The sequence below is a fragment of the Pseudomonas sp. W2Oct36 genome (genome assembly GCF_041060465.1).
Taxonomy (GTDB): domain Bacteria; phylum Pseudomonadota; class Gammaproteobacteria; order Pseudomonadales; family Pseudomonadaceae; genus Aquipseudomonas; species Aquipseudomonas graminis_B.
On the sequence record NZ_JAUERW010000003.1, the window covers coordinates 460,504 to 516,348 of the forward strand.

The 55,845-nt window shown below is 60.1% G+C and carries 56 protein-coding genes, 2 tRNA genes and 1 riboswitch (2 of these 59 cut by a window edge); of the genes, 31 read left to right on the plus strand and 27 right to left on the minus strand.

All coding sequences use genetic code 11. The features are described 5' to 3' along the window. The 6 genes from QWI18_RS07445 to QWI18_RS07470 all read right to left on the minus strand — a co-directional run. Positions 1–1,073: the 5' portion of a DUF1302 domain-containing protein gene (locus tag QWI18_RS07445; protein WP_065991819.1), read on the minus strand. The gene continues 850 nt to the left of window position 1, outside the view; 1,073 of the gene's 1,923 nt are visible here — the first part of the coding sequence; it begins with the start codon at positions 1,071–1,073; its stop codon lies beyond the left edge, outside the window. A 361-nt stretch (positions 1,074–1,434) separates the two neighbouring features. Continuing rightward, a complete protein-coding gene (locus QWI18_RS07450) occupies positions 1,435–3,111 on the minus strand; it encodes a fatty acid--CoA ligase (protein WP_192132577.1) in 1,677 nt (558 codons plus the stop codon). Between the two features lie 215 nt (positions 3,112–3,326). After that, entirely contained in the window at positions 3,327–4,229 is a 903-nt protein-coding gene (locus QWI18_RS07455) for a hypothetical protein (RefSeq protein WP_369318528.1), read from the minus strand. Positions 4,230–4,273: 44 nt separating this feature from the next. After that, on the minus strand, positions 4,274–4,537 hold the full coding sequence (locus QWI18_RS07460; protein ID WP_369318529.1) for a bacteriocin immunity protein: 264 nt from the start codon (positions 4,535–4,537) through the stop codon (positions 4,274–4,276). Next, entirely contained in the window at positions 4,527–6,401 is a 1,875-nt protein-coding gene (locus tag QWI18_RS07465; RefSeq protein ID WP_369318530.1) for an S-type pyocin domain-containing protein, read from the minus strand. Before QWI18_RS07465 ends, QWI18_RS07460 begins: the two co-directional genes overlap by 11 nt. 440 nt (positions 6,402–6,841) lie before the next feature. Then, positions 6,842–7,471, minus strand: a complete 630-nt coding sequence (locus QWI18_RS07470; RefSeq protein WP_122536168.1) for a LysE family translocator — start codon at positions 7,469–7,471, stop codon at positions 6,842–6,844. An 88-nt stretch (positions 7,472–7,559) separates the two neighbouring features. Here QWI18_RS07470 and QWI18_RS07475 point away from each other — a divergent pair, with 88 nt between their 5' ends. The 3 genes from QWI18_RS07475 to QWI18_RS07485 all read left to right on the plus strand — a co-directional run bounded on the left by QWI18_RS07475 (position 7,560) and on the right by QWI18_RS07485 (position 10,455). Next, positions 7,560–8,525, plus strand: coding sequence for a 2-hydroxyacid dehydrogenase (locus QWI18_RS07475; protein WP_065991813.1), 966 nt, complete (start codon positions 7,560–7,562; stop codon positions 8,523–8,525). 96 nt (positions 8,526–8,621) lie between these two features. Beyond that, the gene (locus QWI18_RS07480) at positions 8,622–9,620 is read left to right on the plus strand and encodes a methyltransferase (protein WP_369318531.1); all 999 of its coding nucleotides are present in this window, start codon (positions 8,622–8,624) and stop codon (positions 9,618–9,620) included. Positions 9,621–9,660: 40 nt separating this feature from the next. Continuing rightward, positions 9,661–9,780: riboswitch (yybP-ykoY riboswitch) on the plus strand. Positions 9,781–9,870: 90 nt separating this feature from the next. Further along, positions 9,871–10,455, plus strand: coding sequence for a TMEM165/GDT1 family protein (locus tag QWI18_RS07485; RefSeq protein ID WP_074884042.1), 585 nt, complete (start codon positions 9,871–9,873; stop codon positions 10,453–10,455). A 173-nt stretch (positions 10,456–10,628) separates the two neighbouring features. Here QWI18_RS07485 and QWI18_RS07490 read toward each other — a convergent pair whose 3' ends face one another. The 4 genes from QWI18_RS07490 to QWI18_RS07505 form a co-directional block, all read right to left on the minus strand. Then, the gene (locus QWI18_RS07490) at positions 10,629–11,447 is read right to left on the minus strand and encodes a M48 family metallopeptidase (RefSeq protein WP_369318532.1); all 819 of its coding nucleotides are present in this window, start codon (positions 11,445–11,447) and stop codon (positions 10,629–10,631) included. A 155-nt stretch (positions 11,448–11,602) separates the two neighbouring features. Beyond that, the gene (locus tag QWI18_RS07495; protein ID WP_192132567.1) at positions 11,603–12,247 is read right to left on the minus strand and encodes an SOS response-associated peptidase; all 645 of its coding nucleotides are present in this window, start codon (positions 12,245–12,247) and stop codon (positions 11,603–11,605) included. A 51-nt stretch (positions 12,248–12,298) separates the two neighbouring features. Continuing rightward, complete coding sequence (locus QWI18_RS07500) at positions 12,299–12,559, minus strand: DUF2007 domain-containing protein (RefSeq protein WP_192132565.1); 261 nt, start codon at positions 12,557–12,559, stop codon at positions 12,299–12,301. Continuing rightward, positions 12,559–12,741 carry a CPXCG motif-containing cysteine-rich protein gene (locus QWI18_RS07505; RefSeq protein ID WP_192132563.1) on the minus strand — a complete coding sequence of 61 codons (183 nt, stop codon included), beginning with the start codon at positions 12,739–12,741 and terminating at the stop codon, positions 12,559–12,561. Before QWI18_RS07505 ends, QWI18_RS07500 begins: the two co-directional genes overlap by 1 nt. A 214-nt stretch (positions 12,742–12,955) precedes the next feature. Between QWI18_RS07505 and QWI18_RS07510 the strand changes: the two genes are divergently transcribed. Further along, positions 12,956–14,119, plus strand: coding sequence for a 1-acyl-sn-glycerol-3-phosphate acyltransferase (locus tag QWI18_RS07510; RefSeq protein ID WP_192132561.1), 1,164 nt, complete (start codon positions 12,956–12,958; stop codon positions 14,117–14,119). A 170-nt stretch (positions 14,120–14,289) separates the two neighbouring features. Next, on the plus strand, positions 14,290–17,388 hold the full coding sequence (locus tag QWI18_RS07515) for an autotransporter domain-containing protein (RefSeq protein WP_369318533.1): 3,099 nt from the start codon (positions 14,290–14,292) through the stop codon (positions 17,386–17,388). 4 nt (positions 17,389–17,392) lie between these two features. Here QWI18_RS07515 and QWI18_RS07520 read toward each other — a convergent pair whose 3' ends face one another. Continuing rightward, entirely contained in the window at positions 17,393–17,662 is a 270-nt protein-coding gene (locus tag QWI18_RS07520; protein WP_369318534.1) for a hypothetical protein, read from the minus strand. A 140-nt stretch (positions 17,663–17,802) separates the two neighbouring features. Between QWI18_RS07520 and QWI18_RS07525 the strand changes: the two genes are divergently transcribed. Next, a complete protein-coding gene (locus QWI18_RS07525; protein ID WP_369318535.1) occupies positions 17,803–18,006 on the plus strand; it encodes a hypothetical protein in 204 nt (67 codons plus the stop codon). 103 nt (positions 18,007–18,109) lie between these two features. On the opposite strand, the gene QWI18_RS07530 is transcribed toward QWI18_RS07525, so the two are convergent. Continuing rightward, positions 18,110–18,691: a YajG family lipoprotein gene (locus tag QWI18_RS07530; RefSeq protein ID WP_065991802.1), complete on the minus strand. Its 582-nt coding sequence runs from the start codon at positions 18,689–18,691 to the stop codon at positions 18,110–18,112. Positions 18,692–18,912: 221 nt separating this feature from the next. Between QWI18_RS07530 and QWI18_RS07535 the strand changes: the two genes are divergently transcribed. Next, positions 18,913–19,146, plus strand: a complete 234-nt coding sequence (locus tag QWI18_RS07535) for a hypothetical protein (protein ID WP_065991801.1) — start codon at positions 18,913–18,915, stop codon at positions 19,144–19,146. 734 nt (positions 19,147–19,880) lie between these two features. Further along, positions 19,881–21,386, plus strand: coding sequence for a malate dehydrogenase (quinone) (gene mqo / locus QWI18_RS07540; protein ID WP_369318536.1), 1,506 nt, complete (start codon positions 19,881–19,883; stop codon positions 21,384–21,386). Positions 21,387–21,502: 116 nt separating this feature from the next. On the opposite strand, the gene QWI18_RS07545 is transcribed toward mqo, so the two are convergent. From QWI18_RS07545 to QWI18_RS07560, 4 genes are all read right to left on the minus strand, one after another. Further along, on the minus strand, positions 21,503–21,988 hold the full coding sequence (locus QWI18_RS07545; protein ID WP_065991797.1) for a hypothetical protein: 486 nt from the start codon (positions 21,986–21,988) through the stop codon (positions 21,503–21,505). Between the two features lie 206 nt (positions 21,989–22,194). After that, positions 22,195–22,482, minus strand: a complete 288-nt coding sequence (locus QWI18_RS07550) for a PA4642 family protein (protein WP_192132551.1) — start codon at positions 22,480–22,482, stop codon at positions 22,195–22,197. Positions 22,483–22,549: 67 nt separating this feature from the next. Further along, entirely contained in the window at positions 22,550–23,035 is a 486-nt protein-coding gene (locus QWI18_RS07555) for a hypothetical protein (RefSeq protein WP_369318537.1), read from the minus strand. Between the two features lie 150 nt (positions 23,036–23,185). Continuing rightward, positions 23,186–23,743 carry a hypoxanthine-guanine phosphoribosyltransferase gene (locus QWI18_RS07560; RefSeq protein ID WP_037018287.1) on the minus strand — a complete coding sequence of 186 codons (558 nt, stop codon included), beginning with the start codon at positions 23,741–23,743 and terminating at the stop codon, positions 23,186–23,188. Between the two features lie 197 nt (positions 23,744–23,940). Between QWI18_RS07560 and upp the strand changes: the two genes are divergently transcribed. Together upp and QWI18_RS07570 are read left to right on the plus strand one after the other, a co-directional pair. Further along, a complete protein-coding gene (upp, locus tag QWI18_RS07565; RefSeq protein ID WP_065991794.1) occupies positions 23,941–24,579 on the plus strand; it encodes a uracil phosphoribosyltransferase in 639 nt (212 codons plus the stop codon). Beyond that, on the plus strand, positions 24,579–25,859 hold the full coding sequence (locus tag QWI18_RS07570; RefSeq protein ID WP_369318538.1) for a uracil-xanthine permease family protein: 1,281 nt from the start codon (positions 24,579–24,581) through the stop codon (positions 25,857–25,859). Before upp ends, QWI18_RS07570 begins: the two co-directional genes overlap by 1 nt. A gap of 232 nt (positions 25,860–26,091) precedes the next feature. Here the strand turns inward: QWI18_RS07570 and hemH are convergent, their stop codons facing one another. Together hemH and QWI18_RS07580 are read right to left on the minus strand one after the other, a co-directional pair. After that, positions 26,092–27,120 (minus strand): ferrochelatase, encoded by a 1,029-nt coding sequence (gene hemH / locus QWI18_RS07575; RefSeq protein WP_369318539.1) that lies wholly within the window; start codon positions 27,118–27,120, stop codon positions 26,092–26,094. Positions 27,121–27,134: 14 nt separating this feature from the next. Continuing rightward, positions 27,135–28,037: a TIGR01777 family oxidoreductase gene (locus QWI18_RS07580; protein ID WP_369318540.1), complete on the minus strand. Its 903-nt coding sequence runs from the start codon at positions 28,035–28,037 to the stop codon at positions 27,135–27,137. A 297-nt stretch (positions 28,038–28,334) separates the two neighbouring features. Here QWI18_RS07580 and QWI18_RS07585 point away from each other — a divergent pair, with 297 nt between their 5' ends. The 6 genes from QWI18_RS07585 (at position 28,335) to QWI18_RS07610 (ending at position 33,445) form a co-directional block, all read left to right on the plus strand. Continuing rightward, positions 28,335–29,321, plus strand: coding sequence for an NAD(P)/FAD-dependent oxidoreductase (locus tag QWI18_RS07585; RefSeq protein ID WP_369318541.1), 987 nt, complete (start codon positions 28,335–28,337; stop codon positions 29,319–29,321). Next, the gene (locus QWI18_RS07590) at positions 29,318–29,533 is read left to right on the plus strand and encodes a TIGR02450 family Trp-rich protein (RefSeq protein WP_369318542.1); all 216 of its coding nucleotides are present in this window, start codon (positions 29,318–29,320) and stop codon (positions 29,531–29,533) included. The genes QWI18_RS07585 and QWI18_RS07590 overlap by 4 nt, the downstream gene beginning before the upstream one ends. A 170-nt stretch (positions 29,534–29,703) precedes the next feature. After that, positions 29,704–30,684, plus strand: coding sequence for a DUF523 and DUF1722 domain-containing protein (locus tag QWI18_RS07595; RefSeq protein WP_065991788.1), 981 nt, complete (start codon positions 29,704–29,706; stop codon positions 30,682–30,684). A gap of 2 nt (positions 30,685–30,686) precedes the next feature. Continuing rightward, a complete protein-coding gene (locus QWI18_RS07600) occupies positions 30,687–31,625 on the plus strand; it encodes a MerR family transcriptional regulator (RefSeq protein WP_296306606.1) in 939 nt (312 codons plus the stop codon). A gap of 9 nt (positions 31,626–31,634) precedes the next feature. After that, positions 31,635–33,080, plus strand: a complete 1,446-nt coding sequence (gene phrB / locus QWI18_RS07605; RefSeq protein WP_369318543.1) for a deoxyribodipyrimidine photo-lyase — start codon at positions 31,635–31,637, stop codon at positions 33,078–33,080. A 53-nt stretch (positions 33,081–33,133) separates the two neighbouring features. Beyond that, the gene (locus QWI18_RS07610; RefSeq protein WP_369318544.1) at positions 33,134–33,445 is read left to right on the plus strand and encodes a YkgJ family cysteine cluster protein; all 312 of its coding nucleotides are present in this window, start codon (positions 33,134–33,136) and stop codon (positions 33,443–33,445) included. 183 nt (positions 33,446–33,628) lie between these two features. Here the strand turns inward: QWI18_RS07610 and QWI18_RS07615 are convergent, their stop codons facing one another. From QWI18_RS07615 to hemA, 6 genes are all read right to left on the minus strand, one after another. Further along, positions 33,629–34,147, minus strand: coding sequence for an acyloxyacyl hydrolase (locus tag QWI18_RS07615; RefSeq protein WP_065991785.1), 519 nt, complete (start codon positions 34,145–34,147; stop codon positions 33,629–33,631). 113 nt (positions 34,148–34,260) lie between these two features. Continuing rightward, positions 34,261–35,061: a glutamate racemase gene (murI, locus tag QWI18_RS07620; RefSeq protein WP_192132539.1), complete on the minus strand. Its 801-nt coding sequence runs from the start codon at positions 35,059–35,061 to the stop codon at positions 34,261–34,263. Beyond that, positions 35,054–35,827 (minus strand): molybdopterin-synthase adenylyltransferase MoeB, encoded by a 774-nt coding sequence (locus tag QWI18_RS07625; protein ID WP_369318545.1) that lies wholly within the window; start codon positions 35,825–35,827, stop codon positions 35,054–35,056. The genes murI and QWI18_RS07625 overlap by 8 nt, the downstream gene beginning before the upstream one ends. After that, positions 35,821–36,654 carry a peptide chain release factor N(5)-glutamine methyltransferase gene (prmC, locus tag QWI18_RS07630; RefSeq protein WP_065991782.1) on the minus strand — a complete coding sequence of 278 codons (834 nt, stop codon included), beginning with the start codon at positions 36,652–36,654 and terminating at the stop codon, positions 35,821–35,823. The genes QWI18_RS07625 and prmC overlap by 7 nt, the downstream gene beginning before the upstream one ends. Then, on the minus strand, positions 36,655–37,737 hold the full coding sequence (gene prfA / locus QWI18_RS07635; RefSeq protein WP_065991781.1) for a peptide chain release factor 1: 1,083 nt from the start codon (positions 37,735–37,737) through the stop codon (positions 36,655–36,657). Further along, positions 37,734–39,011, minus strand: a complete 1,278-nt coding sequence (gene hemA / locus QWI18_RS07640) for a glutamyl-tRNA reductase (RefSeq protein WP_065991780.1) — start codon at positions 39,009–39,011, stop codon at positions 37,734–37,736. The genes prfA and hemA overlap by 4 nt, the downstream gene beginning before the upstream one ends. A 258-nt stretch (positions 39,012–39,269) precedes the next feature. Between hemA and QWI18_RS07645 the strand changes: the two genes are divergently transcribed. The 8 genes from QWI18_RS07645 (at position 39,270) to ychF (ending at position 46,107) form a co-directional block, all read left to right on the plus strand. Further along, a complete protein-coding gene (locus QWI18_RS07645) occupies positions 39,270–40,997 on the plus strand; it encodes a tetratricopeptide repeat protein (RefSeq protein WP_369318546.1) in 1,728 nt (575 codons plus the stop codon). Between the two features lie 4 nt (positions 40,998–41,001). Beyond that, a complete protein-coding gene (gene lolB / locus QWI18_RS07650; RefSeq protein ID WP_192132535.1) occupies positions 41,002–41,619 on the plus strand; it encodes a lipoprotein insertase outer membrane protein LolB in 618 nt (205 codons plus the stop codon). A 2-nt stretch (positions 41,620–41,621) separates the two neighbouring features. Further along, complete coding sequence (gene ispE / locus QWI18_RS07655) at positions 41,622–42,473, plus strand: 4-(cytidine 5'-diphospho)-2-C-methyl-D-erythritol kinase (RefSeq protein ID WP_192132533.1); 852 nt, start codon at positions 41,622–41,624, stop codon at positions 42,471–42,473. 36 nt (positions 42,474–42,509) lie between these two features. After that, a tRNA-Gln gene (locus QWI18_RS07660) sits at positions 42,510–42,584 on the plus strand. A gap of 47 nt (positions 42,585–42,631) precedes the next feature. Continuing rightward, positions 42,632–43,573 carry a ribose-phosphate pyrophosphokinase gene (locus QWI18_RS07665; protein ID WP_037018241.1) on the plus strand — a complete coding sequence of 314 codons (942 nt, stop codon included), beginning with the start codon at positions 42,632–42,634 and terminating at the stop codon, positions 43,571–43,573. A 140-nt stretch (positions 43,574–43,713) separates the two neighbouring features. Then, a complete protein-coding gene (locus QWI18_RS07670) occupies positions 43,714–44,325 on the plus strand; it encodes a 50S ribosomal protein L25/general stress protein Ctc (protein WP_065991778.1) in 612 nt (203 codons plus the stop codon). A gap of 75 nt (positions 44,326–44,400) precedes the next feature. Next, positions 44,401–44,985 carry an aminoacyl-tRNA hydrolase gene (pth, locus tag QWI18_RS07675; protein ID WP_369318547.1) on the plus strand — a complete coding sequence of 195 codons (585 nt, stop codon included), beginning with the start codon at positions 44,401–44,403 and terminating at the stop codon, positions 44,983–44,985. 21 nt (positions 44,986–45,006) lie between these two features. Continuing rightward, entirely contained in the window at positions 45,007–46,107 is a 1,101-nt protein-coding gene (gene ychF / locus QWI18_RS07680; RefSeq protein WP_065991776.1) for a redox-regulated ATPase YchF, read from the plus strand. A gap of 87 nt (positions 46,108–46,194) precedes the next feature. Here the strand turns inward: ychF and QWI18_RS07685 are convergent, their stop codons facing one another. Both QWI18_RS07685 and QWI18_RS07690 read right to left on the minus strand, forming a co-directional pair. Then, the gene (locus QWI18_RS07685) at positions 46,195–46,851 is read right to left on the minus strand and encodes a bifunctional 2-polyprenyl-6-hydroxyphenol methylase/3-demethylubiquinol 3-O-methyltransferase UbiG (RefSeq protein ID WP_192132531.1); all 657 of its coding nucleotides are present in this window, start codon (positions 46,849–46,851) and stop codon (positions 46,195–46,197) included. Between the two features lie 158 nt (positions 46,852–47,009). Further along, positions 47,010–49,067, minus strand: coding sequence for a methyl-accepting chemotaxis protein (locus QWI18_RS07690; protein WP_369318548.1), 2,058 nt, complete (start codon positions 49,065–49,067; stop codon positions 47,010–47,012). A gap of 432 nt (positions 49,068–49,499) precedes the next feature. Here QWI18_RS07690 and QWI18_RS07695 point away from each other — a divergent pair. The 3 genes from QWI18_RS07695 (at position 49,500) to QWI18_RS07705 (ending at position 52,437) form a co-directional block, all read left to right on the plus strand. After that, positions 49,500–49,576 (plus strand) — tRNA-Met (locus tag QWI18_RS07695). Positions 49,577–50,010: 434 nt separating this feature from the next. Further along, the gene (locus QWI18_RS07700) at positions 50,011–50,715 is read left to right on the plus strand and encodes a hypothetical protein (RefSeq protein WP_369318549.1); all 705 of its coding nucleotides are present in this window, start codon (positions 50,011–50,013) and stop codon (positions 50,713–50,715) included. A 141-nt stretch (positions 50,716–50,856) separates the two neighbouring features. Beyond that, a complete protein-coding gene (locus QWI18_RS07705) occupies positions 50,857–52,437 on the plus strand; it encodes an aldehyde dehydrogenase (NADP(+)) (protein ID WP_369318550.1) in 1,581 nt (526 codons plus the stop codon). An 80-nt stretch (positions 52,438–52,517) separates the two neighbouring features. Here the strand turns inward: QWI18_RS07705 and QWI18_RS07710 are convergent, their stop codons facing one another. Continuing rightward, positions 52,518–53,126, minus strand: coding sequence for a flavin reductase family protein (locus tag QWI18_RS07710; RefSeq protein ID WP_065991771.1), 609 nt, complete (start codon positions 53,124–53,126; stop codon positions 52,518–52,520). Positions 53,127–53,308: 182 nt separating this feature from the next. On the opposite strand from QWI18_RS07710, the gene QWI18_RS07715 reads away from it, so the two are divergent. The 4 genes in view from QWI18_RS07715 to QWI18_RS07730 are tightly spaced (at most 27 nt apart) and all read left to right on the plus strand, a layout consistent with a single transcriptional unit that may run on beyond the window. Beyond that, complete coding sequence (locus QWI18_RS07715; protein ID WP_167355827.1) at positions 53,309–53,446, plus strand: hypothetical protein; 138 nt, start codon at positions 53,309–53,311, stop codon at positions 53,444–53,446. Next, entirely contained in the window at positions 53,443–54,195 is a 753-nt protein-coding gene (gene aztA, locus QWI18_RS07720; RefSeq protein WP_369318551.1) for a zinc ABC transporter ATP-binding protein AztA, read from the plus strand. The genes QWI18_RS07715 and aztA overlap by 4 nt, the downstream gene beginning before the upstream one ends. Beyond that, entirely contained in the window at positions 54,192–55,061 is an 870-nt protein-coding gene (locus QWI18_RS07725) for a metal ABC transporter permease (RefSeq protein WP_065991769.1), read from the plus strand. Before aztA ends, QWI18_RS07725 begins: the two co-directional genes overlap by 4 nt. Before the next feature lie 27 nt (positions 55,062–55,088). Then, positions 55,089–55,845, plus strand: partial view of a metal ABC transporter substrate-binding protein gene (locus QWI18_RS07730; protein WP_369318552.1) — the 5' portion only. The gene runs 131 nt beyond the window's last position; the window shows 757 of its 888 coding nt (coding positions 1–757); the start codon lies at positions 55,089–55,091; the stop codon falls past the right edge of the window.

Sequence of the window (55,845 nt, forward strand, 5' to 3'; positions counted from 1 at the left end):
AGACCGCCCACCAGACCCGCTGCGCTGTAGGCGCTCGCCGGCCCGCCCTTGCCGCTGAAGATCGGCAGACGGCTGTGGTAATTCATGTAATAAGCGCCGAACTCGGTGTCCAGCGGCTCGAAGTTATAGTGCATGGCCAGGCCGTACTGGCCGCTGTCCCGGGCATCGCGATCAGGGCCGCGGGCAACCACGGCGCCCTCGTCAGGGCTGCCGAAACTCACGCCGCGGGCTGCCAGCGTTCTTTGAACGGGGCCACGCAACGCGGCTGGCAGAGCCGAATTGAGGCTGTCGCGGGTGCGCAGCACGGCAAGGTTGCTGTTGCAGCCGTCCGCGATGACGTCCGGTTGCGAGAAGAAGGTGCCGCAGTTGTCGACGACGGTCTGGTCCCATTCCAACTGGTAAAAGCCTTCTGCCGACAGGTTTTCGGTCAGGCTTTGCGACAGGTAGAACATGTTGACCGGAATCAGGCCTTCCTTGATTTCCGAGCCAGGACGCCGGAACGCGGACACGTCGACCGGGTTGATGCTGTTGATGCCGCCCTGGATGAAGGTACTTTCACCCCAGCTGACGACTTGCTTGCCCAGACGCACCGAACCCGGTTCATCGGCAATGGAATAGTTGTGATAGACGAAGGCGTCGAGCAGCTCGAAACCTGAGGATTTGGCGCCCTCTTTGCGGCCGGAATCGCTGATGTCCTTGAAGTCGCGGCCTTCATCCTTGAGCTCGAAGTCGTACCAGTACTTGCCCCGCAGGAACACACCGGTGTCGCCGTACTTCAGTTCAAGATCGTGAATGCCCTTGAAGATCTTCGAAAACGTTTCTCCGCTTTTGAAGTTCAAGTGACCGTCGTCGGAGGTTTGCGAAAGACCGTGACCGCCGTTGTTGGAGCCGATCAGGTTCTTGTTGGCATTCTGGGTGGACCAGCTTGCCCCTACTGAGAGCGACGAGTCGAAGTTGCCTTCGATTTCTCCGATATTGAAACTGACGCCGAATGCAGGGCCGGCGAGCGTGGAAGCGAGGCTGACGGCCAAGGGCAATTTAGCCCGGCGCCAGAACTGGTTAGCTGATGTCATCGACGCTACTCCATGTGCTTTTATTTTTATGGCAGTGGGTGCTTCCGGAAACGACTCAGGCGGACGGGCCGCAGTGCCTGGTGTCAACGCTGATCGGGCAGCCAATCAACTGCGAAACGATCGATGCGCTTTCTCCGGTACCAACCTACTGCCGACTATAGCCAGCAGGTGCTGCTGCTTGATCCCTCTAAAGTGTGATTTACAGCGCCAACACCTCTGGCACGCCGACGCCAGAGTGGCCAATCACATCGCAGGGGGAGCATGGCTGAAAAAGAAGAATTGGCAAGGAAGACGCCGGAGTAGAGCCTTCGCGGCACATTTTCAAAGCAATGAACGATGAAAATGGCCGCGAAGGAAAGCGTCAGAGCGTGGAGAGGAAAGCGCTGTTGCTGCCCTGCCATTCGAGGATGTTCTGGCGGATCTGCTTCTTGTCGAGCTTGCCGACACTGGTCTTGGGAATTTCGGTAACAAGGGCGATCTGGCTCGGAATCGCCCACTTGTTAATGTGCCCCTGTTCCACAAACGGCTTGAGGTGTTCCTTCAGGATCTTGGCATCCAGAACGTGACCCTCGCGGGCGACCAACAGCGCAAACGGGCGCTCGCCCCACTGCGGGTCAGCGATGCCGACCACAGCCACTTCACGGACACCGGGATGGCGACTGCAGAGATCCTCCAGCTGCAGCGAAGACACCCACTCGCCCCCCGTCTTGATGACATCTTTGATGCGGTCGCGAATGTCGATCCCGCCCATGTTGTCCAGCGTCGCCACGTCACCGGTGTGCAGCCAGCCGCCGGCCCACAGTTCGGCGCCCTTCTCCGGCTCGCGGTAATACCCTTCGCTCAGCCACGGCGCACGCAGCACCAGTTCGCCCTGGGTCTCGCCGTCGGATGGCAGAAAGTTGCCCTCGCCATCGACAATCGCTGCCTCGACCAGCACGCCCGGCGCCCCGGCCTTGATTCGGTACGTGGTGCGTTCGTCTTCACTGGCGGCCATCAGGTCGTCGTTCAAGTGCGCAACCGACACCAACGGCCCGGTCTCGGACATGCCGTAGGCCGCAGACAGCTGAATGCCCTTGGCCTTGGCCGCTTCGTACAGCGAACGATTGAGCGAGCTGCCGCCGATGATGATGTGCCAGCCGGTGAAATCCATGTCCTGGGCGGCTTTGGCGTTGAGCACCATCTGCATAATGGTAGGCACGCAGTGCGAGAACGTGACCTTTTCCTTTTGCCAGAGCGCCACAAGCAACTCGGGGTCGTAGCGGCCGGGGTACACCTGCTTGACGCCCAGCATGGTGGCGGCATACGGCACGCCCCACGCATGAACGTGGAACATCGGCGTGATCGGCATGTAAACCTTGTCGCCGCCAAGGATGCCTTCGACGCTGCCCATGATCGTCGCAACGGCCAAGGTGTGCAGCACGAGCTGGCGATGGGTGAAATACACCCCCTTTGGGTTGCCCGTGGTGCCGGTGGTGTAGAACGTGGTCGCCACCGAGTTCTCGTCGAAATCCTCGAACTGATAATGCGGACTCGCCGCGGCCAGCAACGCTTCGTACTCGCCGACGAGATTGGGCAGGTCGGTGGTAGCGCCATCGGTATCGGTCAGTAACAGTGTCTTTTCCACCGTCGTCAGTTGCCCGGCGATGGCGTTGTAGAGGGGCACAAACTCGCTGTTGACCAGCACCAGCTTGTCTTCAGCGTGGTTCATGGTGAACAGGATCTGCTCGGGCGACAGCCTCACGTTGATGGTATGCACCACCGCACCAATCATTGGAATGGCAAACATGCATTCCAGGTAACGATGGCTGTCCCAATCCATCACCGCCACGGTGTCACCCGCCTTGACCCCCGCCGCGGTCAGCGCACCGGCCAGCCGGCAGATGCGCTCGTTGAGCATTTGATACGAATAGCGCGAATGGTCCCGGTAAACGATCTCACGGGTCTTTTCGTAGCGCACGCCTGACAGCAGCAGTCGCTTGATCAACAGAGGGTACGGGTACGCCCCTTCGGCGGGCGGAATCACGCGGGTGTGCAGCATAGGAATCCCTTTTCACGGTGCAGGTGCGGGCTTGTAAATATGCACTGTAGGGGCTTGGCGCGTCGATCGGATCAGCCGAAGGGATGAATTGTGTCAGCGCACGTCACCGAGCCCACACGTGTGGGATACCAGCCAAAGGATACAAAAATAAGACCAAACGCAGACGAATTGTCTGCGTTTGGTCTTTTTGGGGTAGCTAGCCGGCCATTAAGTCCTCAAGGGGCAAGACTGGCCGACATGCTCGGCGTGGTCAGGTAGGGCCCGATTGAGGATGCATATTCAGCCACCGCAGCATCAATCCGTTGCTTCAGCACGACGGTGGCGCGCTCGACTTCCGCCATCGCCAGTGGACCTGGAACAAAAAGCAAATGGCGGAGCGCTTGGCTGTCAGCAAGGTCATCTTCCGGCTCACCGCTTCCGTCCGAGCGTGTTTGTGGAATGGGCTCCCTGGTAGCCGCTACTAACTCTGTCGCCAGTCGGGCTTCTCGCAACGCTGATTCTTGGGCTCGCTGATTAATCAGTGCTTGAGCCGCAGCTTCGGCCTGTTGCTCGGCAAGCTGGCGGGCGGCCACTTCAGCAGCCTCCTTCGCCCGACGCTCCTGAAGCTCGCGGGCTTGTTGCTCCGCGAGCTGTTGAGCGTGGAGGCGAGCTGCCTCCTCCGCTCGTTGTCGCGCCAGTTGACGAGCTGCTTCCTCTGCCTGTTGCTGAGCGAGTTGTCGCGCTGCCTCCTCGGCCCGTCGTTGAGCCTCTTGCCGGGCGGCCTCAATCATTTGCGCATGAGTCGATGAAAGCTGATTGATGAAATTGTTCAAATACCAAACAACCTCACTGGCAATGATTTGACGATGCACCTCCACAAGGGAGGCGGACATAAATGAAAGATCCGCCCCTACCATGCTATTGAACTGATCCAAGGTGAGATGCCCTGCATCGTCACGTTCCCCAGGGGCATAAGGGGGAATAGACGCAAGCTTGGCTGCTCTCAGTTGCGATGCAGCGTCGCGATACCGCTCAACAATCTGAAGATCAGACATTCCAGATGTTGAGCCTAAATGAGCGATAACTTCGCTCTGGATTGAGCCTGGAAGCTGCTGAAGTAACACGGTGTAATGAGCCATTGATAAATTCCTTTTAAATAAATATGGAGATGCCCAATTGGTCGTCAATCAGACGCCGACTTGAAACCAGCTTTACCATTAGCTGCTCGCCAGGCCTTGACTTCTTTTACTATTCCTTCCGGAGAATCATCAGCATCGGGCTTGGGGTAGTAGATCAAATCGGAGCCATCGGGGTGTTCGCCGAGGCGCTCAAAAGTCATTACCGCTTGGGTGTGCTGATACTCAGTTTTGTAGTCCACAACACAGATTTTTCTAACGAGCTCTAGAAACTCTGCTTCGGTGATCCCTTGAATCGTTTCAGCGTTCATTGTCGCGTCCCTCATTACGTAAATCTCTGTGGATTGCGTCGTGGTTAGCTGGGGTATTGAGTCTTAAATTATCAACGCCGTACACATCTCCTCCCTGTGAGATTGGAACAACGTGATGTATTTCGAGTTTTACCCTTCCGCCTTTCCTATCTTGCCTTACCGCAAAAGGCGCGAGGCCAGATTTGATGAGAGCAATGTTCCTCTCACTCATATTTGCAGTGATCTCAGGGTGTTTCGACATCTCGCGCCATATGGCCCGCTTCAGATTTCGAAATTCAGCATAGTTCTTACCTCGCAGTGCGTCTGCAATCACTGACGGCACTGGCGAACCCAGACCATTGGATACGGACGCCTGCCAGTTGGGATCGATATCGCCACCGAAACCGCTCACAACCCCTGGCAAATACCTGGGGCTGTTGAACATGACATACACAGGCGGAAGGCCCGAGTCCGCCGGAAAGACAAGTATGTAGTCCTCAAAATCCTCTATGTCATAAGTCGGGAAATGTCCAAGCTGCTCCGAAACGGGCGAAATAGCGGCCCCGGAATAGTCAGGCCCTTTGGACTCATCGGCCGGCAAAGCAGTAGAACTGCTCTCCGGGCTAACCGCGGGTGTCCAGATCAGAGCCGGGCGGTCTGCCCCGTCCTGTTTAAATTCATACGCTTTGGTGCTCGAGTTATAGACGAACGTTCGCACACGGACTTTGGAGCTGACCATCAAACCGTCGGCTTCAGCCCAGACCGTTTTTAGTTCGCCTTCACCCTCCTCAATCCTTAACCGGTGGGTAACCTCAACCGTTCCAACGCGGCCTGCGATGAATTCGAGGTCGACATTGCCAGAGACCCCAATCTCCGACGCAGGCGAAGCAATCAGTGGGGGCGCGAGTTCACCGTCAGCCAACTCGGTTGGATAAAGTAAAGCAAGTTGCGGAAGCGACCGCCCTAGTGCCTTGGCTGCCTGTCGGGTAAACAGCCTCTGCGCGATAGCTTTGGCTGCTTCAGACGCAGTGGGAAAGTTCTGCGTTGGAGCATTCGGCCCTGCCACCATCGACCAGAGTCGGCTTGCTTCAGTAGCATGCTTTAAGACCAGAGACTCGTCATTGGCTACGGAGTTACGCGTCTTCCAGGCTTGCTCGGCATAGTGTTCTGAAAGCGCCGCAGATTTATCGAGCAACTGAGTCACTGCTTTTGCGTGCAAGTCGGCTTCAAGCGCCTGCTCATAGGCAAGACTCCACGCTTGGTGAGTCTGAAAAGCTTGTTCTGCGCTAACGCTTCGACTTCGTAAGATTACTCCGTAGTGCTCGCTGGTTATTTGAAGAGGATCACCCCCAGTAAAAGCATGCGAGCTCTGATGATTACTTTCAGAAGCCGCTTTTTTTTGGGCGATCAAGTAGTTGATCCGGGCTTTATGCTCAAGTATCGCGTTCAGTGACTGTTGACGCTGAGCGTCGTATGACGAGCTGTCTTCGCCGAGTTCGGACATGAGCGAGACAGGCAGTGCGGCTACATTGTGATCATGCTGAAGATCAAGCTCACGTTTTCGAGTTGCTTGCGCGAGAGGTAAAGATTCCAGGGCTTGACGGTGAGCCGCTGCTTGACGCTCTTGCTCGGCTCTAGCGTTTGCCGCCGCCATAGCCGCTTGAGCTTGCGCCTCCCTTCTGGCTTCTTGCTCAGCCTCAGCGTGAGCTTGGGCTTGGGCTCGAACCCGTGCCTCAGCGTCAGAAATGGATTGCTGATGAGCTTCTTTTTGAGCCTGTAATTCAGCGGCTGCCTTGACGCGGGCCGCTTCAGCACGCTGACGCGCTTCCAGTGCACGGCGGCGCTTATCGCGAATACGCAGCCGGCGACGTTTGGAGCTAGACAATGTCCCGGCTCTGCCGCCCTCACCTCCGCTGCCACCCCCCCATCCAATGCTCCATCCGTCACGGGAGGGTCGAAGTCCCCCGCCAGAGCCGTAAGGATTACCAGGAGGTATCCCTCGATTGACAACAATATTTTTTTCTTCGGTGTTGCTCATACAGGTTCTCCTTTTTGTCTGTATGGCAACCACGTAACGCTCATCCCTCTGATGTCAGGTAATACATAGTTATGGAGATTTTTTTATTTGTTGTGATATAGGGCGCAGCACTACGAGCCCTGCCTTTTTCACACCGGAATAAAAAGCAAGGACGAAAAAAACCCGCCGTTTAGGCGGGTATGTTTCCAAACAGGTTACCTAGCAACTGTCTAAGTCTTTTTTGATCGAATCGCATTGCTCAGCATTCACCTTAAGGCGCGACGTTGCAACAGACCATCACATCAACCTCAATGCATTTCCGTCAACGCCAGCTTCAAGCCCAGCGCAACCAGCACACCACCCATCGCCCGATCAAACCAGTGACCCATCCGCGCAAAGCCCGCGCGCACCCGGGGCTGGCTGAACAGGCGTGCCACCAGGCAAAACCACGCGCCGGTCGCGAATGCCAGGTAAACCCCGTAGCCCGCCTGAACCAACATCGGCGTGTGCGGGTTGATCACGACGGTGAACAGCGACAGAAAAAACAGCGTCGCTTTCGGGTTCAGGCCGTTGGTGACGAACCCGGCCGTGAAGGCGCCCCGCGCGGTGCGCTCGCCTTTGGCGATGTCCACGGGCGCATCCGATGCGCTCGCAGGTTTGGCGCGCAGCGCTTTGATGCCGATGTAAATCAGGTACGCCGCTGCCGCCCATTTCAAGGCATTGAACAGGACGATGGATTGCGAAACGATCAAGCCAATCCCCAGCAGCGAATAGCCGACGTGCAGGAAAATCGCGGTGCCCACACCCATGGCGGTGTAGGTGCCGGCCTTGCGCCCGTGGGTCACGCTCTCGCGCACCACGACCGCGAAGTCCGGCCCAGGACTGGCGACGGCCAGCAGGTGGATCAGCGCAACGGTTAAGAATTCGGGCCAGTACATTGAAGTTCTCCAGGCGTTATGGCGAGCGGCAGGCTCTGGTAGGCTCGTCACATTACGCTTCCCACCCACCGAGCAAAAGGTACAGCTGATGCCCAGTCAACGCCGAGCAGTTTTCCTGGATCACACCTCTCTGGATCTGGGGGATCTCGACCTCGCGCCGTGGCGTGAAACCTTCAGCGAACTGGTGCTGCACGCGAGCACCACGGCCGATCAGGTGGCCGAGCGCTTGAAGGACGCCGACGTGGCCATTTCCAACAAGATCATGATCGATGCCGACACGTTCGCCGCCTGCCCGAATCTGAAACTGGTGCTGGTGACCGCAACCGGCGTCAACAACGTCGACCTCGATGCCGCGCGTAAACACGGTGTGGTGGTGAGCAATTGTCAGGGCTATGGCACGCCTTCCGTAGCTCAACACGCAATGATGTTGCTGCTGGCGATGGCCACCCGCTTGCCTGACTATCAAAAAGCGATTCAACAGGGCCAGTGGCAAAAATCGAAGCAGTTCTGCTTGCTGGACTTCCCCATCGTCGAGCTGGAAGGCAAGACACTGGGGCTACTGGGCCATGGCGAACTGGGCGGCGCCGTCGCGAAGCTGGCGGAAGCCTTCGGTATGCGCGTGCTGTCGGGTCAGATTCCCGGTCGTCCTGCCCGCCCTGATCGCGTGCCACTGAATGAGCTGCTGCCACAGGTCGACGCCCTCACCCTGCATTGCCCACTCAACGAGCACACCCGGGACATGATTGGCGCCCACGAGCTGAGCTTGCTCAAACCCAAAGCCTTCATCGTCAATACCGCGCGGGGTGGCTTGATCAACGAGCCGGCACTGGCCGATGCCCTGCGCAACGGTCATCTCGGCGGCGCGGCCACCGACGTGCTGACGGTCGAGCCACCGGTCAACGGCAATCCGCTGCTGTCGGGCGATATTCCGCGATTGATCATCACGCCCCACAGCGCCTGGGGCAGTCAGGAAGCGCGGCAGCGCATCGTCGGCCAGATCAACGAAAACGCTTTGGCGTTTTATGCAGGCGAACCCGTTCGGGTCGTGAGCTGACACGCAGCGCTTTGCAGGCCCGCCACTCCGTTGCACAGGGCACGTGCGCGGCGCGGCAGGCCTGTTAAACTTCGCCCTTTTTTTAAGGAGCCGACGATGGACCCGCGCAGTGAAGTGTTACTCCGGCAGGCCGATTTGTTTCAGGGCTCCTTGTTGCTGACCGGCCTCCCCGCCGACGACTTGCTGGGCACGCTGCCCAATGCACGTGGCTGGAGCTGGCACGCTGGCGACTTCGACACCCTCGGTACGCGGTTTCCCGAGCGCGTGCACTTCGGCACCGACGCCCCGGGCGAATCCTTTGAAGCCGCGGTGCTGTTTTTGCCCAAGGCCCGCGACCTCGCTGATTACCTCATTAACGCGCTCGCTTCCCGCCTGGCCGGACGCGAGCTGTTTCTGGTGGGCGAAAAACGCGGTGGCATTGAAGCCGCCGCCCGCCAGCTAAGCCCGTTCGGGCGTACGCGCAAACTCGACAGCGCCCGGCATTGCCAGCTCTGGCAAGTCACCGTCGAAACGCCTCCGCAAGCCGTCGAGCTCGACAGCCTGGCCAAACGTTTCGACATCGAAATCGAAGGCGGCGCGTTGAAGGTGGTGAGTCTGCCGGGCGTGTTCAGCCACGGCCGTCTGGACCGGGGTTCGGCCCTGTTGCTGGAAAACATTGATCGACTTCCCGGCGGCCATTTGCTCGATTTCGGCTGCGGCGCGGGCGTTCTCGGCGCCGCGGTCAAACGCCGCTACCCCGAAACCCGCGTGACCATGCTGGATGTCGATGCGTTCGCCACCGCCAGCAGCCGTCTGACGCTAGCCGCCAATGGCCTTGAAGCCGACGTGCTGACGGGTAACGGAATCGATGCCGCACCGAGCGATCTGGACGTGATTCTGACCAATCCGCCGTTCCATACCGGCGTCCACACTGATTACGCCGCGACTGAAAATCTGCTGAAAAAAGCACGAGAACATCTGAGAAGAGGCGGCGAACTGCGCCTGGTTGCAAACAGCTTCCTGCGCTATCAGCCGATTATCGAGTCTCATCTGGGGCCGTGCGCAATAATGGCCGAGGGTCAGGGTTTCCGGATTTACCGTGCGAAACGTGCGTGATAATTAGCGCTTGCCGAACACGAGACGTGTAGGCAGAATCCGCACCGTCCTAGGGGAGTAGTCTCCCACGAGCGCCATGCTCGTCCGGCACGCATCAACATACTTGGTCCTCAGACCATGGTGCGTGCGACCCCAGATCCGCTCAGACGGATCGGTGGTTTGACAAGACCTATGACACGAACATCCTGACCCGGGGCGGGGAGGTTGTACGTGTCATAGCCGTGTTGACCCGCCCCTTAGGAAAACCCTGATGCTGGAATCCCTGTTGGTCCCCACCGCTGTCGTCGCACTGGCTGAAATCGGTGACAAGACCCAACTCCTCGCGCTCGTTCTTGCCGCTCGCTTCCGCAAACCCTGGCCCATCATCGCAGGGATTGTCGCAGCCACGCTGGCCAACCATGCTGCGGCCGGTGCCGTTGGCGCATGGTTCAGCAGCTATCTCTCCGACGCCGTCCTGCACTGGATCCTGGCCGCCAGCTTTACCGCCACGGCGCTGTGGACGCTGGTTCCGGACAAGCTGGACGATGATGAAGCCAGTACCAGTCGCAAGTTCGGCCCCTTCCTGACCACGCTGATCGCGTTCTTCATCGCAGAAATCGGCGACAAGACGCAGATCGCGACCGTCATGCTGGCGGCGCAATACCCAAGCTTGTGGCTGGTGATCCTCGGCACGACGCTGGGCATGTTGCTGGCCAATGTGCCGGTGGTGCTGGCGGGGAATTTCGCTGCGGAGAAACTGCCGCTGACGCTGATCCGTCGTCTGGCAGCGGGGGCGTTTTTCATTCTGGCGATCGTTGCGGTGTACAAGGCGATGCAGATCAGCGGCTGGGTGTAGTCACAGACCCCATGCCCTTGCAGGAGTGAGCTGGCTCGCGATGCTTTTCAATCGCTCCGCAGATACGCGGCGACCGTTCGAGGATCGCGAGCAAGCTCACTCCTACAGCGTTTCATGCACGCACCCGCTCCGAAAAACGCCGCGCCAGCTCACCTATCGGCGTCAGGCGCTGATCAACCCTTCGGCGCCTGCTGATACAGCGGCATCACTTTCGGGATCGCTGCCTGCAACGAGGCGATCCGGTTCGACGAGGCCGGGTGGGTGCTCATGAATTCAGGCTGCGACGCGCCGCCCTGAGCTTCCATCTTCTGCCACAGCGTGATCGCGGCGTTCGGGTTGTAACCGGCGCGAGCCGCCAGTTCGAGGCCCAGCAAGTCCGCTTCGTTTTCATTCGCGCGGCTGTTCGGCAGTGTCAGGCTGTAGTCGACCACGGTGTCGGCCAACGCCAGACTGTCCTGCCCCAACCCCAATAAGGCACCGGCGCCCTGCTTCGCCATCTGCACACCGTAGGCCTTGGACATGGCTTCACGACCGTGTTCACGCAAAGCGTGGGCGATTTCGTGGCCCATGACCGCCGCCAGTTCGTCATCGCTGAGCTTCAACGTATCGATCAGGCCGCTGTACACGATGATTTTGCCGCCAGGACCGCAGTTGGCGTTCAGCTCATCGCTTTTGATCAGATTTACATCCCACTGCCACTGCGCCGCGTCGGGCCGCAATTTCGGCGCCTGAGCAATCAGCCGCTTGGCGATGGCCTGCACGCGCTTGCCCTCGGCGCTGCTGTTGTCGAGCACGCCTTTGGAGGTGGCTTCGCTGACCGTCTGCTGATACGACTGGGCGTACATCTTGTTGACTTCGTCAGTCGACAGCATGCTGAACATGTATTGCTTGCGCTCGACACCCACCGAATCGCCGGTGGTGGTATTGACTGCCTGACACCCGGCGATCAACAAAGCTGCCGTCACACCACAAAGAGCAAAAATCCCGCGCATTTCGTATCTCCATTGAAACAATCGCGCCATCCTAGGCAATACGCAGGCTGAGCACCAGATGCCAGCCGTCTGCCATGTTAAAAGCCGCAAGGAAATTGCGCCTGTGTAACAGCAGCGAAATAACGGAATAGCGATTTGAACCGAGCCAGAGCGGATTACAACGGCGTCAGGCATTCCGGTGCGTTGAGCTTCGGGTCGTTCACCAAGTTGGCCAGCGGCCGTTCGCGCAGTTGCGTTTGCGGGGCGGCGAGCAAGGCCTGCAAGGTGATCAGCGGGCAGTCCGGAGCAAGCCAGGCGCGCTGCCCTTCTTCGTCGAGAATCAACGGTCGACGCTGGTTCATGGCCGACTGCGTGACCACGGCAACGCTCAGGTAGGTGTGGCCTTCGACGGGATAGGCTTCCCAGATCGCCGCGAAATACAGCGTCGATCCTTCCGCCGGCGTCAGCCAGAACGGCCGCTTGCGCACGCTGCCACGCCACTCATAAAAGCCGTTGGCCGGCAGCAGGCAGCGTCGTTCACGAAAGGCCTGCTTGAACATCGGTTGCTCCGCTACGGTTTCAGCGCGAGCATGGGCCGGCGTGCGCGACATGTCGGTCAGCCAGGGCGGCGTCAGCCCCCAACGTGCCCGCGCCACTTCGCGCCCGCGTTCCGCGCCCTCCTCGACCTCGCCCGTAGCCGCCCGGACCATCAAGACAGAAGCGGCAGGAGAAATATTCCACTGCGCTTGCTGGTCGCTTGGAAATCCGGGCAAAGCCGCAAAGGCAGGCGACCAACGAAACAGCGCATAACGTCCACACATGGGTTCAGCACAACTCTTTTTGAAAGCGAATGAGGCGCGCGCGAACCGGATTCAGCACAGCAACACATCGGGGTAGCTGTCCGGCTCGTCACCGGGCAGCGGGAAGGCGGCATTGTACTCGGTGATCAACAGACGCGCCCGCTCGGCCTGATCATCCTCGACCGTCAGGCCCAACAACCCGAACGCCGGCAAATCCCCAACGGCGCCCAGTAAATGACGCCCGGTGATGTGGGACTCGATGCCTTCGCTGGCGAGCATGGCCTGCAGCAGCTCACCTTCCATCAGGTGTTCGGGCTCATAAATCTTGCGCATCACTCGTTCTCGCTGCGGACGTCCAGCGTCCATTCTTCTCCATCGGTCTGCAGGCTGAAGATGATCGGCCGGCAGCAGACGGAACAATCTTCAATGTAGGTCTGATCGCCGCCGGACAGATCCAGCACCGCTTCCACCGGTTCGCCGCAATAAGGGCAGTCGTAATCCTGTATTTCCTGCATCGCAGTCTCCGGGCCCAGTTTTGCGTATAATCGCCGACTTGTTTGCCGGTCGAGCTTTATTCCTCAGCATCCGGGCATCAGCCTGAGTCGACATCTTCAGCGAAGCCGCTTTATCGAGCGGCCGCCGCCCAGGCACCACGCCTGCGGTGTCGTGACTCGCTGCGGCACCGGACTCGACCTCCTTTACCTTAGCCGTTTCCGACAAGAGAGCATGATGGGCGAATTCGATGCCATCCGACCATACGACGACACCGAAGTAAAAGCCGTGCTTGATCGGCTGCTGGGTGACAAGGCGTTCCTCGCGATCCTCACGCATTTCCGATTTCCGCGTCTGGCCGGCTCCCTCGGCTGGATTCTGCAGCCGGCCATCGCGCGCAAGCTGCGTCGCCAGTTCGCCGGTATCGATACCGTCGCGGCCTTGCAGGACAAGGTCGAGCATTACGTCGACCACACCATCGAACGCGCCACTGACGGTGTGACCTACACCGGCGTCGAGCAGTTCAAGTCGGGGGTGGCGTACCTGTTTCTGGCCAACCACCGGGACATCGTGATGGACCCGGCTTTTGTCAACTACGCGGTCTACCACGCGGGCCTGCCAACCCCACGCATTGCCATTGGCGACAACCTGCTGCAAAAGCCCTTCGTCAGCGACCTGATGCGCCTGAACAAGAGCTTCATCGTGCACCGCTCGATCATCGGGCGTCGCGAGAAGATGGCGGCCTACCAGTTGCTGTCGGCGTACATCAATCATTCGATCCGCAATGACTGCCAGTCGATCTGGATCGCCCAGGCTGAGGGCCGCGCCAAAGACGGCGACGACCGCACCGAATCGGCCATCCTCAAGATGTTCCACATGAGCCGCAAGGACGAGCCGTTTGGCGAGGTCATTCAGTCGTTGAACCTGACGCCGGTGTCCATCAGCTATGAGTACGATCCGTGTGATCACGCCAAGGCGCGGGAGCTGTACATCCGCGCCACCACCGGCAGTTACACCAAAGTGCCGGGCGAGGACGACGTCAGCATTGCGCTGGGGATCACCGGCTACAAAGGCCGCGTGCACGTGAACTTTGCCCCGCCGATCACCGAGCTGTTCGAGGACACCAAATTGCTGGCCATCGAAATGGATCGGCAGATCCTCGGCGGCTATCGGCTGTTCCCGGTGCATTACCTGGCGTACGCGCAGTGGGCTGACGCCGACCCCGAACTCAAGGTGCCGAAGGCCGCCGAGGTGTTCCCGGCGGACGAGCTGGAGCGTGCGGAGGATGAATGGCAGCGCCGCCTCAATGGCTGCCCCGCCGAGCACCGTCCGTTTCTGATTCAGCAATACGCTATGCCGGTACGCAATCAGTACCGGGTGAAGGCCGGTTTGCCACTTTAAGGCCGCCTTCCCTTCCACGAATAAACGGCGCTCTCAGGGCGCCGTTTTTCGCTGTGCGCCTCCGTTGGTTGTCGATACCCGCCTTCACAAATGTGTCACCGCTGACACACTCAAGCGTAAGACTGGCTTGCTAGGGTCGTCGCCTATCCAAACGAGTGAAGGCGTACGCTATGCGATCCAGCAAACCGGTTGCCCATGTGATGGTGTCTTCCCTGGTACTTTCGTTGCTCGCCGTGTCGGTTCAGGCAGCGAGCCGTGCGGGAGACGACGCCATCAACGGTGTCGACCTGCTTTCCGGATTTAATACCTTATGGACGACCGGTGCGACCTGGGACACGGGCACACCCACCGCCCTGGGTCAGAGCCTGCTACGGCGCAACCTGCAAACCGTGGTCGACCGCGCCAACACCCGGACACTCGCCCAGGAAACCGCCGCCTACTTCGACGACCGTCGCGACCAGAGCTATAGCGCAATCAGCGGCCTCGGCTCGTTGAGCGCTGCCTACAAAGCGGGCGCTGGAGCCTTCACGACCATCACCCAGTTCGACGACAGCAACAAAACCGTCAAATACGACGACAAAGGCAACGGCGCAGGCAGTTCGTCTTCGGCACTGGGCAAAGTCGTCGACCTCGTCAGCGCTGTGCGCAACGATGCCTCGACCACGCCCGCCAAATCCCACTATTTGTATCCGCGACCGTGGCGGCAAAGTCTCGACGGCCAGAGTCTGGCCTTCGTGGTGGCGCCCTCCCTGCGCCCGGCAGAAAGCACCACGCCGGCCAGCGACTCGGGATTCCCCAGCGGCCATACCAACGCCGCGTACCTGTCTTCATACGCCCTGGCCTACGCGATTCCCGAGCGTTTCAGCGAGTTGATGCTGCGCGCCTCGGAAATTGGCGACAACCGCATTGAGGCCGGCATGCATTCGCCGTTCGACGTGATGGGCGGGCGCATCACCGCAACCTATTTCGCCATCGATAACCTCTCCAACCCGGCCAACGCGCAACTGCGCGCCGATGCTCGCGCACAGGCACTGAGCTATTTCACGGCGCAGTGCGGCGGTGACGTCAACAACTGCATGGCGACCATCGACCCGGCGACCGATCGCAGGTCTCAACACGCTCAGGACAAGGCGCTGTTCACCTCGCGCATGACCTATGGCTTCGATCCGGTGGGCCCGACCAACCTGGCCGCCGTGGTGCCGACCAACGCCGAAGTGTTGCTGGAAACCCGCTTCCCGTACCTGGACGCCAGTCAGCGCCGCGAGATTCTGGCAACCACCGAGATTACGTCCGGGTACGCGGTGATCGATCAGTCAGGGGGCTACGGCCGTCTGAACCTGTACGCAGCGGGCGATGGTTATGCGGCGTTCAACTCCAACGTCACGGTCAACATGGACGCCAGCCTCGGCGGCTATAACGCCATCGACGCCTGGCGCAACGACATCAGCGGCAGCGGCGGGCTGATCAAGAACGGCAGCGGCAATCTGATCCTGACGGGCGACAACACGTACTCGGGCGGCACGGTGATCAACGGTGGCGTGCTGACCGGCCATGCCAAGGCATTCGGCAGCGGAACGATCACCGACAACGCGACGCTGGTACTCGATCAGTCGACCAACGACACCCTTGCCAGCACCCTGGCGGGCAACGGGGCGTTGATCAAACGGGGCGTTGGCTCGCTGAACCTGACCGGGAACAACAGCCTGTCCGGCGCAACGACGGTGCAAGCAGGTCGGCTGGCGGTCAATGGCAACCTGGGCAACTCCATCGTCAGTGTGCAGCAAGGCGCAACGTTGGGCGGCAATGGCACCGTCGGCGGCATCAATGTCGCTCAGGGCGGCGTGGTGGCACCGGGTAATTCGGTCGGGCAACTGAACGTCAATGGTGACGTGAACCTTGCTCAGGGCTCGGTCTATCAGGTCGAATCGGACGCCAACGGCAAAGCCGACCGCATCGTCGCCAGCGGCCGTGCAACCCTCAATAACAGTACGCTGTCGCTGGTTGAGGGCGGTAACTGGGTGGCCGCAAGCCGTTACTCGATTCTCTCGGCCGCCGGCGGCGTCAGCGGTGCATTCGCCAATGTGCAAACGAACTTCGCGTTTCTCACCCCGACGCTGAACTACACGGCAACCGATGTCGGACTGACGCTGGACCGCAACGCACAGACCTTTGCCAGCCTGGCGACGACCCGCAATGCCAGAGCCGTCGCGCAAGGGCTGGACAGCGCCGGGGCTGGCAACGCGCTCTGGGGTCAGGTGGTGCAGGACGACGCGTCGACCGCGCAGGCCACGTTCAAGGCGCTGTCCAATGAGCTGCATGCGTCGACCCAGTCCGCGCTGATCGAAGACAGCCGCCTGGTGCGCAACGCGGTGAACGATCGCTTGCAGCAAGCGCAGTCGGCACCGGCACTTCGCGGCACGACGCAGACCCTCGCCGGAGATGATTCCCGTGGCGTGGTGTGGACTCAGGCCATCGGCGCGACCGGCAAAACCGACAGCACCGGTGACGTTTCGGGCCTCGATACGCACACCAGCGGCTTGTTGTTCGGCGCTGACGTGCCGCTCGACGAGACCTGGCGCGTGGGTGCGCTGGCCGGTTTCAGCCACAGCAGCTTCGACCTGCGCCATGCCTCCGGTTCCACTGACAGCGACAACTACCATCTGGGCGTCTATGCGGGCGCCAAGTGGGGCCAACTGGGCCTGCGCCTCGGCGCGGTTCGCACTTGGCACGAGCTGACGGCCAAGCGCACGCTGGACTTGCCGGGTGCTTCCGAGCGTTTCAAGGAAGATTACAACGCAGCGACCAATCAGGTGTTTGGCGAACTGGGTTACGCCATCGAGCTGGGCAACGCGCAGGTTGAACCCTTCGCCAACCTCGCCCATGTGCGACTGGACACGGACTCCTTCGATGAGAACAGCAGCGCGATCAGACTGGAGAACAAGTCTCAGGACAACAACATTACCTTCAGCACCCTCGGCCTGCGTGCCGCCACGCGGTTGAACGCTGGCACCGTCGCGATCAAGCCCAACGCGACACTGGGCTGGCGTCGAGCCTACGGCGACGTGACGCCAGAAAGCCGTGCGGCCTTCAGCGGCGGCGACACTTTCGAACTCTCCGGCGCACCGATTGCCCGCAGCGCAGCGGTCCTTGGTGCAGGTGTCGATCTGGGCTTGAGCGACACGCTGAGCGTCGGGCTGAGCTACAACGGACAGGTGAGCAACGATGCGTCGGATCAGACGTTGAATGCGCGGGTGACGCTGGCTTTTTAAGCCATCAAAGCTTGGTGCTCACCCACGACAGCAACAGCGCGAACGCCAGGCACGCCGTGCCGAACCGATAGCTCAGGCGGATCATGCGCAAGGTGGGCACATCCATCAGGTGCATGGGCTCGTCGATCTGGGCTTGCTCGGTGAGGTGGTGCAAGTGGGCCATCTCTCGCTGCTCGCGAGTGCGGGTGGTATGGAGCAGCCAGATGCCGGGGCCCGCAGCGAGCAAGGCGCAGAGGTTGATGGCGATGCCGGGGGCGTGATGGATAAGCGACATGGTGCCTCGATGGCGCCTGGTTCTTGGGCGCCGCAGACTCGGTTTGGATCTGCCGCTCACACTAATCGCTGTCACCTTAACGTCACCTGAACCGGGCACTGTGCGGGACCTCAAACCGACCCACCGCCACGGAGAGCGTCATGCTGCACGCCCACAACCAGGACCGCCTTTACCTCATCGCCCCCAGCGACGAACAGGAAGCATTGATCGACGCGCTGGGGTTCAACGTCCAGGACAGGCACTGGCTGGTGTATTGCGCCCTCGGCGGCCATGCGCACAACGACCTGCCGGAAGTGGATCTGCAAACCGGTTTCAGTTTTCTGGATTTCTATCAGGCGGCTTGAATGCGCCGCGATGAAGATCCCGAGTGCCCTCCCGCTGAATGAACAAAAGCCCCGGCTTCTCGCGAAACCGGGGCTTTTTGTTTATCAGCATCAGGCGTTGAGCTTATTGGCCGAGGGTGCGGCCAATCGTCTGATCCTGGAACAGGCGAGTCAGGGCGTCGCTGAGTACGTCGCTGATCAGCTTGGTGTTGGTCTCTTCGTTTGGCGCCATGCCGAAACGTTGATCCATCGAAGCCGCATAACGGCCGCTGTAGTTACGACCGCCATTCTGAACGTCAGCGCGGAACGTGGAACTGATGTTGGCTTCGGTGACGTACAGGCCTTCTTTCGGCGACTGATACTTCAGGTCAGCCAGGGTGACGGTCAACTGCGGGCCACTACCGTTCGGCACGGGCGTGAAACCGAGCAACCGCACACCTGCTTCAGCCTGAGCCTGCAACCTTGGCAGCAACTGCTGACCGTTGACAGTGATCGAACTGGTTTCCGGGTACAGGCCACCACGGGTGCCAAGCTGCTGCGACTGACGACCGTCAACCACGCGCACGACCACTTGCTGGCCGTGACCGACCGGAGCCAGTTGAGCGTTCAGCTTGGGTTCCGGGGTGAGGGATTGCGGGCTGTGGGCACAGCCCGCCAGGGTCAGACTGCCAGCGGCAAGCAAACCGAACAGAACGCGACGCAACATGCTCATTTCTCCATGGGCCAAGGCACAAAATGTGCCGCAGTATAGCGACCTCCCAAGGCCGCTCACTAGGGTAAACATACGACAAAGTGCCATTGCGGCGGTTCCGGCCAGGCAGGAATGCTCCCGCAGTCAAAATGAACACAATTGCGCAATCGCAACGTCACAGCGGTGTCATCCCTGCCGGCCATACTTTTTTTAACTCTCCAGCAAGGAGTCCTGCCATGGACTTTCTTTGGTCGTTGTTCTCGCTGCGCCGCCGTCATCGCCACTATGCACGTCTGGACACCCACGGCATCTGCCTGGCGTTCAAGCACTGCGCCGAAACGCCTTGCGGTCAGGGCTGGGTCGAAGTCCACGAGGCAAACCTGTGCTGGCTGCAGCGCCCGCTCCCTGCGAGCGCCCGCGTGACTTCCCGGTCACGTGCGATTACCGCCCGGCATATGCTCAGCATCTGACCAAAAGCCGAATAAAAGTCATTTTTCCTGGATCATTTCTGCCCGTTTCATCGCTATAATCTTCCCCCGATTATAAGGACGTCTCCTGATCGGGCCTCGCAGCATCGTCGATAACCACTGTCGACTCCTCCGTACCGCCCACAGAGAGCCTTCCACACAGACATGTGCAGCCCGATGTGGCCGCGGCGCAGACGCCGGATCGTCGATCCATTCGATCGTCCTGCGCCAGTCCTTGCCTCACATCGCGTATGAACCTGATCTGCCAGAGCTGCCATCGCGCAGCCCTTTTTGAGGTTCGCGTCTCCAAAAGAGCGTGAAAAAAACGGGTTTTCACAACTTCACAAGAGTGTGGCAAGCAAATGAATAGTTTCGCGTTTGTAAATGCACCGTTAGCGTCTGACCCAGCCCCCTTGCAAAGGACCGACCGCAACGCAGTCTCCGTCGAAAGAGCCTGAAGCCTGTCCGCTACGGATTTGGTTGCACAACCGGACGCCTTGACGATAGTCGAATGGCTGCACGGGCCGAAAAATGCGTTCATGCTTGCCTCATAAAAGCATCAACCAGGCTCGTTCGGTGGCGTCCGCTGAAGATGCAAAAAATTGCGAAGAATCGGACATGGCGATCCCGGCCAGGTTGAACGAGGCACTGCGCGAACACCGCGCCGCCCGAACCTGGCGACTGACCACGGGAACGCATGCCGTCAATTTGGTGCTGCAGATTTTGGAGACGCGTTAATGGCGTATAACGAAGCAGTCGACGTAGTGCTGGTCGGGGCAGGCATCATGAGTGCCACCCTCGCCGTACTGCTCAAAGAGCTGGACCCGAACCTCAAGGTTGAAGTCGTCGAGCTGATGGATTCCGGTGCTGCAGAGAGCTCCAACCCCTGGAACAACGCAGGCACCGGCCACGCCGGGCTGTGCGAGCTGAACTACACGCCGGAAGCGGCCGATGGCTCGATCGATACCAAAAAAGCGATTCACATCAACACCCAGTTCGAGGTCTCGAAACAGTTCTGGGCCTACCTGGCCCGCAAAGGCACGTTCGGCTCTTCGCGCTCGTTCATCACGCCGGTTCCGCACCTGAGCTTCGTGCAGGGCGAAAAAGGCATGGCGTACCTGAAAAAGCGTTACGAAGCGCTGCGTACCCACCACGCCTTCTCCTCCATGGAATACACCGAAGACAAAGCCAGACTGGCCGAGTGGATGCCGCTGATGATGCCTGGCCGTCCTGTCGATGAGCCTATCGCAGCGACCCGGGTCATGCACGGCACCGACGTCAACTTCGGCAACCTGACCAACCTGCTGCTCAAGCATCTGGCCAGCGCACCCGATGCGCAGGTCAAATACTGCAAACGGGTTACCGATCTGAGCCGCAAGGGCGACGGCTGGACCGTCACCATCAAAGACGTGAACAGCGGCAGCACCCGTGACATCGACGCCAAATTCGTGTTCCTGGGCGCGGGCGGTGCAGCGCTGCCATTGCTGCAGATGTCCGGCATCGAGGAAGGCAAGGGTTTCGGCGGCTTCCCGGTGAGCGGCCAGTGGCTGCGTTGCGACAACCCTGAAGTGGTCAAGCGCCATCAGGCCAAGGTGTACAGCCAGGCGGCGGTGGGTTCGCCGCCGATGTCGGTGCCGCACCTGGACACCCGCGTCGTTGACGGCAAGACCTCCCTGCTGTTCGGCCCGTACGCCGGTTTTACCACCAAGTTCCTCAAGCACGGTTCGCTCATGGACCTGCCGCTGTCGATCCGCGCGGCCAACATCGCGCCGATGCTGGCGGTGGCCCGCGACAACATGGACCTGACCAAATACCTGATCAGCGAAGTGCGGCAGTCGATGGAGCAGCGGCTCGATGCACTGCGCCGTTTCTACCCGGAAGCCAAAGCCGAAGACTGGCGTCTGGAAGTGGCCGGCCAGCGCGTACAGATCATCAAGAAAGACCCGAAAAAAGGCGGCGTCCTGCAGTTCGGTACCGAGTTGGTGTCGGCGAAGGACGGTTCCCTCGCCGCACTGCTGGGCGCCTCGCCAGGCGCTTCGGTGACGGTTTCGATCATGCTGGATCTGATCGAGCGCTGCTTCCCGGACAAAGCCCGCACCGAGTGGGCCGCCAAGTTGAGCGAGATCTTCCCGGCTCGCGAAAAGGGCCTGGAAACCGATGCGCAGCTTTATCAGCGCATCAGTGCTGAGAGCGACGCCAGCCTGGATCTGGCGCAGAACAGCGAAGCGGCAACGTTCGCCTGATCGCTGGCCTGCTCTAAGAAAGCTGTAAAACAAAACCCCGCCACATCAGGCGGGGTTTTGTTTTTTGGATTAGGCCGGATCGGCTGTAGCCGCAGAGCAATTTTGCGGCTTGAACATCACTTCATCACGAATCTGACGGAATAGGCCTGCATCGAGTTCGTGCCTTTGATCACCGAGGCAATGCACTCGGCTGGGACCTTCCCGATTGATGTGCCCGTTGCAGATTTCTCCGGCGCCGGCGTGATCGAGACCCAACTGAACGTCACTGAGTGGGCCGCCCTGAACTCACAGACTTTGCCCTCCCCGCTCACGCGGAAGCTCGCTGCATCATTGCGCGGATTCTTCAGCGGGATGGACACAGACGCGGTGGGTGCGTCAGCCGAAAAGCCATAGCCGGTGTAATCGGCATTGGCCGACGCCCAACTGGCCCATACCAGCGCGAGGTCGGTGCCAGACTGATTCCACATTTCGATGTTGAGCTGGATTTTGCTGGGATAAGCCGCCTGAGCGGATACTGCCGCAACCATCATGGTGATGACGGCGATACTGCGAGTGACGTAATTTCCTATCGTTTGCATGTCATGAATTCCTTTTCCAATCATTAAGGCGAGCGTCCTGCTCGCGTCCTTGTGAACGGTGTCACAGGTCTGATTATGGTTTGACGCACGGCTTTCGGTAGTCGCAAACGCCGAAGGCTGCGGTAGGAAGGGTCTTTCGATTATGTAGTGACGGGGTGGAAGCAGGAACCTGCTGAATAACCGGAGGGGAGCATTGGGCGCCGGAGGATGGCGCCCGGGAATTGCATGATTCAGCCTTTAGCGTTCTTGATCAGCTCAATGTATTCGTCGGCGTTGCGTTGATCCTTGATCAGCGTAACGAAGTCATCGCCGTGCTCGTCTTTTCCGTCGAGGTCGTAACCGGCTTCCTTGAAGAACGTCAGAAAACGCCCGAAGTCGTCGACGCGCAGGCCACGGTAGGCCTTGATCAGCTTGTGCAGCGAAGGCGAAGTGGCGTCGACCGGTTCGAAATCGAGGAACAGCTTGATCTGGGCGTCGCCGATTTCATCGCCAATCACCTGCTTCTTATCTTTACGCATTGCTGACTCCAACTGACTTGCGGGACATATCACGGGCGGGCAGTTTACCCCCCGCCCGGCCGCGGGCTCAACGCGCGCGTACGCTGCCGGTGTGCAGGTCAGCCCAGACGTGACCGTTGGCATAGCTGAGGAACTGGCAGTAGACCTTTTCGTTACGCAGCAAATCCACGAGCACGCGGTATTGCGTTGCCGGGTAATACAGCGTCAGCGTGCGCGAAGGTTCATCGTAGGTCGGTTTTTTCAGGCTTTTGCTTTCGCCGTCGAAGTGGATCAGCACGTCGGCAATGGTCGCACCCTTGTTCATGGGTTTGCCTTTGAGGCGCAGGATCAGCGGCGAGGTGACCGGGATCGGCTGCTGATTCGACTGCCGCTGGCTGCCGACCACCACCGAATACTCGGTGATCTGCAGCAATTGCTGCTGCTCGGGTTCGCCCTCGCGCATGGACAACTCGTCCGGCGGCAGGTATTGCGCGTGCATGGGTTCAGAGAAGGCGGGGAGTGGCAGCGTCAACAGCAACATAAACGCAGCGGTACTTCGAAACGATAACGTCATGGGCGCCTCCCGAAAAAGTGGGGGGCACTCTAGCATGCGGAGTCATGCCGCCCCTCCACACTCTCCGGTCCCTGCAACACCCGAAATCTTTGTTGACTGTGGCATTTGTGGAGCGAGCAAGCTCACCCCGACACTATGATGATGCTTGTCTTACATGCCTTTGACGGCATAGATCCCGGCCGCGTTGCGCCAGTAGCCCTTGTAGTCCATACCGTAACCGAAGATGTAGCGGTCGATGCAAGGCAGGCCGACGAAATCGGCTTTCAGGTCAGGACGCGCTTTGCGGTCGTGGTCCTTGTCGATCAGCACCGCGGTGTGAACAGCGCGCGCGCCGGCATGTTTGCAGAAGTCGATGATCGCGCCGAGGGTATGACCTTCGTCGAGGATGTCGTCAATGATCAGCACATCGCGATCGATGAACGAGACTTCGGGCTTGGCTTTCCAGAACAGGTCACCGCCGCTGGTTTCGTTGCGGTAGCGGGTGGCGTGCAGGTAGGACGCTTCCAGCGGGAAATTCAGATGAGTGAGCAGCTTGCCGGCGAAGATCAGGCCACCATTCATGACGCAAAATACCACCGGGTTACGGTCGGCCAGCACGCCATTGATTTGCTCGCCGACGCGGGCGATGGAGGCCTCGACTTCGGCCTCGTTGTAAAGGCAGTCAGCCTCGCGCATGACTTGACGGATATGCTCGAGATCAGCGGACATGACGCTCTCCAAGGGGGCTGTGTAAGGAAAAGCGGGCAAAGGTACGCATCCGCCGACATCAGGGCAAGTGTTTCTGGACTAATGTTGCACTGCCGTTCCAGAAATGTCGGCGCCCGAACCTAACCGTAAGGACAAGTTACAGCTGAATAGATTAATCTAAGCCGTTTTTTTTGCCCGCCCGCTGGAGCCTTTCCCCTATGCCCATTCGTGAGATCCGCCATCCGCTGATCCGCCACAAGCTCGGCCTGATGCGCCGTGCCGATATCAGCACCAAGAATTTTCGTGAACTGGCTCAGGAAGTCGGCGCGCTGCTGACGTACGAAGCGACCAAGGATCTGCCGCTGGAAACCTACGAGATTCAGGGTTGGGCCGGCACGGTTCAGGTCGAGAAGATCGCCGGCAAGAAGATCACCGTGGTGCCCATCCTGCGGGCCGGCATCGGCATGCTTGAAGGCGTCCTCAGCCTGATCCCGGGCGCCAAGGTCAGTGCCGTGGGCGTCGCGCGCAATGAAGAAACCCTCGAAGCCCACACGTATCTGGAAAAGCTCGCTCCCGAGATCGACCAGCGTCTGGCGCTGATCATCGACCCGATGCTCGCCACCGGTTCCTCCATGGTTGCCACCATCGACCTGCTGAAAAAAGCCGGTTGCCGCGACATTCGCGCGATGGTCCTGGTGGCTGCGCCGGAAGGCATCGCCACGGTCGAGAAGGCCCACCCGGACGTCAACATCTATACCGCGTCCATCGATCAGCAACTGAACGAACACGGCTACATCATTCCGGGCCTGGGCGACGCCGGCGACAAGATTTTCGGCACCAAGCAGAAGGACGCCTGATGAAGCCGGATGAGTTCAACGATCCACTCTGGCGCACGATCTTGTCGGGCGCGCAGATGCTGTTCGTGGCATTCGGCGCGCTGGTATTGATGCCACTGATCACTGGCCTCGACCCCAACGTGGCGCTGTTCACGGCGGGTCTGGGCACCTTGTGCTTCCAGGTGGTGACAGGCCGTCAGGTGCCGGTCTTCCTTGCGTCGAGCTTTGCGTTCATTACCCCGATCATCCTCGCCAAGGGCCAGTTCGGTCTTGCTGCGACCATGGGCGGCGTGATGGCAGCGGGATTTGTCTACACCTTCCTTGGCCTGGCCGTGAAGGTCAAAGGCACCGGTTTTATCGACCGCCTGCTGCCGCCGGTGGTGATTGGCCCGGTGATCATTTCCATCGGTCTGGCGATGGCACCCATTGCCGCCAACATGGCGATGGGCCGGACGGGTGATGGAGCCGCTGAGCTCATCCCATACAACACCGCCATCATCATTTCGATGGCGGCGCTGCTGACGACGTTGATCGTCGCGGTGTTCGGCAAAGGCATCTTTCGCCTGGTGCCGATCATCTCGGGCGTACTGGTGGGTTTTGCGCTGTCGTTCTATTTCGGCGTGGTCGATGTAGCGAAGATCGCCGCCGCACCCTGGCTGGCCTTGCCGCACTTCACGGCGCCGGAATTCAACTGGCAGGCCATCCTGTTCATCGTGCCGGTGGCACTGGCTCCGGCCATCGAGCACATCGGTGGCGTGATTGCAGTGGGCAGCGTGACGGGCCGTGATTATCTGAAGAAGCCCGGCCTGCACCGGACATTGCTGGGTGACGGCATCGCGACCACCGTGGCCGGCGCCTTCGGTGGCCCGCCCAACACCACCTACGCCGAAGTCACCGGCGCGGTGATGCTCACGAAAAACTACAACCCGAAGATCATGACCTGGGCGGCAATCTTCGCCATTACCCTGGCGTTCATTGGCAAGTTCGGCGCGTTGCTGCAGAGCATTCCGGTGCCGGTCATGGGCGGGATTCTGTGCCTGCTGTTCGGCTCGATCGCGGCGGTGGGCATGAACACGCTGATCCGCCACAAGGTTGATCTGGCCGAAGCGCGCAATCTGGTGATCGTGTCCGTCACGCTGGTGTTCGGCATTGGCGGCGTGCTGATCGGCACCGGCAACGGCCCTGATGATTTCGGCATGAAAGGCATCGCGCTGTGCGCCGTCACAGCCATCGTGCTGAACCTGATCCTGCCGGGCAATGACGCTTGGAAGAACAAGCACCTGGATGATCAGCTGCCGTAGTTCTACAGCGTTATGAAAAGGGGGCATCATTCACGTGATGCCCCCTTTTTTTGGGATTCTGTGGGAGTAGCTTAGATTTGCGGCGTACACCGAAACTGTGGGAGTGAGCTTGCTCACGAAGGCGGCGCATCAGGTTCATCAATGCCGCTTGAGCAGACGCATTCGCGAGCAAGGTGGAACGCCACCCCGGTCGCTCCAACGGGGAATGAACACAACACCTAATTTCAGGTTATTACACCCCCATCGCCGGTGCCTTTTCGCACAATGTATTCAGCGCCTTAGCCCAGTTCGGGTCGTCGTTGAGGCATGGAATAAGCACCAGCTCCTCGCCCCCGGCGTCCCTGAACACTTCAGCCCCGCGATCACCAATTTCTTCCAGCGTTTCGATGCAGTCCGCGACAAACGCCGGGCACATGACCAGCAGTCGCTTCACGCCTTGAGCAGCAAGCTCCTCCAGATGCGGTTCGGTGTAGGGTTCGATCCACTTGGCGCGGCCCAGGCGCGACTGAAACGACACTGACCACTTGCCATCGGCAATCCCCATCAGCTTGGCGAACTCTGCCGCTGAGCGCATGCACTGCGCGCGGTAGCAGACCGCCAGGACCTCGGGCGACGCTGTTTCGCAGCAGTTGCCGCTCTTGAAACAGTGATTGCCGGTTGGGTCGAGCTTGGTGATATGCCGCTCGGGCAGACCGTGAAAACTCAGCAATAGATGATCGTATTCCTGCTGCAAATGCGGTCGCACACTGGCCACCAACGCGTCGAGGTATTCCTGCTGATTGAAGAACGGCGTCAGCAGCGAGAAGTCGAAATTCAACTTTTTGTCACTGACTACGCGTTTGGCTTCTTCAATCACCGTGGTCACTGTGCTGTCGGCGAACTGTGGATACAGCGGCGCCAGGGTGACCTTTTTGATGCCCTGGGCTGCCAGGCGCGTGAGCACGGTCTCGATCGACGGCTCGCCGTAACGCATCGCCAGTTCGACCGGGCCTTGTTTCCATTCCTTGACCATGGCCTGCTGAAGTCGCTTGCTCAGCACCACCAGCGGCGACCCCTCGTCCCACCAGATTGACGCGTACGCATGGGCCGACTGCTCCGGGCGCTTGATCAGAATCAGCGAGACGATCAAGCGACGTACTGGCCACGGCACGTCAATAACGTAAGGGTCCATCAGGAACTGATTGAGGTAGCGGCGCACGTCAGCGACCGACGTGGACGCCGGTGAGCCCAGGTTAACCAGCAATAAAGCGTGATCGGTCATGCAACACCTTGATGTCAGTGGCGGCCCAGAAGATTTTCCAGGGCTGCGCGCAGATCAGTGAATCGGAAAGTGAAACCCGCCGCTTGCAGACGGTCTGGCCGAGCGCGTTGACCGCCCAGCAGCAGGATTGACAGCTCGCCCAGCAATAAGCGAAGTGCTACGGCCGGCATCGGCATGAATGATGGTCGGTGCAGCACGGACGCAAGCGTCTTGGCAAAATCCCGATTGCGAGCCGGTGACGGCGCGCAGGCATTATATGGACCTCGTGCGTCATCCCGGTTCATCAGAAAATCAATCAGGGCGATTTGATCCTCGATGTGAACCCACGGCATCCACTGGCGTCCGTTGCCGATCGGCCCGCCCATGCCCATCTTGAAGGGCGGCAGCAGGCGTTGCAGCATGCCGCCTTCGTCGGCCAACACCAGACCGGTGCGCACCAGCACCACGCGAATGCCCAGCGTTTCTGCACGTTGCGCGGTTTCTTCCCAGGCAATGCACAGGCGACTGGCGAAATCCTCGCTGACCGGTTGCGCGTCTTCGTCGAGTTCGCGCTCACCGCCATCGCCATACCAGCCCACCGCCGACCCGGAAATCAACACGCCGGGTTTCTGGTCGCGGCGTTCAAGCCAGGTGACCAATTGCTCGGTGAGGGTAATGCGACTGTCCCACAGCAGTATTTTCCGTTTGCGGGTCCACGGGCGATCCGCGATGGGCGCGCCGGCCAGATTGACCACCGCATCGACGTGCTGACTGCCGATGTCATCGAAGTGTGCAATCCCGCGAACACTGGCGCCGCATAGCCGCTCCACTTCCTCGGGTTTGCGACTCAAAACCGTCAGTTGATGGCCCTGCGCGAGCCAGTGTTTACACAAACGACGCCCTATCAAGCCTGTACCGCCGGTCAGCAAGATGTGCATGACTGAGTTCCTTACGTGGCGTTCATCGCAATTGCGGAGTCTATTTCTTCACAAGCCATGAGCTCGTGCGCGGAATGATCACTCAACTTTAGGTCAAGTTACGGCGCTCCACTCCCCGCTGTTCTTTAGGACAGCCCGATCGTGCAGTTGAACGATTGCAGCAAAGCGTCAGACTTGTCAGCGAGCCCTTGGAAGGTCCGCGTCCTGCCTCTGCAGGGCGACAACTTATACCGAAAAACGGCATTGTACAGCTTTTGCCTGAGGCGTAGTCTGTGCAGACAAGGTAACGAGGCCCCTATGACTGTCCCCATCGCAATCATCGGTACCGGCATCGCCGGACTCTCCGCCGCCCAGGCGCTGCAAGCCGCCGGGCATAGCATTCATCTCTTCGACAAGAGCCGCGGCAGTGGCGGCCGCATGTCCAGCAAACGCAGCGATGCCGGCGCACTGGACATGGGTGCGCAGTACTTCACCGCTCGCGATCGCCGCTTTGCCGCCGCCGTGCAGCAGTGGCAGGCCGAGGGCCACGTGGGCGAGTGGAAGCCGCTGCTTTACAACTTTCATGGTGGAAAACTCAGCCTGTCGCCCGATGAGCAAGTGCGCTGGGTCGGCGCGCCGCGCATGAGTGCAATCACCCGGGCCATGCTCGGCGACCTGCCGGTGACCTTTTCCTGCCGCATCACCGAAGTCTTTCGTGGCGAACAACACTGGAATCTGCTGGATGCCGATGGCCAGAGCCATGGCCCGTTCAGTCATGTCGTCATCGCCATTCCCGCGCCCCAGGCCACTACCCTGCTGGCCGACGCACCGAAACTGGCAAGCGTTGTGGCGGGCGTGAAAATGGAGCCGACCTGGGCCGTCGCGCTGGCTTTCGACACCCCGCTGGATACGCCACTTGAAGGCTGCTTCGTGCAGGACAGCGCCATCGACTGGCTGGCCCGCAACCGCAGCAAGCCGGGGCGCGACAGCCAGATGGATACGTGGATTTTGCACGCCACCAGCGCCTGGAGCCGTCAGCATGTCGACATGCCCAAAGAAGAGGTCATCGATCAGTTGCACGGCGCATTTGCCGAGCTGATGAATTGCGCAATGCCGGCCCCGGCGTTCACCCTCGCCCACCGCTGGCTGTACGCAAGACCGGCTGGCGGGCGCGAAGTCGGCGCGTTGTCGGATGCGGATCTGGGCCTTTACGTCTGCGGCGACTGGTGCCTGTCAGGCCGTGTCGAGGGCGCATGGCTGAGCGGCCATGAAGCCGCACGGCGTTTGCTGGAACACCTCAAATGAATCGACTCAATCCGCGCAAGCTGCTGCTGTCGAAGTGGACGGCAGCATCCCCTCAACATCGTGAGAAGCACTTTCTGGTCACCGAGCTTTTTTATGATGAAGAAGGCACAGTGCTAGAGATTGAGCTGCAGGCGGTGATGACCAAACGCAGCCAGAAGCTGCCTTGGCAGACGCTGCAAAATGACCAGAGCTGGAAGATGGGCTGGAAGTAATCTCCTCCAAATCGTCCCACCACCCCGTAATTGCAGCTAAATTCCCGCATCTTGTCGTTTCATTCCGCGATCTTGTACAAATTATTTGACTTGCACTGCCACAAACCTATCATGGGCAAATGTTGTACAGAGAAACGAATCTGTATAAGAAGTCCATCGAGGGTTTGTCCATGTCTGCTGTACTCGATCATTCATCAGATCAAGCCTCCAAACCCAAGTTGGGCGTCAGCGCCTGCCTGATGGGTGTGGAGGTCAGGTTCAACGGCGGGCATAAGGAATCTCACCTTCTGACCCGAGCCCTCACTGAATATTTCGATTTCGTGCCCGCGTGCCCCGAAGTCGCCATCGGCATGGGCATTCCTCGCGAAGCCATCCGTTTGGTGGGTGACCCGGAGCATCCCCAAGCGGTCGGCAGTGTTCACCACGCCATGAACGTGACCGAGCAACTGGCTGATTACGGCGAACACATGGCCACCGAGATGTCCGACATCTGCGGCTACATCTTCATGCAGAAATCGCCGTCGTGCGGCCTGGAGCGCGTGAAGGTTTACCGCGACAACGGCGTGCCGTTTGAAACCGGCGGACGCGGCATTTATGCCCAGGCGTTTTGCGCACGCCACCCTGATCTGCCGGTGGAAGAAGACGGTCGCTTGAACGATCCGGTCCTGCGGGAGAACTTCATTACCCGTGTGTTTGCCTATGCCGCTTGGCAGACGCTGCTGAAAAACGGCATCACTCGCCGCGCGCTTACCGAGTTTCATGCCCGCTATAAATACCAGCTGATGGCCAACGACCCCATCCAGTACAAGACGCTGGGGAATCTGCTGGGCACCATGGGCCGAAATGACCCGGCCGAGATCGCCCCGCGCTATTTCAGTCAGTTGATGAGCGCGCTCAAGAAACCGGCGACACGGCGCACCCATACCAACGTCTTGCAGCATCTGTGCGGCTATCTGCGCCAGACACTCAGTGCGTCCGACAAGAAAGAAATCCAGGGCCTCATCAATCAGTACCACCAGGGCATCGTGCCGCTGGTTGTACCGCTGACGCTGCTCAAACACCATTTCCGTCGACACCCCGACCCGTACATTGCACTGCAGGTGTACCTGCAGCCGCATCCGGAAAACCTCAGTCTGCGCAACGCGATTTGACCATGACCCCTAATGAGCAACAACCGCCGGAAGGCGACCCGCAGGACCCCGCGAGCGCGTTTGAAAACGGCTGGCTGCCGATTCGCGAAATCGCCCGCCTGACCGGCGTAAACGCTGTGACATTGCGCGCCTGGGAACGCCGCTATGGCCTTATCGTTCCCCACCGCACGCCCAAGGGCCACCGGCTCTACAGCCACGAGCATGTCGACCGCGTGCTCACCATTCTTACGTGGCTGAACCGCGGCGTGTCGGTCAGTCAGGTCAAGCAACTGATCGATGATCAGCAGGCACCCGCGCCGAGTGTCGAGAACGATTGGGACATTCTTCGCCAGACCCTTCAGGACGCCATCGGCGCCCTGGCCGAGCGACGCCTGGATGATTCGCTCAACCGCGCGATGTCGCTGTATCCACCGCGCACGCTCTGTGAACAACTGTTACTGCCGTTGCTGGCGTCCCTCGAGCAGCGCTGGCAGGGCCAGTTCGGCGCGCAGCTGGAGCGGGTGTTTTTCTACTCGTGGCTGCGCAGCAAGTTCGGCGCCCGGCTGTATCACAACAATCGTCAGGTCAGCGGCGCGCCCTTGCTGCTGGTCAACCAGTCCGATCTGCCGCTCGAACCGCATTTGTGGCTGACCGCGTGGCTGCTCAGCAGTGCCGATTGCCCGGTTGAAGTGTTCGACTGGCCTTTGCCCGCCGGCGAACTCGCCCTGGCCTGCGAATACCTCAAGCCACGCGCAGTGCTGTTGTATTCCAGCAAATCACTGAATGTCGGCCACTTGCCTCGTCTGCTGCACAACATCGAGTGCCCGAAGTTGATCGTCGGGCCCGCGGTGCGCATTCATTCGACGGAATTATCCGCAGCCGAGGCTGAAGTCTCCGGCCTCTCCCTCGCCGAAGACCCTTTGACCGCCCAGGCCGCGTTGCAGCGGCTGGGGCTTCTCTAAGGAATAACCATGCAATTGATATGGCTGCGCAGCGATCTGCGTGTGCACGACAACACCGCGCTGAGCGCTGCCATGGAGCAGGGCCCGACTCTGGCTGTGTACATGATCAGCCCGGGCCAGTGGCAGAGCCATGACGATGCCCCATGCAAAGTCGATTTCTGGCTGCGCAACCTCCGCGAATTGAGCAAGGCACTTGCGGCGCTGAACGTCCCTCTGCTGATGGTCCAGGCAGGCACGTGGGCGCAGGCATCCAAGGCGATCCTTACCTTGTGTCAGCAACACGGGGTCGACAGCGTGCACGTCAACGACGAGTACGGCATCAACGAGACCAAACGTGATCGTGAGGTGGAGAGCGCACTCGACGGCGCGGGCATTCTGTTTCATCGCCACCTCGACCAGCTGTTTTTTCAGCCGGGCAGCGTGCTGACCAAAAGCGGCGGTTACTTCAAGGTCTTCACGCAATTTCGCAAGGTCTGTTACGCCCGCTTGCATTACTCCATGCCAGCGATGGTTGCATTGCCCAAGGCACAGCAGAAGCTGTCCATCAAAAGCGATGTCGTGCCGGACGCGGTCAAGGGTTTCGCCGCGCCGACCGAAAGCCTGCGCTCGCTCTGGCCTGCCGGTGAGGACGAGGCGCGTGATCGCCTGCACAACTTCACCGACGAGCAAGTGCATTACTACGATCAAGAGCGCGACTTTCCTGCCAAGCCTGGCACCAGCCAGCTGTCTGCGTACCTGGCGGCCGGTGTGATTTCGCCCCGCCAGTGTCTGCATTCGGCGCTGCGCAGCAACAATGGGGAGTTTGAAACCGGCAATTCGGGTTCGGTGACCTGGATCAACGAGCTGCTCTGGCGTGAGTTCTACAAGCATGTGCTCGTAGGCTTTCCCCGTGTCTCCCGTCATCGCGCCTTCCGGCCGGAAACCGAAGCGCTGAAATGGCGCCATTCGCCGGAGGATCTGGAAGCCTGGCAACAGGGCCGTACGGGTCTGCCGATTGTCGATGCAGCCATGCGTCAGTTGCTTGAAACTGGCTGGATGCACAATCGCCTGCGGATGATCTCGGCGATGTTCCTGACCAAGAATCTGCTGATCGACTGGCGTGAAGGTGAACGCTATTTCATGCAGCACCTGATCGACGGCGATCTCGCGTCGAACAATGGCGGCTGGCAATGGAGTTCATCAACCGGCACCGACGCGTCGCCTTACTTCCGGATCTTCAATCCGCAAAGTCAGTCGGAGCGCTTTGACCCGGAAGGTCGATTCATCAAGCAGTGGGTGCCTGAACTGGCTGAGTTGAACAAGCGCGACATCCATAAACCCACCGCTCAGGGCGGGCTGTTCGGCGTGGAAAGTTACCCCGCGCCCATCGTCGATTTGAAAGCCAGCCGCGAACGCGCGCTGCAAGCGTTCAAGTCGCTGCCCCAGCGCAAGGCCGAGACGCAGGAGAATGGGTGAGCATTCGTCACACCGGTTAGCCGTGCGCTGCGCGGTGATTTAAACTGCCGCCCATGACGACTGTGATCCCTTCGCTTCAACTCCCTGCCGAACCCGCTATCACGTGTTCCACCTGTGCGGCCTGCTGCTGTCAGCTGGAAGTCATGCTGATCACCGACACCGGCGTGCCCGAGCGGTACATTGACACCGATGACTGGGGCGGCGATGTCATGCTGCGCCTGGACGATGGGTGGTGCGCAGCGCTGGATCGCGACACGATGATGTGCACGATCTACGACCGTCGGCCGTTGATTTGCAGGGAATTCGAAATGGGTGCGCCGGAGTGCATTGCCGAAAGAGAAGGGATTGCGACGGCCTATTTGTGATGGTCGCGACAAACAGGAAGCCTGGGGGTTGATGTTCGCCTGCACCAGCCGCGTTGGCTGATACATTCCCGGCCAAAGCCGGTCCTACGAGGTTTTTTCAGTAGGACCGGCCTCAGCCGGGAAGAAGCGGGTGGTACGTTGCAGGTGCGGTTAAACCCGCTCGCGCAATACGCAATCAAACGCTTAGAACGGCATCGTGTAGTGAATCGCGTAGCTTTCGATACCGTCGTTGTTGGTGGTCATGCCGCCGTTGGAGTAGTGAGTGGCGCGCAGGCCAACTTCATGTCCGCCCGCGAAGCGCAGACCAAAACCCAGACGGTCTTCAAACTGGAACGCGCTGCCCAGTTTGTTGCCTTCCACTTCGGTGCGCTGGAATACAGCGGCGCCGATACCGGCCTCGATGTACGGCTTGACGCTCTCACCCGAGAACTCATAAACGAATACCGGGGAAAAAGACAGGCTGTTATTACTGGAATTCTTGTCGCCTTCCCAGTATGTATAGGCGCCGCTCCAGTAGCCGGTCAGGCGACCAACACCGGTTTGCCACCAGCTTTTATCCCAATCAAACTGCGCACCCAGACGATAAGTCATGGTGGATTCGCCAGTCTGTCCTACGGAAAACTCGACCCCATCAGCTTGTGCAATTGCGCTTTGCCCCAACAAAGCAGCCGCAATCGCAGCCAAACAAAACAGTCGCTTCATCTGAAACATCCTATTTTCGAAAGCAGTTAGAAATTTTTTATATCGACAGAAGTGCTGTAGAAGCCGGCGGCTGAACTTTAGTTCACCCACAGACGAAGCGATTCACGTTTTTTTCACGAAACGAAGCTTCGCACATTGTCGGAGTTGTTACAAAGCACGCGTAGGACGTTTCTGAAATCTTCTGGATCGCCGGTCGTCCAGAACTGGGCAGTCCGAGGATGACCGCTCGCCAGCAGCTCGCGCTCACCCAATAACCGCTGCAACTGCCGGGCTACAGCGGCGCCGGTATCGATGAGCGTAATGGACGCCGGGATCATTTCCCGCAGCAACTGCTTGAGAAACGGGTAATGGGTGCAGCCCAGAATGATGGTGTCGCAGCCCGCGGCGAGTAGCGGCGCGACGTAACCCTGCAGCAGCTGGCGAATCGTTGGGCTGACCAGATCGCCCGTCTCGATCAACTCGACCAGTCCCGGACAAGGCTGCGTGATGACGTGCACGTCTGCCGCGAAGCGATCGAGCAATGCGGCAAACTTGGCGCTTTGCAAGGTGCCCGTGGTCGCCAGCACACCCACGACACCGGTTCGTGTCGCTGCGGCCGCAGGTTTGACCGCCGGCTCCATTCCCACCAGCGGCCAGTCAGGATAGCGGGCGCGCAAGTCAGCGATGCCCGCCACCGTCGCCGTATTGCAGGCGATCACCAGCGCCTTGGCGCGCTGAAGCTGGAAGAACTCGGCAATCGTCGCGCATCGTTCGCGAATGAATTCGGGGGTTTTCTCGCCGTAGGGGATGTGGCCGCAGTCGGCGACGTAGAGCAACGATTCCCGTGGCAGCAACTGCTGTATTTCCGCCAGCACCGACAACCCGCCGACGCCGGAATCGAACACCGCCACCGGGGCATCGCTGTCTCTATTCATGCTCGGCGGCAGCTCGGAGCCCGGTACCGCAGACGCTGCAGCCAGGATCGCGTTTGACTTTCAATTCGCGGAATCGCGTGCTCATGGCATCGATCAGCAGCAGTCGCCCCACCATTGGTTCGCCAAAGCCGGCCAGCAGCTTGAGGGCCTCAAGGGCCTGCAAACTGCCGACCAACCCTACCAACGGGCCGATCACGCCGGCCTCGCTGCAGGTCAGTTCGGTCTCGCTGCCGTGCCCGTACAGGCAGTGGTAGCAAGGACTCTCCGGACGGCGCGGGTCGAATACCGAGAGTTGCGCTTCGAGGCGGATCGCAGCGCCGCTGACCAATGGCTTGCACGCGGCGACGCAGGCCGCATTGACCGCCTCGCGCGTCGAGAAATTGTCCGAGCAGTCCAGGACCAGATCGACCCCGGCAACGGCTGCCGCCAGTGAGTCGACATCAAGGGCCGCGCGATGGGCGACCAGTGTGATCTGTGGATTGATGGCGGTCAGCCGGGTGATGGCTGAATCGACTTTGCTTAACCCCACGCTCGGGGTGTCATGAATGATCTGGCGTTGCAGGTTGGTCAGATCGACGCTGTCGAAATCCGCCAGATGCAATTCTCCGACGCCGGCCGCCGCCAGGTACAACGCCACCGGCGAACCCAGTCCGCCGAGGCCGACAATCAACACGCGGCTTTGCTTGAGGCGCAGCTGACCCTCGATGTCGACTTGTTGCAGAAGGATCTGCCGGCTGTAGCGCAGCAGCTCCTCGTCCGTCAGCACGGCACCCGCCCGAAGGTGATGCGTTCGTGGTCGCCCAGATCGCGACGGGTCTTGATCTCTTCGAACCCGTGCTCAAGCAACAGCTCGCGCACTGCTGCACCTTGATCGTAGCCATGCTCCAGCAACAGCCAGCCACCGGCTTCAAGGTGCGCGGGCGCTTGCGACACAATCAGACGCAGATCATCCAGGCCATCGGTGCCGGAGACCAGCGCGCTGCTTGGCTCGAAGCGCACGTCACCTTCGACCAGGTGCGGGTCGTTGGAGGCAATATAAGGCGGGTTGCTCAGGATCAGGTCAAAACGCTGACCCTCGACAGCACTGAACCAGTGGCTGTGCAGGACCTTGGCGTTATCCAGGTGCAGGCGCTGGCGATTGCGTTCGGCAAGCTCGACCGCCTCTTCAACGCGATCCACCGCCGTGACGTTCCACTGCGGACGATCCTTGGCCAGCGACAGCGCGATGGCGCCGGTGCCAGTGCCCAGATCGAGCAGCGTGTGGGGAATCGCACCGGGCAAAAGCTCCAGCGCGGTTTCCACCAGCATCTCGGTTTCAGGCCGCGGGATCAGCGTATGGGGCGCGACTTCCAGGTCGATATTCCAGAACCCTTGCAGGCCCAGGATGTACGCGACGGGTTCGCCGGTCCGTCGACGCTTGAGATAGCCGTCGAAGGCATGCGCCGCTTCGGTGCTGACAATACGCTCGGGCCAGGTGTGGAGAAAACTGCGCGGCTTGCCCAGGGCAGCGGCCAGCAACAATTCTGCATCCAGACGCGCTGTCGGAGAGTCCGGCAGCTCGGCGCTTCTTAACAAGCTGGCGATGATGGTCATTTAATCACCCAGTGCCGCAAGTTGATCTGCCTGATACTCGGCAAGTAACGGTTCTATCACTGCATCGACCCCGCCGGCCAGAACTTCATCAAGGGAATAGAGCGTCAGGTTCACGCGGTGATCCGTGACTCGCCCCTGTGGAAAATTGTATGTACGAATGCGTTCCGAGCGATCCCCGGAACCTACCAGCAATTTACGCTCGCTGGCGATAGCGTTGGCCGCCGCAGCGGTCTGCTGATCGTTGAGCTTGGCCGACAGCCAGGACATGGCCCGCGCGCGGTTCTTGTGCTGCGACCGTTCTTCCTGACACTCCACCACAATGCCGGACGGCAAGTGCGTGATGCGGATGGCCGAATCGGTCTTGTTGACGTGCTGACCACCGGCGCCGGATGAGCGATAGGTGTCAACGCGCAAGTCGGACGGGTTGATCTCGATGGTCTGCTGTTCGTCAGGCTCTGGCAACACCGCCACCGTACACGCGGAGGTGTGAATTCGGCCCTGGGATTCGGTTTCCGGGACGCGCTGAACACGATGCACACCCGACTCGAATTTCAGCTTGCCGTAGACGTGCTCGCCTTCGACCCGCGCGATGACTTCCTTGTAGCCGCCATGTTCGCCTATGTTCTCGGACAGGATCTCGACACGCCATCCACGTCGCTCGGCATAGCGGGAATACATGCGGAACAGGTCGCCGGCGAAAATCGCTGCTTCGTCGCCGCCGGTGCCGGCGCGGATTTCCAGAAACACGTTGCGGCCATCGTTCGGGTCTTTGGGCAGCAGCATTTTCTGCAGATCAGCCTCAAGCACCAGCAACTGATCCTTGGCATCGCGCACCTCTTCGACTGCCATTTCGCGCATGTCGGGATCGCTGTCCTTGAGCAGCGCCTGCGCGCCTTCGAGGTCGGCCTGCACTTTCTGCAGTTGCCGGTACACCTGAATCACGGGCTCGACTTCGGCGTACTCGCGGGAGTACGCGCGAAATTTGGTTTGATCAGAGATGACTTCGCCATCGCCGAGCAGCGCGGTCAATTCCTCGAAACGGTCGCTGAGCACGTCCAGCTTATTAAGCAGTGAAGCTTTCATTGCGGGGATTTATCCGTGGAGCCCTCGTTGAGGGCAAAGAGTTCCTGGGCCATGGCCAGCGCATCGACGCGGCCTTCAGCGGACAGCTTTTTGAGTTGCACGCTGGGGGCGTGCATCAATTTATTCGTCAGGCCACGTGCCAGCGCCATCAACACGTCTTCGGCGTTGCTGCCATTGGCGAGCATGCGCTGGGCCTTCTGCAGTTCTTCGTCACGCAGGCGTTCGCTCTGCTGACGATACGCCTTGAGCACGTCGACCGCCGCCAGTTCGCGCAGCCGCGACATGAAATCGTCGACGCCCACGCTGACCAGTTCTTCGGCCGCCTGCGCCGCGCCCTGACGGCTCTTGAGGTTTTCGGCGACGACTTCGTGCAGATCGTCCACGGTATAGAGGTAGACGTCGTCGAGCTCGCCGACCTCAGGCTCGATGTCGCGCGGCACGGCGATGTCGACCATGAAGATCGGCTTGTGCTTGCGCAGTTTCAGCGCACTTTCAACGGCGCCCTTGCCCAGAATCGGCAACTGGCTGGCCGTGGAACTGATGACAATGTCGCTGTTGACCAGCTCGGCCGGAATGTCGGCCAACAGCACCGCGTGGGCACCGAACTGCTCGGCGAGAATATTCGCGCGTTCGAGGGTGCGGTTGGCAACGACGATACGCTTGACCCCGAGATCGTGCAGGTGACGCGCGACCAGAGTGATGGTCTCCCCTGCCCCGATCAGCAACGCCTGACTGCGCTGCAGGTCGCTGAAAATCTGCTTGGCCAGGCTGACGGCGGCAAAAGCGACGGAGACCGGGTTCTCGCCGATGGCTGTGTCGGTGCGCACCTGCTTGGCAGCGCTGAAGGTGGCCTGAAACAGTCGCCCGAGCAACGGCCCAACCGTGCCGGCCTCCCGCGCCACGGCATACGCCGATTTCATCTGGCCAAGGATCTGCGGCTCGCCGAGCACCAGCGAATCCAGCCCCGACGCCACGCGCATCATGTGCCGCACCGCCGCGTCGTCTTCGTGCACATAGGCACTGGCGCGCAGCTCATCGACATTCAGGTGGTGATAATCCGCCAGCCAGCGCAACACGGCTTCGGCGGTCAGTTGATCCTGCTCGATATACAGTTCGCTGCGATTGCAGGTGGAGAGAATGGCCGCTTCCCGGCTTCGGGTCAGGCGGCAAAGCTGCTGCAGCGCCTCAACCAGCTGTTCAGGCGTAAATGCCACGCGCTCGCGGACATCGACTGATGCAGTCTTATGGTTGATACCCAGAGCAAGAAAGGCCATTCAAGGTCGCTGATGGTTACGTGAAGCCGGCAATTGTCCTACTTCGATAGAGGGAGGACAACCACCGCAATACATTCAGAACGTCCGCAGCCCGCTATTGTCCCTATACAGATTGCGTATCACCGCGTCCGGCCTGCGACAAAATGTCCGCGCGCAGGCTATAGATTGAGCGTATCCAGATTTCGCGCGGGCTGTGGGTTTGCTCCCGGCCTTGTGTCATGATGCTTCCAAACCGCAGGTAAGCCGCCCCTCTTCTATATGAATAAATCCTCCGCGCTGTTCCTTGCCCTCGTCGCTCTGAGTGGCTGCCAGTCTACGGCTTCCGTTTCTACGGAGCCCTCCGCTCCGGCGAAAGAAGCGCCGCCCGCACCCGATGCCAAACCTCAGGTGTACAGCTCGTTTACCCAGGAAACCGTCGTCAGCCTGCTGACAGCCGAACTTGCCGGCCAGCGCAACCGTTTCGACATCGCGCTGGACAACTATGTGACCCAGGCGATTCAGACCCAGGATCCAGGGATTTCCGAGCGTGCCTTCCGCATCGCCGAGTATCTGGGCGCCGATCAGGCCGCCCTCGACACATCGATGATCTGGGCGAAAAACGATCCGAGCAATCTCGAGGCACAGCGCGCGGCAGCGATCCAGCTGGCGCGGGCCGGGCGCTACGACGACTCCATGCGCTATATGGAGAAGGTCCTTCAGGGCCAGGGCGACACGCATTTTGATTTTCTCGCGCTGTCGGCGTCGGAAACCGATTCCAATACGCGCAAAGGGCTGATCACCAGCTTTGATCGCCTGCTGATGAAGTACCCGAAAAACGGCCAGCTGATCTTCGGCAAGGCGTTGCTCCTTCAGCAGGAAGGCGACAGTGCCGCCTCCCTGAAACTGCTCGAAGACAACCCGCCGGGCGAAGGCGAAGTGGCGCCGATCCTGCTGCGCGCTCGCTTGCTGCAAAGCATGGACCGCGGCAAGGAAGCGATCCCGCTGCTGGAAAAAAGCATCAAGAAATACCCGGACGACAAGCGTCTGCGCCTGACTTATGCGCGCATGCTGGTGGAACAGAACCGCATGGAAGACGCCAAAGTGCAGTTCTCCAGCCTGGTTCAGCAGTACCCGGATGACGACGAGTTGCGCTATTCCCTTGCCCTCGTGTGCCTGGAAAACAAGGCATGGGACGAAGCGCAGGGTTACCTCGAAGACCTCGTCGCCCGCGGCAGTCACGTCGACTCGGCCCACGTCAACCTCGGTCGCATCTACGAAGAGCGCAGCGACCCACAGACGGCGCTGGCCGAATATGCTCAGGTGGGCCCCGGCAATGACTTCCTGCCTGCGCAACTGCGTCAGGCCGATATCCTCATGAGCAACGGCAACAGCGCCGAAGCCTCGAAGCGGCTGGCTCAGGCCCGCGCCGACCAACCCGACTACGCCATTCAGCTGTTTCTGGTCGAAGCCGAGACCCTGGCCAACAACAACCAGAGTGATCGCGCCTGGCAAGTATTGAGCCAGGCGCTCAAGCAGTATCCGGACGATCTGAATCTGCTTTACACCCGCTCGATGCTGGCGGAGAAGCGCAACGATCTGAAACAGATGGAGAGCGACCTTCGGGCGATTCTCAAACGCGAGCCGGATAACGCCATGGCGCTGAACGCGCTGGGCTACACGCTCTCGGATCGTACGACGCGCTACGCCGAAGCCAAGGAACTGATCGAGCGCGCGCACAAGATCAATCCGGAAGACCCGGCGGTGCTCGACAGCCTCGGCTGGGTCAATTACCGCCTGGGCAATCTGGATGAGGCCGAACGTCTGCTGCGCCAGGCGCTGGAGCGTTTTCCGGACCACGAAGTCGCTGCGCACCTGGGCGAAGTCCTCTGGGCCAAAGGCGAGCAGCGTGAAGCCCGCAAAGTGTGGGCCAAGGCCCTTGAACAACAACCTGACAGCCCGGTCCTGCGCAGCACCATCAAACGCCTGACCGGCGCCGAGACTCTTTGAATTTATGCAATTGCGCCACGTACTCGTATTCAGTCTGATCGCCCTGCTCGCTGGCTGTGCCGGCATGTCCTCCCGAGAAGCCGTACAAGGCAAGGGCGACGCCAATCAATGGCGTGCGAACAAGGAACAACTCAGCAGCCTTGATGGCTGGCAGATCAACGGCAAGGTTGGCATCCGCGCACCAAAGGATTCCGGCAGCGGCACGCTGTTCTGGCTGCAACGCCAGGATTACTACGACATTCGCTTGTCCGGCCCGCTGGGCCGCGGTGCTGCCCGCTTGACCGGTCGCCCTGGCGCAGTCTCACTGGAAGTGGCCAATCAGGGCCGCTACGACGCGCCGGATCCGGAAACCCTGCTCAAGGACCAATTGGGCTGGAAACTGCCGGTGTCCCATCTGGTCTGGTGGGTGCGCGGCTTGCCCGCCCCGGACAGTAAAAGCAGCCTGACGCTCGACGGTGACAGTCGCTTGTCCAGCCTGGCGCAGGATGGCTGGCAGATCGAATACCTGAGCTACACCCAGCAGAACGGTTTCTGGTTGCCTGAACGCATGAAGCTGCACGGGCAGGACCTGGACGTCACGCTGGTCATCAAGGACTGGCAACCACGCAAACTGGGGCGATGAGCATGTCGCAACCACGACTGACACTGCCCGCCCCAGCCAAACTGAATCTGATGCTGCACATCACCGGGCGCCGCGCTGACGGTTATCACGAACTGCAGACGCTGTTTCAGTTTCTCGATTACGGCGACGAGCTCAGTTTCGCGCTTCGGAATGATGGAGAGGTGCGCCTTCAGACGGAAATCGCCGACGTCCCCCACGACAGTAATCTGATCGTCAGAGCGGCTCGCGCCCTCAAAGAGCAATCCGGTTGCTCGCTTGGCGTTGATATCTGGCTGAAAAAAGTCCTGCCCATGGGTGGCGGCATTGGCGGCGGAAGCTCCGATGCGGCAACGACATTGCTCGGCCTGAATCATCTCTGGCAGCTTGGCTGGGATGAAGATCGGCTAGCGGCGCTGGGCCTCAAGCTTGGGGCAGACGTGCCGGTTTTCGTGCGTGGACATGCCGCTTTTGCGGAGGGCATCGGCGAGATACTGACCCCCGTAACCCCCGAAGAACCTTGGTATCTGGTGCTGGTGCCGCAAGTATCTGTAAGTACAGCAGAAATTTTTTCAGATCCGCTGTTGACACGTGACACTCCGCCCATTAAAGTGCGCCCCGTTCCCAAGGGAAACAGTCGAAACGACTGCTTACCGGTTGTAACGAGGCGGTATCCAGAAGTTGGTAACGCTTTGAATTTGTTAGGTAAATTTACCGAAGCAAAATTAACCGGAACTGGAAGTTGTGTGTTTGGGGCCTTCCCAAGCAAAGCTGAAGCTGATAAAGTCTCGGCCCTTCTTACAGAGACCCTTACGGGGTTTGTAGCAAAAGGCGCAAACATCTCGATGTTGCACCGGAAGTTACAAACGCTGCTCTAAAAGGAACCGAGTGCCAGGCACTCGTGCAACAGATACAGGGGCGTCGCCAAGCGGTAAGGCAGCAGGTTTTGATCCTGCCATGCGTTGGTTCGAATCCAGCCGCCCCTGCCATTTTCCTATAGTCATCCAGGCATACCCTAAGCCTCCAGGTACTGCGCGTGTCCAAGATGATGGTCTTTACGGGGAACGCCAACCCCGATCTGGCTCGGCGTGTCGTACGTCAGCTGCATATCCCTCTCGGTGACATCTCTGTTGGAAAGTTTTCCGACGGTGAGATTACCGCTGAGATCAATGAAAACGTTCGCGGTAAAGACGTCTTCATTATCCAGCCGACCTGCGCTCCGACCAACGATAACCTGATGGAACTCGTCGTGATGGCTGACGCCTTCCGTCGCTCCTCGGCCACTCGTATCACAGCTGTAATCCCTTACTTTGGTTATGCCCGCCAGGATCGCCGTCCGCGTTCCGCCCGTGTGGCTATCAGCGCTAAAGTGGTCGCGGACATGCTCACCGTCGTCGGTATCGACCGTGTGCTGACTGTCGACCTGCACGCCGACCAGATTCAAGGCTTCTTCGATATTCCGGTAGATAACATCTACGGCTCCCCGGTTCTGGTGGATGACATCGAAGACCAACGCTTCGAAAACCTGATGATTGTCTCCCCGGATATCGGCGGCGTCGTGCGTGCACGTGCTGTTGCCAAGTCCCTGGGCGTCGATCTGGGCATCATCGACAAGCGCCGCGAGAAGGCCAACCACTCCGAAGTGATGCACATCATCGGTGATGTCGAAGGCCGTACCTGTATTCTCGTCGACGACATGGTCGATACCGCCGGCACCTTGTGCCACGCGGCCAAGGCGCTGAAAGAACACGGCGCTGCCAAGGTTTTCGCGTATTGCACACACCCTGTTCTGTCGGGCCGTGCAATCGAGAACATCGAAAATTCCGTGCTGGACGAACTGGTGGTGACGAACACCATCCCGTTGTCCGCTGCAGCACAGGCCTGTGACCGTATCCGTCAACTGGATATCGCACCGGTAGTCGCTGAGGCGATGCGTCGCATCAGCAATGAAGAATCGATCAGCGCGATGTTCCGATAAGGGCCCTGCCCTGCCGAACCATCCGTTGACGAAAAGCGCCCCGCCCCGACACTCAATGCCGGGGCGGGGCTTTTTTGCCCATACCGTGTCTGGCGCTGGTCGCAAACGCCGCTCGGTCATGGCTATATTGGAGATGCAAAATGAACGAATTTACTCTGAACGCCCAAGCGCGTACTGACCTGGGGAAAGGTGCGAGCCGCCGCCTGCGTCGTCTCGCCGCCTCCGTCCCAGCCGTTGTTTACGGTGGTGGCCAGGAAGCAACTTCGATCACCATCGAAGCCAAAGAACTGGCAAAAATGTTCGAAAACGAAGCTGCTTACAGCCACGTTATCGAGCTGAACATTGCTGGCGCCAAGCAGAACGTCATCGTTAAAGCGATGCAGCGTCACCCTGCCAAGCAGTTCATCATGCACGCTGACTTCATCCGCGTCGTGGCTGGCCAGAAACTGACCGCTATCGTTCCAGTGCACTTCATCAACGAAGAAGCACCGGTCAAGAAAGGCGGCGAGATCTCGCACACCACCACCGAGCTGGAAGTGACCTGCCTGCCGAAAGACCTGCCTGAGTTCATCGAAGTTGACCTGGGCGCTCTGGAAATCGGCGACAACGTTCACCTGTCCGACGTTAAAGCACCTAAAGGTGTTGAATTCGTTGCTCTGGCGCACGGCAAGGACCTGGACATCGCTAACGTCCACGCTCCTCGCATCGTCCAGGACGAAGAAGAAGGCACCGCAGAAGGCGAAGCAGAGTAATTATTACTCGCTAGCCGGTTGAACCCGTGATGATGCTCGCCATCATCACACTCGACCCAAGGAAGAGCCCCTGACGTGACCGCCATCCAACTGATCGTCGGCCTGGGAAATCCAGGCCCCGAATACGAACAGACCCGGCATAACGCAGGGGCTCTTTTCGTTGAGCGCATTGCCAGCGCACAGCGTGTCAATCTGACCGCTGACCGCAAGTATTTCGGCCTGACGGCTAAATTCAGTCATCAGGGCCAAGACGTTCGTCTGCTGATCCCCACCACCTACATGAACCGCAGCGGCCAGTCCGTGGCAGCTCTGGCGGGTTTCTTCCGGATTCCTCCGCAAGCCATTCTGGTGGCCCACGACGAACTCGACCTGCCTCCGGGCGTCGCCAAACTCAAACTGGGTGGCGGGCACGGCGGGCATAACGGGTTGCGCGACATTATTGCGCAGCTCGGCAACCAGAACGGCTTCCACCGCCTGCGGCTTGGCATCGGCCACCCGGGCGACGCCAGTCTGGTGTCCAACTTCGTCCTGGGTCGAGCGCCACGCGCCGAGCAGGAAAAACTGGATGCCAGCATCGACTTTGCCCTCGGCGTGCTGCCGGATGTACTCGCTGGCGACTTCGTCAAGGCGATGCGCGTCCTGCACAGCCAGAAGGCCTGACATCACTCGAGGGGAAACACCATGGGATTCAACTGCGGCATCGTCGGCCTGCCCAACGTCGGCAAGTCCACCCTGTTCAACGCCCTGACCAAATCCGGTATCGCGGCGGAGAACTTTCCCTTCTGCACCATCGAACCGAACACAGGCATCGTGCCCATGCCGGACCCGCGCCTGCAGGCCCTGGCCGACATCGTCAACCCGAAGCGCATCCTGCCGACCACCATGGAGTTCGTCGACATCGCCGGGCTGGTAGCCGGTGCATCCAAAGGTGAAGGCCTGGGCAACAAGTTCCTCGCCAATATCCGCGAGACAGACGCCATTGCTCACGTGGTGCGCTGCTTCGAAGACGAGAACGTGATTCACGTCTCCAACAGCGTCGACCCGAAGCGCGACATCGAGATCATCGACCTGGAACTGATTTTTGCTGACCTCGACAGCTGCGAGAAGCAACTGCAGAAAGTCACGCGCAATGCCAAGGGCGGCGACAAGGACGCAGTGGTCCAGAAAGGCCTGCTGGAGCAACTCATCGCTCACTTCACGCTGGGCAAACCCGCGCGCAGCCTGATGAAGAGCATGAGCGCCGATGAGAAAGCCGTCATCAAGGGCTTCCATCTGCTGACCACCAAACCGGTCATGTACATCGCCAACGTCGCTGAAGACGGTTTCGAGAACAACCCGCACCTTGACGTGGTTCGCGCGATCGCCGAAGAAGAAGGCGCCATGCTGGTGCCGGTCTGCAACAAGATCGAAGCGGAAATCGCCGAACTCGACGACGGCGAAGAAAAGGACATGTTCCTGGAGGCTCTGGGCCTTGAAGAACCTGGTCTGAACCGCGTGATCCGTGCCGGATACGAAATGCTGCACCTGCAGACCTACTTCACTGCCGGCGTCGAAGAAGTGCGTGCATGGACAGTCCGTGTCGGCGCCACAGCGCCACAGGCTGCCGGCGTGATCCACACCGACTTCGAAAAAGGCTTCATCCGCGCCGAGTGCGTCGCCTACAACGACTTCATCCAGTACAAGGGTGAAGCCGGTGCCAAGGAAGCGGGCAAATGGCGTCTGGAAGGTAAGGATTACATCGTCAAGGACGGCGACGTTCTGCACTTCCGTTTCAACGTCTAACGCCCTCGTGGACCTCCACGAACCTCGTTGAACGTCAAAGCCCGCGTATCACTCAGTGATCCGCGGGCTTTGTGGTTTTAGTGCAACTCAGACAATCGGCTGCGCTACGCGAAACAGCAGCACCACGCCTTCGCGCTTCAGCGTGACCTCGCGAAAGTGCGTCCGCAAATGCACTTCGAAGCCGGCCTGAGTGTCCCCGCTATTTCCGAAAATGCCTTTCTTGTTGTAGACCGCCATCAGCTTGCGACCGAAGCCGTTGTGCCCCGCCTCGTCCCCTAGAATCGTTGCGCCAAACAAAACGCCGTCCGGGTTCAGGTTGTGCTTGAGCTGAGCGAAGATCGCCGCCTTGGCATCCGTCGGGCCTGGCAGGCAGTGCAGCAGGTAAAACAGCGATATCGAGTCGAAGCGTTCGTTGCCTGGGATCGGCGTCATTACGTCATGCTGAAGGGTGTGCGTGTCTGGCCGGCCGATCCTGCTTTTAGCGGCGGAGAGGCTGCTTGGATTGAGGTCCATGAGGGTGATGCGGGTGTTCGGCGGCAGCTTCGCTTTCGCCAGGTAATAACCCGTGCCGACGCCGATATCCAGATGGTGGGCACGCACATTGGCGCGGAAGAACGGCAAAAGCACCTCATCGGTTGGGCAGCGCCAGGCATACCGATTGGAAATGCCCAACACCCAGGCGTCGTACAACGCTAACGTCAGGGGCGAATAAACCGCCGCACCTGCGGCACTGCTGTCGGTCATGGAGAAATCCCCTACGGCGATGGGTATCAGAAGACGATGAGAAGGCGACGAATCTTATACGTCGCCAGCCGTTCTTCTTTCAACCCACGGCGCAGGGTGCGGCATGATGGCGCGCATGCAATCGCAGGCCGATCACCCTCACGCTTCGCCTGCGCGGCTTACCCCAACCGGAATCTCGCGGTGTTGTCGCTCAAGGCCCGGCTGCCTTTGGTCAGGGTGTCTGCGGCATGATTTACCGCACGCGCACCGTCAAGCAAGCGGCCAGCGGCCTGATCCACCTGCTGAATATTGCCGCTAACCTCGTCCGCCGTCGCGGCCTGCTCTTCGACTGCGGTAGCGATCTGCGCCAGCGTGTCAGTGACGATTTGCACCGCGCTGGCGATCTCTTCCAGCCGCTCGCCCAAGCCGGTCACCGACTGCGCGTCACTCACCGCCTGACCACACGCCGCCTCCATCAGGCTAACGGCCTGGCTGACGGTCGACCGCAGGCTGTCCACGGTCCCGGCAATTTGCGCGGTGGAAGCCTGTGTCCGCTGGGACAAACTGCGCACCTCGTCAGCGACCACGGCGAAGCCACGGCCTTGCTCGCCCGCACGCGCCGCTTCAATGGCAGCATTGAGCGCCAGCAGGTTGGTCTGTTCGGCGATGCCGCGAATGGTGTCCACCACGGACTGGATCTGCTGCCCCTGCTCGCTGACCTTGCTCAACGCATTAGCAGTGTCGGTCAACTTCTGGTTCAGTTGCTGGATACTCGCCGTGGTGCGCTGACTGTCGCGGCTGCTGTCTTCGGCGATGCGTCGGGTGGCCTGGGCGCTGCCGGATGCGGCTTCGCAACTGCGGGCAACCCCCATGGACGTCGCGGCCAGCTCGGTGGCCGCAGCGGCGATCTGGCTGATCTGCTGTTGTTGATCTTCCACTTCGTTGAGCGTGCTGCCGGACTGCGCGTTGAGGGTCAGCACCGCAGAGCCCAGTTGCTGGGTTTCGTGGTTGACACCCAAGAGACTGGTGCGCAGTTGCACCACTGCTACGTTGAGGGCGGTGCTGATGGCTGCGAGTTCGTCACGCCCCTGAACGGCGACCTCGACGCACAGATTGCCGTCACGGAGCGACTCGGCCAGGGTCGTTATGCCCTTGGCGCTGCGCTGGATCGATGCCTGGAGGCACATGAAGAGATACAGCGCCGCGAGCGCTAGAATGCTGAAAATCGCAGCGATCGGCACGAACTGCAGAGTGGACTGCTCATGGTAATAATCGAGCCGGCTGGTCAATGATGAGAGCGATTGCTTGCGTAAGGCCGCCAATCCATCGCTGACACCGTCGACGCTGCGCTCGAACGCAGCAGGGTCGAGCTTGATGCTGCCGCCGAACACGCCGTCGTCGAGCACTTTCAATTCGTTATCAAGGCGCTGAAGACTGTCTTCATACTGACGCGTCCAGACCTCCATGCCCGGGTACGCTTTCGATTTCAGCGAGCTGACGGCTTTGACCAGTTGATCACGGGCGTCACCGATGCGACTGCGCAGGTCGCGCATCTGAAGACGGCTCTGCAGCGAGAACTGCCCTGATGCGATCGACGACTGGCCGATACTCGCCATCCGCCCTACTCGCTCGACAAGGTCGGGCGCCTGCTGCGTGGCGATCTGCATCAGCAAGTAGGTTTCAAGCCAGGGATCAAGGATCAAGCCGCTGTCCATGGCGATCTGTTCACGCAGACTCTGCAGCGCCGTAAGGGCAGAGGTAAAACGATCGTAGCCGTCCGGCCACCAGCCGACGCTGCGCAGAGATTCCGAATCCATGCCTTTGACCGAGGCCTGCAGCGCTTGATACCGCGTCATGATGTCCGCGCTGGCGTTCTGTGCCTTGAGTTCATCGCCCAGGGACGCCAGGGTGCGGGTCAGGTCAGGGTTGGCGGCATCCAGCGCGTTCATGGCTGCCTTCGCGGCCGGCGTCGGATCACGAAGAATGTCGGCAGCCTTCCAGCGCGCGGCGCGGTTGCGCTGTGCTGTCAGTTGCACATCCAGCGCATCGAGTGCCATGAGCTGGCGCACACCGGCTTGCTCCTGAGAAATCACCTCCAGCTTGCTGCGGTAATCCTGGCCGATCATCCACAGACTGCCCGCGAGCGGCAAGATGAACAGAAAGAAGAGCACCTGAAACTTGCGCGCGAACCCGAGACGTCCGAGCAGGCGGATGCCTGGCGACAAAAGACTCTGCATAGCCAACCACTCCTCACCGACAGACGCTGCGCGACGAATAATCATCGCTGCGCTGCCTTACATTTTTACAGGCAAAATGCCATGTCTGTGTTTTAAAAACGATAACCGCCCATCTTTTGAACGAGGGCCGCACTCAGACTTATCGAAATCCGCAGCCACCTAGCTCTATAACGGCAGCGTTGCGGCAGGCATAAGCAAGAACCGGACCGATAGCACGAGGCCATCAAACCGGGCACGAGATCGAGGACAGTGCACGCTGAGTGCGCGAAAGTGGGGCGAAAGCACTCAGCGCAAGGAGTGAAACTGTCACCAGCGTGCAGGGATGAGAAAATGGTAGAAGAGCCGGGAGGCTAACCGATTGATCGTGTGGATAAATTTTTTCAAAGAGACGCTTGACACATATGTGATCTGAGCGAATAATGCGCGCCACTTGGCTACATAGCTCAGTTGGTTAGAGCATAGCATTCATAATGCTGGGGTCCGGGGTTCAAGTCCCTGTGTAGCCACCAAGTACCTCAACAAAGCCCGCCTTGTGCGGGCTTTGTTGTTTCTGGCGTTCTGTGCCTAAGGCGGGATCCCAAATCGCCGATAGCCCTGTACTGCATCTCGCAGTGCACGGAGGCAATATGAAAAAGATCGCTATCGCTGGACTGGTCGCTCTGCTTTCAATCGTTTCACTTTCCGCGTCAGCGTGTCCGAAAGGGACGCATCCAACAGGCGGGACGGGCTCACACCATAAAGGTGGCACCTGCGTGTAAGACTAGCCCGGCAATTGCCGGGCTTTTTGATTCCGTAGTCTGCGCGCATCCAACGCCAATCGCCCTGCGGTCCGGGCGAAGACGGCAATCCGTGACAACGGCGCCCTCGTCCAATAGATTACGCCCCTCGAAACGCCCCGAGCTTTTCGCGCCTCAACCCCAGTTAACGAAGCAGTGGATGTTCAATGTCTGATTCCCATACCGATCCGGCGGCAAACGCCGTGTCGTCGAAGCAAGCCTACGAAGAAGCCATCAACCTTTCACAACATGTGCCACAGGCCAAAACCATCAGCGAGATGGTGCTGGACGCATTCCAGAGCGCCAAGGAAAGCGACCAGATTCGCGACCTGCGCCTGGCCATACGCGCCGCCCATGACCGATTCGATGATGACCAGGCCTACGAGCTGATGGGTCAGCTTAAGCAGCTCAAGGACGCCGAAGCCGCCGACATGGCCGCGCTCGAAGACCTGAGCGCGAAGTTTCCGATCAGCCGGATTCTCTCCAGCTATAAAGACGACCCGAGTTTTCAGGAGCTCGTCTACAGCCTGGCGTTGAAGGTGCTCAATCAGACGCATCAAGCGGTCAGCAACCCGAGCGGCGGCAAGAGCAAAGCGGCGCGGCCGAAGAAGGAAGCAGAAGTTTTCGTCATCAGCAAGGACGGCGCCAGCGTCACCCTGCCCCTGCGCACGCCGCGCTCGAAAGCCAACGCGGACCGCGAAGCCTTTGAATTCCTCGGCTTCTCGTTCATCGGTGAAGGCGATGACGCCGAGCTGCAGAGCGAAGTGTTCGTGGACAAGGACGGCAACCAGCAGCCGGCCACGCGCAAGAACATTGTCAGCGCGATCCAGCAGCAAACTGCGTTTGAGGGATTCAGCGCCGTTCAGCAATAAGCTGCAGCCATAGGCGCGTCCATAAGCTCAACAGCAAGCTCAACACCCGCACCGGTGGCGATCGCAGCGCCATGATGTAACCTCAATGGCTGGCCACAGCGGTACCCACTGGCGGTCGCCGCCCTCGAGAGGTGTTGAGCAATGCAGATTCTTGGTGAAACGATCATCGGACAACGCGCTGTACAAGGTCAGGGCGGAGAAGTTTTCGCCCTCGCCGCCGCCACCGGTGAACCCCTGACGCCGTCGTTTGGTGCCAGCACGCTGGAGGATGTAAACGCTGCGTGTGAACTGGCCGAAGCGTCATTCGACCGTTATCGGCAACTGAGTGACGACCAGCGCGCCAGCTTCCTTGAAGCCATCGCCCAAGGCCTTGTGGATCTGGGCGATGTGCTGACCGAGCGCGTTCATGTCGAAAGCGGCCTGCCCAAGCCACGCCTGGAAGGCGAGCGGATGCGCACGGTCAATCAGCTGAAACTGTTTGCCAGTCTGCTGCGTGACGGACGCTGGCACGGTGCCGTGGTCGACACTGCGATGCCGGAGCGCCAACCACTGCCGCGCGCCGACCTGCGTCTGCGGCGCATCGGTCTTGGTCCGGTGGCGGTGTTCGGTGCGAGCAACTTCCCCCTTGCCTTCTCGGTTGCCGGCGGCGATACCGCTTCTGCGTTGGCGGCCGGTTGCCCGGTCATCGTCAAGGCGCACCCGGCCCACTTGGGCACCAGCGAACTGGTGGGACGCGTGATCCAGAAAGCGGCGCGCGACACCGGCATGCCGGAAGGCGTGTTCTCACTGCTGATCGACAAGGACATTGCTGTCGGCCAGGCGCTGGTCAGTCATCCCTTGATTCAAGCAGTGGGCTTCACTGGCTCGCGTCGTGGGGGTTTGGCGCTAGTGGCGGCCGCCCAGGCCCGTCCGGTGCCGATCCCGGTGTATGCCGAGATGAGCAGCATCAACCCGGTGTTCCTGCTGCCGGCTGCTTTGCTGGCCCGCGCCGAAACCATCGCCAAGGGGTTTGTCGAGTCGCTGGTCATGGGCGCCGGGCAGTTCTGTACCAACCCGGGCATCCTGCTGGCACTGGAAAGCGACGCGCTGGAAACATTCGTGTCGGCCTCGGCCAAGGCGCTGTCTGACAAGCTGCCGACCACCATGCTGACGCCGAACATCCACGGCGCTTACTGCAACGGCCTGAATAACCTGCACAGCGCATCCGGCGTGACGCTGGTGGCTGAAGGTCAGGAGGCCGACGGTTCATTCCAGGCCCGCCCGGCCTTGTTCCGCACCGACTCAGCCACGTTCCTCGCCAACCCCGCGCTGGAGGACGAGAACTTCGGCCCAAGCGCGCTGCTGATCGTCTGCTCCGACGTCGCCGATCTGCAGAAAGTGGCTGCCAGCTTCGATGGGCAACTGACCGTGACGTTGCAGTTCGACGACGGCGACGAAGCGACCGCTCAGTCGCTGCTGCCGATCCTGGAACGCAAGGCGGGACGGATTCTGTTCAATGACTTCCCGACCGGCGTCGAAGTGAGCTATTCAATGGTCCATGGCGGCCCGTTCCCGGCAACCTCCGACAGCCGCAGCACTTCGGTGGGCGCAACGGCCATTGATCGTTTCCTGCGTCCCGTGTGTTACCAGAACGTGCCGGACTCGCTGCTGCCACCTGCGTTGAAAGCCAGTAATCCGCTGAAGGCCTGGCGCCTGGTCAACGGCGAGCTGTCAAAGGACTGAGCGGCATCAACGCCGGCCACTGAAGCTGCTTCACCGCGCGCCTTCCAATTCGGGGCGCGCGCTTCCAAGCCGAGCGTGGGTCAGTCAGCGGATCGCTGCAACACCTTGCCGTCCACCCCATCACCGATTACCAGAAAATGCCCGCCCGCCACATGGTGAAGGGTGCGCAGCGCATCATGCCCCTCGAAATGCCAGTGCCCTTCGGAGAACACGCGTTCATCCGCCCACGCCGCAACCACTTCGCCGATGAACAGGTCGTGGGCGCTCTGATTATGTGGCTCGGGAATCAATCTGCACTCCAGCCAGCCTGCGCAACCTTCCAGCAACGGCGCTTCAACGTGGGAGCCCGCGAAGGTCTCCAGTCCATACGCTTTGAATTTATCCAGGCCTTGCTCATGGGAGATGTCCAGCCCTGAGGTCGAGCCAACCGTTTCAACAATATCGATCTGGCTGAGGGTCGGCACGTTGATTACAAACGTCCCGGAGCCTTCGAGCAACTGCCGCGTCCAGACGGACTTATCCAGCACAACCGTGACTTTCGGCGGCTGGAAATCCAGCGGCATCGCCCACGCTGCCGCCATGATGTTGCGTTGCCCGTCGTGGGCAGCGCTGATCAAGACCGTCGGACCGTGGTTGAGCAAGCGGTAGCATTTGGCGAGGGGTACCGGACGCCGGTGAGAAACAGTCATGGCAATCATCCTGGCAACGAGAAAAGTCATCGAAAACTACAGGGTTTCTTGTGCCGGGGAAACGCCACCCTCCCCAGGGCGATGGAAACTGTCGCCTCCCTGAACTTCACCCAAATCACACTTTGCAGATCACGCTAAAGGTGATGTAATACTATAACAAATTATTTCAGGCAGTCCTTGTTGTGAAACGCGATCCCCGGCTTCCTCCCTCCCTTGCAACGTCCGCACTGGCTCAATCGGCCAGCAAGCGCGTGATGATTTCCCTCGCCGTGCTGGTCGTGCTGTGGATCGGCGTTACCTGGGCGGTAGCGATTCCATGAGCGCTGCCATCGACCTCCACGACCTGACACTGACCTACGAACGCCGGCCAGCGGTGCATCACGCCAACGGCCGATTCGCGGCGGGCAGCCTGACGGCGATCGTCGGCCCCAACGGCGCCGGTAAGTCCACGCTGATCAAAGCCATCGCCGGCACGCTCAAACCCGCGGTCGGACGCGTCGAGCGCAACCAGTTGCCAACGCGGCACATCGGTTATCTGCCCCAAGCCGCAGAGATCGACCGCAGCTTTCCGCTCAGCGTGGCCGACACCGTGATGATGGGCGCATGGCGCAGCATCGGCGCGTTCCGCGGCGCCACGCGCAAGCACGCTCAACAGGCCAAGGAGGCGCTGGGTGCCGTGGGTTTGGCGGGATTCGAGCAACGCAGCATCAGCTCGCTGTCGTCGGGGCAGTTTCAGCGCGTGCTGTTCGCCCGGCTGTTATTACAGGACGCTTCGGTGATTCTGCTCGACGAGCCCTTCACCGCCATCGATGCACGCACCACGCGGGACTTGCTGGAATTGATCCGCACTTGGCACGGCCAAGGGCGCACCGTCATCGCCGTCCTGCATGACATCGAGCAGGTGCGTCAGCACTTCCCGAGCACGCTGCTGCTGGCCCGGGAAATCATTGCCTGGGGCGACACCGCCGACATCCTCAACGACGACAACCTGCGCCGCGCCAAGAACATGGCCGAGCACTGGAACCCTGACGCGCAGCCGTGCGACGCCGATGCGGAGCAAACCCTGTGACGCTCTATAGCCTGTTGATTCAGCCCTTTGTCGATTTTGGTTTCATGCGCCGCGCTTTGGTGGCGTGCCTGGCGCTGGGCATCGGCTCCGGCCCGGTCGGCGTGCTGCTGATGCTTCGCCGCATGAGTCTGGTGGGCGACGCCATGAGTCACGCGGTCTTGCCGGGTGCCGCCGTGGGTTTTCTGTTTGCCGGGTTGTCACTCCCGGCGATGGGCTTTGGCGGCCTGATCGCAGGCCTCGCCGTGGCGTTGCTATCGGGGTTGGTGAGCCGTTACACAACACTGCGTGAAGACGCCAGCTTCGCCAGCTTTTACCTGACGTCGCTGGCTGCCGGCGTGCTGATCGTTTCCCTGCACGGCTCCAACGTTGACCTGCTTCATGTGCTGTTCGGCACCATCCTGGCGATCGACGATCAGGCGATTTTCATGGTCGGCGGCATCGCCTCGTTCACCTTGATTCTGCTGGCGCTGATCTATCGCCCGTTGATCCTCGAATGCTTCGACCCGGGTTTCCTGCGCGCAGTGGGCGGTCGAGGTTCGCTGTATCACGTGCTGTTTCTGCTGCTGGTGGTGCTCAATCTGGTGGCGGGGTTTCAGGCGTTGGGCACGTTGATGGCCGTCGGCATGATGATGCTGCCCGCCACGGTCGCACGATTCTGGGCTCGCTCGCTCACCGGCATGATCGTGGTTTCGACCGCAGTGGCGACGCTTTCAGGCTTCATCGGGCTGATCGTTTCCTACCACGCCAGCGTTGCGTCGGGCCCGGCCATCGTGCTCACCGCCAGCGCCTTTTACGGGTTCTCACTGTTCTTTGGACGCAGCGGTTTTGTACGCCGACTGTTCCCGAGGGTTCATCTGTCCGGCTGATCGTCCTCTTACCGCAAGGAAACCACCATGAAACGTTTTACGCTTCTGACCGCCGCGCTGGCGTTGTCGGGCCTGGCCAACTTCGCCCAGGCAAAAACCCTGGAGACTGTCGCTTCGTTCACCGTTATCGCCGATATGGTGCACAACGTCGGTGGCGATCACGTGCACGTGACCTCGCTCATCGGGCCCAATGGCGACCCTCATGTCTACGAGCCCACGCCCAATGACGCCCAGGCACTGAAAAAAGCCGACGTCGTGTTCGTCAGCGGGTTGCATCTGGAGGGTTGGCTGGATCGGCTGATCACCGCCTCCGGCTACAAAGGCCAACCCGTCGTGCTGTCTGACGGGATCATGACCCGCAGCATGGAAGAAGACGGCAAGAAGATCACCGACCCCCATGCCTGGAACAGCGCGGTAAACGGCGTTGTTTACGTCAGAAACATCATCAAGGCCCTGCAGAAAGCCGACCCTGAAAATGCCGCCGATTACCAAGCCAACGGTGACAAATACATCGCCCAACTGCAGGACATGGACGCCTACGCCCGCGCGCAGATCAGCACCATCCCGGTCGCACAGCGCAAGGTGCTGACGTCCCACGACGCCTTCGGCTATTTCGGCGATGCCTACGGCGTGACCTTCCTCTCACCGCTGGGCTTTTCCACTGAAACCGAGGCCTCGGCGGCTGACGTCGGCAAGCTGATCAATCAGATCAAGCAGGAGCACGTCAGCGCCTACTTCTTCGAGAACTCCGGCGACCCGCGCCTGGTGCAACAGATCGCCAAAG

Bases quoted from the DNA above. Each gene is read 5' to 3' on its own strand.
- QWI18_RS07450 (WP_192132577.1), bottom strand. From the start codon at position 3,111: ATGCTGCACACCCGCGTGATTCCGCCCGCCGAAGGGGCGTACCCGTAC.
- QWI18_RS07455 (WP_369318528.1), bottom strand. From the start codon at position 4,229: ATGGCTCATTACACCGTGTTACTTCAGCAGCTTCCAGGCTCAATCCAG.
- QWI18_RS07460 (WP_369318529.1), bottom strand. From the start codon at position 4,537: ATGAACGCTGAAACGATTCAAGGGATCACCGAAGCAGAGTTTCTAGAG.
- QWI18_RS07470 (WP_122536168.1), bottom strand. From the start codon at position 7,471: ATGTACTGGCCCGAATTCTTAACCGTTGCGCTGATCCACCTGCTGGCC.
- QWI18_RS07475 (WP_065991813.1), top strand. From the start codon at position 7,560: ATGCCCAGTCAACGCCGAGCAGTTTTCCTGGATCACACCTCTCTGGAT.
- QWI18_RS07480 (WP_369318531.1), top strand. From the start codon at position 8,622: ATGGACCCGCGCAGTGAAGTGTTACTCCGGCAGGCCGATTTGTTTCAG.
- QWI18_RS07485 (WP_074884042.1), top strand. From the start codon at position 9,871: ATGCTGGAATCCCTGTTGGTCCCCACCGCTGTCGTCGCACTGGCTGAA.
- QWI18_RS07490 (WP_369318532.1), bottom strand. From the start codon at position 11,447: ATGCGCGGGATTTTTGCTCTTTGTGGTGTGACGGCAGCTTTGTTGATC.
- QWI18_RS07495 (WP_192132567.1), bottom strand. From the start codon at position 12,247: ATGTGTGGACGTTATGCGCTGTTTCGTTGGTCGCCTGCCTTTGCGGCT.
- QWI18_RS07500 (WP_192132565.1), bottom strand. From the start codon at position 12,559: ATGCGCAAGATTTATGAGCCCGAACACCTGATGGAAGGTGAGCTGCTG.
- QWI18_RS07505 (WP_192132563.1), bottom strand. From the start codon at position 12,741: ATGCAGGAAATACAGGATTACGACTGCCCTTATTGCGGCGAACCGGTG.
- QWI18_RS07510 (WP_192132561.1), top strand. From the start codon at position 12,956: ATGGGCGAATTCGATGCCATCCGACCATACGACGACACCGAAGTAAAA.
- QWI18_RS07515 (WP_369318533.1), top strand. From the start codon at position 14,290: ATGCGATCCAGCAAACCGGTTGCCCATGTGATGGTGTCTTCCCTGGTA.
- QWI18_RS07520 (WP_369318534.1), bottom strand. From the start codon at position 17,662: ATGTCGCTTATCCATCACGCCCCCGGCATCGCCATCAACCTCTGCGCC.
- QWI18_RS07525 (WP_369318535.1), top strand. From the start codon at position 17,803: ATGCTGCACGCCCACAACCAGGACCGCCTTTACCTCATCGCCCCCAGC.
- QWI18_RS07530 (WP_065991802.1), bottom strand. From the start codon at position 18,691: ATGTTGCGTCGCGTTCTGTTCGGTTTGCTTGCCGCTGGCAGTCTGACC.
- QWI18_RS07535 (WP_065991801.1), top strand. From the start codon at position 18,913: ATGGACTTTCTTTGGTCGTTGTTCTCGCTGCGCCGCCGTCATCGCCAC.
- mqo (WP_369318536.1), top strand. From the start codon at position 19,881: ATGGCGTATAACGAAGCAGTCGACGTAGTGCTGGTCGGGGCAGGCATC.
- QWI18_RS07545 (WP_065991797.1), bottom strand. From the start codon at position 21,988: ATGATTGGAAAAGGAATTCATGACATGCAAACGATAGGAAATTACGTC.
- QWI18_RS07550 (WP_192132551.1), bottom strand. From the start codon at position 22,482: ATGCGTAAAGATAAGAAGCAGGTGATTGGCGATGAAATCGGCGACGCC.
- QWI18_RS07555 (WP_369318537.1), bottom strand. From the start codon at position 23,035: ATGACGTTATCGTTTCGAAGTACCGCTGCGTTTATGTTGCTGTTGACG.
- QWI18_RS07560 (WP_037018287.1), bottom strand. From the start codon at position 23,743: ATGTCCGCTGATCTCGAGCATATCCGTCAAGTCATGCGCGAGGCTGAC.
- upp (WP_065991794.1), top strand. From the start codon at position 23,941: ATGCCCATTCGTGAGATCCGCCATCCGCTGATCCGCCACAAGCTCGGC.
- QWI18_RS07570 (WP_369318538.1), top strand. From the start codon at position 24,579: ATGAAGCCGGATGAGTTCAACGATCCACTCTGGCGCACGATCTTGTCG.
- hemH (WP_369318539.1), bottom strand. From the start codon at position 27,120: ATGACCGATCACGCTTTATTGCTGGTTAACCTGGGCTCACCGGCGTCC.
- QWI18_RS07580 (WP_369318540.1), bottom strand. From the start codon at position 28,037: ATGCACATCTTGCTGACCGGCGGTACAGGCTTGATAGGGCGTCGTTTG.
- QWI18_RS07585 (WP_369318541.1), top strand. From the start codon at position 28,335: ATGACTGTCCCCATCGCAATCATCGGTACCGGCATCGCCGGACTCTCC.
- QWI18_RS07590 (WP_369318542.1), top strand. From the start codon at position 29,318: ATGAATCGACTCAATCCGCGCAAGCTGCTGCTGTCGAAGTGGACGGCA.
- QWI18_RS07595 (WP_065991788.1), top strand. From the start codon at position 29,704: ATGTCTGCTGTACTCGATCATTCATCAGATCAAGCCTCCAAACCCAAG.
- QWI18_RS07600 (WP_296306606.1), top strand. From the start codon at position 30,687: ATGACCCCTAATGAGCAACAACCGCCGGAAGGCGACCCGCAGGACCCC.
- phrB (WP_369318543.1), top strand. From the start codon at position 31,635: ATGCAATTGATATGGCTGCGCAGCGATCTGCGTGTGCACGACAACACC.
- QWI18_RS07610 (WP_369318544.1), top strand. From the start codon at position 33,134: ATGACGACTGTGATCCCTTCGCTTCAACTCCCTGCCGAACCCGCTATC.
- QWI18_RS07615 (WP_065991785.1), bottom strand. From the start codon at position 34,147: ATGAAGCGACTGTTTTGTTTGGCTGCGATTGCGGCTGCTTTGTTGGGG.
- murI (WP_192132539.1), bottom strand. From the start codon at position 35,061: ATGAATAGAGACAGCGATGCCCCGGTGGCGGTGTTCGATTCCGGCGTC.
- prmC (WP_065991782.1), bottom strand. From the start codon at position 36,654: ATGACCATCATCGCCAGCTTGTTAAGAAGCGCCGAGCTGCCGGACTCT.
- prfA (WP_065991781.1), bottom strand. From the start codon at position 37,737: ATGAAAGCTTCACTGCTTAATAAGCTGGACGTGCTCAGCGACCGTTTC.
- hemA (WP_065991780.1), bottom strand. From the start codon at position 39,011: ATGGCCTTTCTTGCTCTGGGTATCAACCATAAGACTGCATCAGTCGAT.
- QWI18_RS07645 (WP_369318546.1), top strand. From the start codon at position 39,270: ATGAATAAATCCTCCGCGCTGTTCCTTGCCCTCGTCGCTCTGAGTGGC.
- lolB (WP_192132535.1), top strand. From the start codon at position 41,002: ATGCAATTGCGCCACGTACTCGTATTCAGTCTGATCGCCCTGCTCGCT.
- ispE (WP_192132533.1), top strand. From the start codon at position 41,622: ATGTCGCAACCACGACTGACACTGCCCGCCCCAGCCAAACTGAATCTG.
- QWI18_RS07670 (WP_065991778.1), top strand. From the start codon at position 43,714: ATGAACGAATTTACTCTGAACGCCCAAGCGCGTACTGACCTGGGGAAA.
- ychF (WP_065991776.1), top strand. From the start codon at position 45,007: ATGGGATTCAACTGCGGCATCGTCGGCCTGCCCAACGTCGGCAAGTCC.
- QWI18_RS07685 (WP_192132531.1), bottom strand. From the start codon at position 46,851: ATGACCGACAGCAGTGCCGCAGGTGCGGCGGTTTATTCGCCCCTGACG.
- QWI18_RS07690 (WP_369318548.1), bottom strand. From the start codon at position 49,067: ATGCAGAGTCTTTTGTCGCCAGGCATCCGCCTGCTCGGACGTCTCGGG.
- QWI18_RS07700 (WP_369318549.1), top strand. From the start codon at position 50,011: ATGTCTGATTCCCATACCGATCCGGCGGCAAACGCCGTGTCGTCGAAG.
- QWI18_RS07705 (WP_369318550.1), top strand. From the start codon at position 50,857: ATGCAGATTCTTGGTGAAACGATCATCGGACAACGCGCTGTACAAGGT.
- QWI18_RS07710 (WP_065991771.1), bottom strand. From the start codon at position 53,126: ATGACTGTTTCTCACCGGCGTCCGGTACCCCTCGCCAAATGCTACCGC.
- aztA (WP_369318551.1), top strand. From the start codon at position 53,443: ATGAGCGCTGCCATCGACCTCCACGACCTGACACTGACCTACGAACGC.